The organism is Pseudomonas sp. NFACC45, assembly GCF_900113505.1.
GTDB lineage: Bacteria > Pseudomonadota > Gammaproteobacteria > Pseudomonadales > Pseudomonadaceae > Aquipseudomonas > Aquipseudomonas tehranensis.
Genome location: NZ_FOPO01000004.1, coordinates 57,672 through 113,805 on the forward strand (window position 1 = coordinate 57,672; position 56,134 = coordinate 113,805).

A 56,134-nucleotide genomic window follows, 5' to 3' on the forward strand; every position below is an offset into this window, starting at 1 on the left:
GGAATCTGCGCCGAGACATGACTGGACAAGCCATAGGGCCAGGAAAACTGCCGGAACAAGCGCAGCATCCCGTTTTCGTTCTGTTCCACCGAGGGATAACACTGGGTGAAGCTGCCCTCCAGATAGCTCTGGGCAACGATAGCCGGTCCGCCATGCCCAGGGCCGGTGATCAGGATCATATCCAGATCGTGGGTCTTGATCAGGTGATTGAGATGCACGTAAACCAGGTTCAACCCCGGTGTCGTGCCCCAATGGCCCAACAGGCGTGGCTTGACGTGGCCCAGTTGCAGCGGCTTGCGCAGCAAGGGGTTGTCCTTGAGGTAAATCTGGCCCACGGCCAGGTAGTTGGAAGCGCGCCAGTAGGCGTCAATGCCTTCCAGTTGGTCGGGGCTGAGAAAATCGCTCATCACGTCCTCCACAAAAAACAGGGTGCCAGGCACTGCCGGTCAGTGATGGATGCAGTCAACCTCCACACACGGGTACTTCCTCATCGCACGCCGGCGCGGGTTGTAGACATCCGGTTCAGACCGCTTCCTCTCTGGCGTGAACAACAGCCTGCGCCTGTCATCTGCAAGCGGGTTGATCTTTATCAATTGCAAGGTAATCGATCGGCGGATTCACGAGCACTGATCCAGATCAGAATCCATCACCTCGGCGGGCGTAAAACAGTATCGACTGCGTGGTGTCCGCCACGCCTGGGGCTCATATCCGATGGAGGAACACATCATGCTCAACATCAAAGACCACAATGAACGCGCCGCTGCCATGTATGCCAGCATCAGCGGCAAACACTGGATCCAGGCGCTCAGAGATGGCCGGCACGTGCTGATCAGGCCATTGAAGGAAGAAGATCGCCAGCGCGAATATGACTTCATCAAGCGTCTGTCGCCGGAGTCCCGGCACATGCGTTTTCTGGCGCAAATCAATGAACCCGGCGCGGCGATGCTCGACCAATTGATGGACATCGACTGCAAGACGCGCATGGCCTATATCGCCCTGGCCCACGACAACGGTCAGTTGATCGAAATCGGCGTCAGCCGTTATTGCGCCACCCGTGAAGACGAATGTGAATGCGCGGTGACCGTCGCCGATCAATGGCAGCATTTGGGGCTGGGGACGTTGCTGATGGAGCACCTGATAGAGACCGCCCGCAAGAACGGCTACCGCCAGCTGTATTCCATCGACGCCGCCGATAACGCCCCGATGCGAGAGCTGGCCCACAGTCTAGGATTTGAAACCCGCACCGATCCCGACGACGCCCGGCAGGTCATCCACCGGCTCTATTTGTAGCCGTGGCTGATTGCGCGGGACCCGTTCCAGGGCCCGCGCAGCGTTGCCTCTGCCTTCACTCCCCCGGCTTGATTGCCCATACGCTGCAAGGTGCCCGTTGCAGCACCTGCTCGGCGGTACTTCCCAGGTGCTTGTCCAAACCTCGATGCTGTGTCGTACCCATGACAATGACGTCGCATTGATGATCGGTGGCGAAGGTGCAGATGCTGCTCAGCGGCGCACCTTCGATGAAGTGACGCTGCTGCGGCGGGACGCCGTGACGCTCGGCCAGGGATTCAAACACTTCATGCTGCGCCTGCCCCAATGCTTCATAGAGCCCGGTGGCCAGCGGCAGCGCCCCCATGCCCATATCGGCGGCGTACACCGCCGTCCAGTCGAAGGCATGCAGCAACTCAACCTGGGCGTTGCATTGTTCGGCCAATTTCACGGCGGCACCAACGATCCGGTCGTTGAACACCAGGTCCTGCTCCTCGCTGCGCAGCACATCGACGATCGCCAGAACCTGCCGCGGCCGCGGATGACGCGCATCGGTGACCAGGTGCACCGGCACCGGACAGTCCCGCAGCAGGCGCCAGTCCATGGGCGTGAAGAAAATCCGCTTCATCACCGGTTCAGGCTCGGCGTCCTTGATGAGCAGCGCCAATGGCATCTCTTTGACGTACTGCTGCAAGGCCTGATAAGCGTCTTTGCCCCAGACCACCTCGCTCGTCGCCTCCACCCCATGGCGGCGCGCCAGCTCAGCCTGTTGCCATAACCAGTGCCGGTGCGTTTCCAGATACCCGTCGCGGGCCTTCTTGACCTGCTCTGGCGCAAAAAGACCGGCCACCGACAGCACCTCCAGATAGTCGATGGCGACGATGTGCAGGGGTAAATCCAACGCCAAGGCCAGTTCGGTGGCGCGGTCGAACGCAGGCGAACGGGTCATGGCATCGGGTGCCAATAACAACAAACGTTGGGTCTGGGACATGGAACACCTCGGCACGGGGCGGCAGCCACCTAAGGGAGTGAGGGTTCCAGAATGAACGCATGCCGCGGGCGGGACTTGATCTTCATCAAACTGCCACCACACAGGCTCACAGATTCGGGAGCAGAACACCGGCCCACATCGCCAGTGTCACCAGCACTTGGCCAGGAATGACATACCCGGCGAAACGCCTTCCGCCACTGAGCCAGGCCACTGCGCATTTACTCAGGGAGTTGCTGCTCATCGCCACCAGGACCGGTACGGCGATGCCCTCCAGGGGCAACATCCCGGACTTCGCCAAGGAGGCAACGGAAGCAATCGAGGCATGCGCGTCAACCAGCCCGCTGAACATCGCGGTGACGGTTACGCCGGCTTGCCCGAACTCGGCAAGCATCGCCGACGACAGGACCGTGATACCGGCCATCGCCAGGACTACCGTCAAGGCCAGTTTGAGGTTGAAGGCCCCGCCTCGCTTGATGGGTTCATCCGCCCGAGCCCTCGGGCGCGGAAACATCAGCACCCCGGCGTAGATCAATGTTGTCAGCAGGCCGCAGAGCAGCGGGCCCCACATCCAGAGTAACAGGGCCGGTTCGACGGCACCGAGGATCAGCCCCATTTGCGCCACTGTCGCCAGATTGGATAGCACGGCAGCGGCGCTCAGCACCTTGAGATTGGCCGGCTCTTTCGCGGCGATGTTACCCATGGTCGCGACGGTCAGCGTGGCCGAGGCGAAACCCGAGGCAACCGCGCTGAGGGCGTAACCGTAGTGAGTGCCGAGGGTCCGCACCGCAACATGCCCCAGCGCGCCCACAGCCATCAACATGACCGTCAACATACAGATGGTGCGCAGGTTGATCGCATCGTAAGGCCCGAGGAAACGATCCGGCACCAGCGGCAGCACCACCAGCGCGGCGATCAACAACACTAGCCCGTCACGCATTTCGGCTGCGGTCAATTGATTGCGGGCAAAGTGGTGCAGCGCCTGGCGGCTGGCGAGCAGACCGGCCATCACCACCCCAATCGCGATCGCAAGGGCCGGGGCGGTCATGCAGAGCGCCCCCAACGCCAGCGCCGCGAATAACGCCACTTCGCTGGTGATGCCGGGGTCCTGGTCGAGGTTTTTCCAATAGGCCACCGTCACCAGGGCCCCCAGCGCCAGCGCCACGAACCCCAGTAACAAGACCCCGCCAGCCTGCGCCGTGACATACCCCAGCAATGAAGTAATGGCAAAGGTCCGCAGACCGGCAAAATCGCGTCTGGCGCCCTCGCCTTTGCGTCGCTCGCGCTCTAACCCGATCAACAGGCCGATTCCAAGCGCGGCGGCGGCATTGGCAAAGCCCAGGGTCTCGGTCATGGCGGCGGTTCTATACTGAGGGTTGCGGTTGTATTTGGGTCCAGGGTAGTCCCTGGCCGGATTCATGATCAAACATAGCGCTATTGCCCGGCGTCGTGCGCATTGATACCACGCTTCTGGCGTGGGTTTGATGCAAATCAACTTGCCGGCGCTCGATGCGATCATGATCAAAGCCTGATACCACGCCGCGCGAACATTCGCCCGGTGCCAACACGCCAATGCTCGGGAGGTTTGTCATGTCCACGCAATCACGTTTGATGCTGGTCGTCTCGCCGCTGATGGAACACAGCCCGGCCTTCGACCGGGCTGCGGCGCTGGCCAAGGCCGAAGGCGCCGCGCTGCATATCGTGGCCTTCGACTACCTCGAAGGCCTGGCCACCGCCAACCTGGTCAATGAACAGGCACTGGAGCAGATGCGCCTGGGTTACGTTGAACGCCATCGCCACTGGCTGGAAGAGCAGGCCAGGCCACTGCGCAAGCTCGGCATCGAAGTCACGACCGAAGTGACGTGGGTCGAGCGGCCCTTGCAGGAAATCCTGATCCACCTCAAAGAGCAGCCGATGGACGCGCTGATCAAGACGGTGGAGCATGAATCCTGGTTCTCGCGCCTGATGTTCACGCCGCTGGATGTACATCTTCTGCGCGAAAGTGACGTACCGCTGCACTTCGTCAACAAAGTCATTCATGCCCGGCCGCGCAAGATTCTCGCTGCTATTGACCCGTTTCATCTCGATGGGCGCTACGAAGGCCTCAACGACCGGATCCTGAGCGAAGCCAACAAACTGGCCTCCTCCTGCGACGCGAGCCTGGAAGTCATCTACGCCTATGACCTGTCGTCCATCACCGCCTCGGAATACGGGTTCGGCAGTGGCTCGATGTTCTTCTCCTCGACCCTGGCCCGGCAGCTTTACGAATCCCAGGGCGCAGCCTTCGATGCGCTGGCCGAGCGCAACGGCATCGCACCGGAACAACGGCGCATGATCATGGGCGACCCGGCCAAGGTGCTGGCCAGCTACGCTGCATCCCATGACATTGATGTCATTGTCATGGGGCGCGTGCATTACACGGGATTGGACAAGCTGATCGGCAGCACCGTGGAAGGGCTGATGTACAAAATGCCGTGTAGTCTGTGGGTGATTGCACCGCAGAAGATGGATTGACAGGAACGAGCACAGGGAAGATGGACGGATGAACCGACCGAGCAACGCATCGACTGAGCAAAATCCGACTCCCGTGGATGCCGAGGCTTGGTACACGTTACCTGCGCAGCAGGTGCTCAAGCGGCTTGAGGTCAATGAACACACCGGGCTCAACGACGCCGAAGTTCAAGCCCGGCTCGCGCGCACAGGCCTCAATCGCTTGCCGGAATCGGCCCGGCGACCGGCGTGGCTGCGGTTTCTGTTGCAGTTTCACAACATCCTGATTTATGTGCTGCTGTGCTCTGCGGCGATCACCGCGCTGCTGCAACACCTTTGGGATACGGTGGTCATTCTGGCGGTGGTGGTGGCCAACGCCGTGATTGGTTATGTCCAGGAAGGCAAAGCGGAAAAAGCCATGGACGCGATCCGGCAGATGCTCGCACCGCATGCAGCCGTGATGCGTGCCGGCCAACGTTTAAGTGTTGCAGGTGAGGAGTTGGTTCCGGGCGATATTGTGTTACTGGAGGCCGGTGACAAAGTCCCCGCGGACCTGCGTCTGCTGCACGCCAACAGGCTGCAGATCCAGGAAGCCATCCTCACCGGTGAGTCCGCCCCCGTCGAAAAACACATTGAACCTGTGCGCCTTGGAGCGGCCCTGGGTGATCGTGCCTGCATGGCCTTCAGTGGCACCCTGGTGACCTGCGGACAGGCCACCGGGGTCGTCGTGGCCACCGCAACGGCGGCCGAGATCGGGCGCATCAGCAATCTGTTGTCAGAAGTCGAGACACTGACCACTCCGTTGGTCCAGCAAATGAACGTCTTCGCGCGCTGGCTGACGATTCTGATTCTGCTCGTTGCGGGGCTGTTACTGGTTTACGGTCATTTTGTCGGCCATTACGCATTCAACGAGATCTTCATGGTGGTGGTGGGCATGTCGGTCGCTGCCATCCCCGAAGGACTGCCCGCCGTACTCACCATTACCCTGGCGGTTGGGGTTCGCGCGATGGCCCGGCGCAACGCTATCGTGCGTCGCCTGCCTGCCATTGAAACGCTGGGCTCGGTTTCGGTCATCTGCACGGACAAGACCGGTACCCTCACCCGCAACGAAATGATGGTCGCCTCGGTCGTCACCAGTGATCTCACCTTCACGGTCGACGGTGCCGGTTATCAACCGTCGGGCAACATGAACCTGGCCGACCAGTTGATTGACACCTCCAACCACCCCACGTTAGCCGAACTGGGACGCGCCGCCTCGCTCTGCAATGATGCGGTGTTGAGACAGCACGAAGCCACCTGGAAGGTCGAGGGCGATCCCATGGAGGGCGCACTGCTGGCGTTTTCCGTGAAGGCCGGGATCGATGGTGAAGAAGAGCGACACACCTGGCCCCGCACCGACGCGATTCCGTTTGACGCCAAACACCGCTTCATGGCGACGCTGCACCACAACCATGAGCGACAGGCGTCCATCTATGTAAAAGGTGCACCGGAACAGATCCTGGCCATGTGCGCGCAACAGCGTGGCAGCAGCGGCGCCACAGAGCCGCTCAATGCTGACTATTGGCACCAACAGGCAAACGCCATTGCCAGCAAAGGTCAGCGCGTGCTGGCGTTTGCCAGCCGGCCTGTGCCGTCCGAGCACACCGTGCTGGAGTTTGGCGACGTGCAGGGTTCGCTGACCCTGCTTGGCATGACGGGCATGATTGACCCGCCTCGCCCTGAAACGATCCAGGCGGTCCAGCAATGCCAGGCGGCCGGTATCGCAGTCAAGATGATCACCGGCGATCACTTCGGCACCGCCGCCGCCATCGGCGCGCAAATCGGTCTGCAAAATCCCGACAAGGTGCTGACCGGCGTCGACCTGGACGCGATGAACGACGCCACGCTCAAAGAAGCGCTCAAGGACGTGAACATCTTCGCCCGCACCAGCCCCGAACATAAGCTGCGGCTGGTGATGTTGCTGCAATCCAATGGCATGACCGTGGCCATGACCGGCGATGGCGTCAACGATGCGCCCGCGCTCAAACGCGCCGACGCTGGCATCGCCATGGGTGACAAAGGCAGTGAAGCGGCAAAAGAGGCGGCAGACCTGGTGCTGGCCGATGATAACTTTGCCTCTATCGTGGCTGCGGTGCGTGAAGGCCGGACGGTCTACGACAACATCAAGAAGGTGTTGAGCTGGACGTTGCCCACCAACGCGGGCGAAACCATGACCATTATTGTCGCGCTGCTGTTTGGCTTCACCCTGCCGGTAACACCGATCCAGATCTTGTGGATCAACCTGATTACCGCGATCACGCTGGGGATCGCCCTGGCGTTCGAACCGACCGAAGAAAACACCATGCGCCGGCCGCCGCGCTCAAGGCACGAGCCGTTGATAAGCGGCGCCTTGATCTGGCACATGGTGCTGGTTTCGATCCTGTTTCTTTGCGGCGTCTACGGCATTTTTACCTACGCACTGGATCGGGGTTACCCGGTGGAGTTGGCCCGCACGATCGCCGTCAACACGCTGGTGGTGATGGAAATATTCCACCTGTTCTTCATACGCAATCTTTACGGCACGTCACTCACCTGGAAGGCCGTCAGAGGTACAAAAGTCGTGTGGCTGACCGTCGCAGTGGTAACCTTCGCCCAGTTCGCCATCACCTACGCGCCTCCCCTGCAAAGGGTGTTTGCCACGCAAGCGATTCCCTTTATGGATGGGCTATTGATTATCGCTGTGGGCGTCGCGCTCTTTGCAATCATCGAAACGGAAAAACAGATTCGGCTACGGTTGACCGACCCCAGGAGCGCTACGCTCCTAGTGGGACAGCGCCCGAAGTCATGACACTGAAAGAGGATACGCAAAATGCATAAAGTATTGGTCGCAGTCGATGGTTCAGAGCACTCCGAACGTGTAGTGCATTACCTCATTGGGCTGATCCAGAACGGCGGACTATTGGGAGGCAGCGTGGAGGTACATCTGGTGAATGTTCAGTCATTTTTACCCACTCGCATCGCGCAAACCATGAGCAAGGATGAACTTGACGATTACTACGACGGCAAGAGTGCCGAAGATGCGCAAAAGGCAATCGCGCTTCTGAAGCAGCAAGGCATCGCCTTCACCTTCCATACGTTGCACGGCGACGCGGCCACCAGAATCGTGGCGTGCTCCAAATCCCTGGGGTGCGACAGCATCATCCTGGGTTCGCACGGCAGTGGTTTTCTCGAAGGCATCTTCCTGGGCTCTGTCGCGGCCAAAGTCATCCAGCTGTCCAGTATCCCGATTACCTTGGTCAAATAACCGAGGGTGAGTTGCTTTCGATCATCACGGACAAAACATGAACGGCGCAGGAAAAAACTACTGTCGCCGTTCTATGTGGCTTTATCGAGCGCGCAACTTGCGCTCACCGCCCGAACATCAGCCAGCCCACCAACGCCAGGGTCGCACTGCAGGTCCAGCCTGAAAACAGCCAGCGCCAGACCCTCATCCGCGGAATAAAACCCACACCCCTGACGAAAGCCACACTCATCGCTGCGAATAAAGCGACCGCCAATGCGTGATCAGCGTTTCCCTCCGGAGTTGCCATCAGCGGCGGGTACAACGTGCAGGCAAGCATGATCGCGAGGGCAATCATCAGACTCGCCAGGTGAATACGTGAAGACGGCTGGGCATCCGAGCGTTGCTGAGTCATCGCTGTTGCTCGTCATTGTCACTCAAGGCCCGACTCGCTTCGTTCTCACCCCACAGTGCATTCAATATCGCCAGCAACAGCGCAAAGCCGACGCCCAACATCCAGGCGAAATACCACATATCGTTTACTCCTTTGCCGGCACTAGTAAGCTGAATGTTCGTTGGCTTTGATCTGGGCGACGGTGACTTTGCCGCTCATGACGCGATACGCCCAGGAGGTATACATCACGATCAGGGGCATGAAGATCAGCGTGGCCCAGAACATGATGGCCAGGCTCAGGTGGCTGGAGACGCTGTCCCACACAGTCAGGCTGGCTGCGGGCATCGTTGATGAAGGCATGATGAAGGGGAACATTGAGACGCCCGCCGTGCTGATCACGCCAATCACCGCCAGCGATGAGGCGACAAACGCTGACAGTGTGCGGCGCACCATCAACAACAGGGCGGCACCGGCGGCCCCGCCCAATCCAAGGGCGGGCAGCAGCCAAAGCAATGGATAGCGCTCGTAGTTGGTCATCCAGGCGCCAGGCTCACGCACCACGGTCTTGCTGAGAATGTCCGGCAGCGCCGCGGTATCAATGAGCGAGGTAATGCGATAACCGTCAATCCATTGCAGCCAGATGCCGGCGACGATGAATGAGCACACCAGCACGATTGCCGCCGCCACTGCACCCTTTACCGCCCGGGACTGGATAGCCCCCTCCGTGCGATGGGCCAGATAAGTGCCGCCCTGCAAGGTGATCATTGCACTGCTCACAACGCCGGACAGCAGCGCGAAAGGATTGAGCAGTTGCCAGAAGCTGCCGGTGTAGGTGGACACCAGATAGTCATTGAAGTGAAACGGCACGCCCAGCAGCAAGTTTCCAAACGCAATCCCGAATACCAGCGGAGGCACCGCCCCGCCGACAAAAAGCCCCCAATCCCAGGTGCTGCGCCAGGTGGCGTTGTGGATCTTGCTACGGTAGTCAAACCCCACCGGGCGGAAGAACAACGCCCAGAGCACCAGGATCATCGCCCAGTAGAATCCACTGAAAGCCGTGGCGTAGACCACAGGCCACGCCGCGAACAAGGCGCCGCCGGCGGTAATGAACCAGACCTGATTGCCATCCCAGTGCGGCCCGACGGTATTGATGACAACACGCCGCTCCAGGTCGTTGCGGCCAACGAATGGCAGCAGCGTGCCGACGCCCATGTCATGACCGTCCATGATCGCAAAGCCGATCAGCAGGACGCCGACCAACGCCCACCAGATTATTTTCAAGGTGAAGTAATCAAGCATGGTGAAGCTCCTTCAGATGGGCGTCGTGAACATAACGGCCTGTACCGAGGCTGCCAGGCCCCTGGCGGGCGAACTTGACCATCAGGAACATCTCCACCACCAGCAACACGGTGTAGAACACGATGAACCCGGCCAGCGAGCCATACAGGTTATTCACGCTGAGCGTGGACACGCTCATGTGGGTCGGCAGTACGCCGTAGATAGTCCAGGGCTGGCGGCCATATTCAGCAACGAACCAACCCAGTTCACAGGCGATCCACGGCGCCGGCAGCATGTAAAGTGCCCAGCGCAGCAAGCCGCGATGGTGGGTGCGGCCCGACTTCAGCGTGCTCCAGAAGGCCAGTGCAAAGAGCATCAACATCGCAAAACCCAGGCCGACCATGATCCGGAACGCCCAAAACATCGGCGTCACGCGTGGAACGGTATCGTTCACTGCGGTTTCGATCATGGCCGGCGTGGCCTGGTTGACGTCCTCGACATAGCGTTTAAGCAGCAGCCCGAACCCCAAGTCAGCTTTGTATTCTTCGAACGTCTTGAACGCCGCCGAATCGTTACGATTGGCTCGCAGTGCTTCCAGCGCATTGACGGCGGTAATACCGCGGATGATGCGAGCGCGGTTTTTTTCCTTGATTTCATGAATGCCGGGAATCTGCTTGCTGACCGAACGAGTACCAATCAGGCCCATCACCCATGGCACCTCGATCTCCCAGTTATTTCGCGATTGAGCTTCATCGATGCTCGCGATCAACGTCAGGCCAGCCGGCGCCGGCTTTGTTTCCCACATGGCTTCCATGGCCGCCAGTTTGGTCTGCTGCGCTTCTCCCACCGTGTAACCGGACTCATCGCCCAGGACGATCACGCTGAGTACAGACGCCAGACCGAACGCCGCGGCGACCCGAAAGCTCCGTTTGGCAAACTCGACATCGCGATGCTTGAGTAAGTACCAACTGGAGATCGACAGCACAAACATCGAACCGGTGACATAGCCAGCCGAAACCGTATGGACAAACTTGGCCTGCGCCACCGGATTGAACACCACCGTCCAGAAATCGACCATTTCCATGCGCATGGTGATGTAGCTGAACTCTGAACCCACCGGGTTCTGCATCCAGCCATTGGCGATCAGGATCCATAGCGCCGACAGGTTTGTGCCGATGGCCATCAGCAGCGTGACCAGCAGGTGATGCTGCCTCTTGAGACGGTCCCAACCAAAAAAGAACAGCCCGATCATGGTCGATTCGAGGAAGAACGCCATCAAGCCTTCGATTGCCAGCGGGGCACCGAAAATGTCACCGACATAGTGCGAGTAGTAGGCCCAGTTGGTACCGAACTGAAATTCCAGGGTAATCCCCGTGGTCACTCCCAGTGCGAAGTTGATGCCAAACAGCTTGCCCCAGAAACGCGTCATGTCTTTCCAGATGACATTCCTGGTCATCACATAGACGCTTTCCATGATGACCAGCAGCCACACCATGCCAACGGTGAGCGGTACGAAAAGGAAGTGATAAAGCGCCGTGGCGGCGAATTGCAGCCGCGACAAATCCACCAGTTGTTCTGAGATCACTTGCTTGCCCCTTGAGCCGAGGTGGGTACACCGAAACGGTTGCCGACCGCGTTGGAATCGACGCTGACGTGGAAATCCTCAATGAATAACCACCACAGCACTGCCAGCACGAGCAGCTTGATGAGCACTGCTGTGAGCAGATGACGGCGCAGTCGTTTGTCTGAAATAGTCATGTCGGTGCAGTTAGCACGCGCCATGCCAAGGCTCAGGAACAGATTTTTATCGTTTAATAACAGCTGCTTAGGAACGCATCCTAGCGAAGATGGAATGGCGTGGCAGACTCAGGCGCTGCCAATCTGCCATGACGGCAGTGATTGGCAGTCCGGTGTCATAGCGGGTGATCAGGCCAGACCCTGCTCTTTCAACCGCCGGTACAAAGTACGTTCGCTGATACCCAAGTGCCTGGCCAGCTCACTGCGGGTGCCTTTGAACGCTGCCAGACTGTGGGCCAGCGACTGGCCGTCAGAAACAGCCGGGGCAGCCAGTCGTTGGACCATGGCATCGGCGGGCTGGGGTAAATGCACGGAGTGTATGACCCCGTCATCGGCAAACAGACTGGCTCTTTCCAGCACATTGCGAAGCTCGCGGATATTGCCCGGCCAGCAATAGCGCTGCAGTTGCATCAAGGCCTCGGCGTCGATGGTCAGCCGGCGCTTGCTGGTGCCGGAACGTTGCAATAACGAATTCACCAACAACGCGATGTCCTCCACGCGATGGCGCAGAGGCGGTAAATGAATGGGGAATACGCTGATGCGGTAATACAGGTCTTGCCTGAACTCACCCTTGGCCATCATCTGTTCCAAGGGTTTATGGGTGGCGGCCACCAAGCGGAAATTGGCATGCAGGCTTTCCACGCCGCCCACACGACGATAGGTGCCCGACTCAATCAGCCTGAGCAGTTTCACCTGCATGGCCAAGGGAACGTCGCCGATTTCATCGAGAAACAGCGTTCCGCCCTGGGCTGTTTCGACCAGGCCCTGCTTGCGCAGCGTGGCACCGGTGAACGCACCTTTCTCGTGGCCGAACAGTTCGCTCTCAAACAGCGTTTCAGTCAACCCGGAACAGTCCACCACCACAAAGGGGCCGTTGGCCCGCTCACTGGTCTCATGGACCGCGCGCGCAAACAGTTCCTTACCCGTGCCGGACTCGCCCAACAGCAGCACAGGCAACATGGAAGGCGCAACCCGTTGCAGTTCCGACAGCGCGCGGTTGAACGCAGGAGAGCTGCCCACCAGGCCCTCATTGCTGGGCCGCGCCGAGGCGCTGCGTACCAGGGTAAGACGCTCCACATAAGCGGTAATGTCGCCATGGTCATTGAGGATCGGGCGCAGTTCCACGTCGACATGCTCAGGCCCGCGGGGGGTGTGGTGAATGTGCAGGACCCGATCCGGGCCGCGCATTTCCCTGGCCTTCTTCATCGGGCAGTTCTCCCCTGCCTGATCGCAAGGCACATCGTAATGATGGGAAACCCGATAGCACTTATGGCCGATAAAGGGCTTATCGGCACTGCCGAACTGCCGCCGATAAGCGGTGTTCGCCGCCAGGATGTTGTAGTCCGGGTCCAGCACGATCATCGGATGCGGCTCGTGCTCGAGAAACGAAACCAGTGACTGCACCTGATCCGGTGGAGGGATCAAATTGTTCGGGGTCGGCAGGAGAGTGCTCATTGGGGTTCCTGTAGGTTCATCCGCACGCGAGTGACACTGCCACTATGCCAACAAACACTGCCAATGGCAGTTGTTTATTCATCTGCGTGAAAATGCCGCATCCGACCTACAAAATTAAACACAGTAAATTCAATTAGATAGCTGAAAATCCTGACTCAATCGGCCCATGGCAGACTTATTGCTACTTCAGGTTAAACCTGTCGGCAACAAGACCAAGGAGACCGATCATGTCCGCTACATTGCACGTCGAAGGATTTTTCGATCCCGATACCCATACTGTCAGTTATATCGTGCTCGATCAGGCGACCCGTCACTGCGCACTCGTGGACAGCGTACTGGATTACGATCACAAATCCGGCCATACCACGACGCGGTCTGCCGACACGTTGATCGCCCGGGTGGCCGAGCTGGACGCCAAGGTTCAATGGATTCTTGAAACCCATGTCCACGCCGACCACCTCACGGCAGCGCCGTACCTGAAGGAACAGCTGGGAGGCAAGATCGGCATCGGCAGTCGGATCACCACTGTGCAGCAAACCTTTGGCACGTTGTTCAATACCGGTGACGAGATGGCCCAGGATGGTAGTCAGTTCGATCATCTGTTCGTCAATGAATACCCGTTCTCTATCGGCTCGCTGGAGTGCCGCGCGCTGCATACGCCCGGCCACACACCCGCGTGCATGACGTATGTCGTCAGCGACTCCCGGCAAACGGCGGCATTCGTCGGCGACACCCTGTTCATGCCCGACTACGGTACTGCGCGCTGTGATTTTCCAGGCGGCGATGCCCGCACCTTGTTCCGGTCCATCAACAAGGTGTTGAGCCTGCCGGCCGATACGGTGCTGTACATGTGCCACGACTACCAGCCCGACGGTCGCGAGGTGCTGTTCGCCAGTACCGTAGCCGAGCAGCGCGCCGACAACATTCATGTGCGTAATGGCATCAGTGAAGAAGCGTTCGTGGCCATGCGCACCCAGCGTGACAGCACGCTGGAAATGCCCACGCTGATCCTGCCCTCGGTTCAGGTCAACATGCGAGCCGGACACTTCCCTGAGCCGGAATCGAACGGCACACGTTATCTGAAGATCCCGCTCAACGTGCTCTGACGTCCCCTCCCCCTATAAGAAAATCCCATCACGGAGACCACCATGGACATCCGCCACCTTGCGTCAGGCTTAGCGGTATCAGAGCAGATTTTCCCTCACCAGTTGACGGAACTGAAAAACACCGGCTTTCGCGCCATCGTGTGTAATCGCCCGGACGGTGAAGGCAGCGATCAACCCTTGTTTGCCGAGATCAAGCGCGCGGCCGACGCGCTGGGCATTGAGGCTCACTACCTTCCCGCGGAATCGGGCAAGGTCACCGACGAACAAGCCGTTGCCTTCGGCCAGTTATTTGAATCACTGCCAAAACCGGTGTTGGCGTATTGCCGCTCCGGCATGCGCTCGACCACTCTGTGGGCGTTGTCACAAGCGAGCCTGCTGCCGCTGCCGCAGATCGTCGAAGCGGCCAAGGATGCCGGGTTTGACATGAAAGGCGTTATCCGCCGGATTGCGAACAAAGGGCTGACCCCGGTCGAAGTGGCCGAGGCCGAGCATGCGGTGGTCATTATCGGCGGCGGCGCAGCGGGCATTGCGGCGGCGTCGAGTTTATTGGCCAGGGAACCGGGGCTCGACATCGCCATCATTGACCCGGCAGATGTGCATTATTACCAGCCAGGCTGGACGTTGGTCGGTTGCGGTGTCTTCGACGCCCCCCGGACCGCCCACACGATGGGCTCGACCATTCCGCGCGGCGTGCACTGGATCAAAGCCGCCGTGGCTGCTTTTGAACCCGAGAGAAACGCGGTCATTCTCGATGGCTGCAGGGTCGTCAGGTACGCACAGTTGATCGTGTGCCCCGGCCTCAAACTCAACTGGAATGCCATTGAAGGCCTGCCGCAGACATTGGGTCGCAACGGCGTCACATCAAACTACCTGTATCACCTCGCCCCCTATACCTGGGCGTGCGTGCAGCAACTGCGCGGTGGCCGGGCGATCTTCACGCAACCGCCCATGCCGATCAAATGCGCCGGCGCGCCGCAAAAAGCCATGTATCTCTCGGCCGACCACTGGCGACGTGAAGGGGTACTGGGCAACATCAAGATCGATTTCTGCAGTGCCGGTGCCGTGCTGTTCGGGGTGCCCGACTACGTGCCGGCCCTGATGGAGTACATCCGCGCCTATGGCATCGACCTGAACTTCGGCAGCACGCTGACCCGCGTTGACGGGCCCGCGCAAACCGCCACCTTCAGTAGCGTCAAGCCCGATGGCACGCACCAGCTTGTCACCCGCGACTTCGACCTGCTGCATGTGGTGCCCCCACAGATTGCGCCGGACTTTATCCGCGTCAGTCCCCTCGCCGATGCGGCTGGCTGGATTGATGTCGACCCCGGCACGCTGCGCCATAAAACCTGGGCAAATATTCACGCACTGGGCGACGCCACCAACTCCAGCAACGCCAAGACCGCCGCGGCCGCTCGCAAGCAGGCGCCGGTGGTCGCCCATAACGTGCTGGCAGCCATGGGCAAAGCCAAGGGCAACGCCCATTACGACGGTTACGGCTCCTGCCCGCTGACAGTCGAGCGGGGCAAGATCGTCCTGGCGGAGTTCACCTATGGCGGCACCGTCGCCCCCAGCTTCCCATCCTGGCTGATTGACGGGACCCGGCCGTCGAGACTGGCGTGGCTGCTCAAGGAACGGATTCTCCCTCCGTTGTATTGGAAGGGCATGCTCCGCGGGCGTGAGTGGCTGGCAAAACCGGAGTTGGCAGATCAATGAAACCGGACCTCAAGGCAAGGAGAGAGGGATGATCATCATCTTGCTGCTCGGCCTCACCGTGGGTGTGATTCTGGCGCTGACTGGCGCTGGCGGGGGCATACTGGCGGTTCCCCTGCTGGTCTTCGGCGCGGGCCTGGGCATGGCCGAAGCCGGGCCCATCGGCTTGCTGGCGGTGGGTTTGGCCGCGTCCCTGGGCGCGGTGATGGGCCTTAGAAACGGCACCGTACGCTATAAGGCTGCACTGCTGACCGCAGGCGCGGGGATCATCTGCTCTCCACTGGGAATCTGGCTGGCTCAGCGCACGCCCAACCGGCCCTTGACGATCCTGTTTGCCCTTCTATTGCTGTACGTGGCCTTCCGCGCCTTTCAAAAGTCATTGCCCTCGCGCGTCGATGCCAACGCGACGTCGACGCGCAAACCCCCGCCCTGTGTACTGGACGAAAACCGCGGCAAGCTCCATTGGACCGCACCTTGTGCATGGGCGCTGGCGGTCTCTGGCATGGTCGCCGGCGCGCTGTCCGGCTTGCTGGGTGTGGGCGGCGGTTTTGTGATGGTCCCGGCGCTGCAGCGCTACACCAATCTGACCACCCAGTCGGTGCTCGCCACGTCGCTGACAGTCATTGCCCTGGTTTCAATTTCCGGTGTGGTGGCAAGTTCGGCAGCGGGACACTTGCAATGGGCGATTGCCGCGCCTTTCACCCTTGGCGCATTGTTGGGAATGACCGGCGGGCGTTTGCTCGCCGCCAGGCTGCCGGAGCCCAGTCTGCAAAAAGGTTTTGCCATTCTGGCTGCGCTGGTGGCCGTGGCATTGGTGGTAAAGGCCTTGGTTTAAGCGCCTGGTGGAGTATCAACGTGGTTTGCATCGGAGAAATCGCATGAACATCGACTGGCTCAACTTCACGCCCTGGTCGTCCCTTGCCGGCGGTGCATTGATTGGTGTGGCTGCCAGCCTTTTTGTGGTCGCCAATGGACGTATCGCCGGCATCAGCGGGTTGCTCGGCAGCCTGCTGCAGCGTGGTAGCGAGGGGGTCAGCGAGAAGGCCCTGTTTCTGCTGGGACTGCTCGTCGCGCCGCTGGTATGGGGCCTGTTCACCGCGTTGCCGCAGATTGAGTTTCAGAGCGGCTGGAGCGGCCTCACCGTCGCCGGCCTGCTGGTGGGCATCGGCACCCGCTACGGGTCGGGCTGTACCAGCGGCCACGGCGTGTGCGGTATATCGCGCCTTTCCCCGCGCTCGATCGTCGCCACGGCGTGCTTCATGTTCAGCGGTTTCGCCACGGTCTTTGTCCTGCGTCATGTGCTGGGGATCTGAACATGCTCAAACTGACTGCATTCATGGCCGGTCTGGTGTTCGGCCTCGGTCTGCTCCTGGCGGGCATGGCCAATCCGAGCAAAGTCCTGGCGTTCCTGGATGTGAGCGGCACCTGGGACCCCTCCCTGGCGCTGGTGATGCTCGGCGCGATTGCTGTTGCGATCGGCCCGCTGACCTGGGCCCGCCGCCAGACCCGCTCGATACTGGGAAACCCGATGCAATTACCGCTCAAGCGTGAGCTGGACCCGCGCCTGATCGGCGGCAGCCTGCTGTTTGGCATCGGTTGGGGAATAGCCGGTATCTGTCCCGGGCCCGCCGTCGCGATCCTGCTCACCGGGCACTGGCAAGTCATCGTATTCGTGTTGGCCATGCTGGCTGGCATGTTGTTGTTCACCGCGCTGGAGAACCGGCGCACTCACTGATCGGGAGATCGTCATGAAAGCCAACATCGGAACCATCGACCGCAGTTTGCGTATTGCCGCGGGACTTGTCCTCATTGCGCTGAGCCTGAGCGGTGTGATCGGCTTGTGGGGCTGGATCGGCCTGGTGCCGCTGGCCACGGGGATTTTCCGTTTCTGCCCGGTCTATACCCTCCTGGGCATCAAGACCTGCAAACGCTGCTGAGACGGATGCTGCCGCGCCTGCTAATGACGGTACTGGCAGCCCTTACACTGGCTTGTTTTTTCACCGCAATTGGAGAGCACCGGCATGACGCATTCGCCTGCCAGTCAATATGACGTGGTCAGGGTCGCGTGATGGATAGCCATCCTGCGTGGGCGGCAGGGGAACTGATAGCGCTGTTCGTACTGCCTGAGGTAGTCGGTGATCTGGTGCACCGGTTTCCGTCCCGCCCTGCAGCATCTGGAGCCACTGGGTGTGCTCAACCCGCAAGGACGCGTGGACGTGGACAGGACTCATTCGATTCAAGAACCCAGGCTATGGCTGGTCGGCTATGGTGAATGGACCGGTGCGGCCTCCGCTACGCTGATTGGCGTAACACGCACGGCCCGCAGCACGGTTAGCGAAATCGCAGCATTTCTCGCCGATCCATCCGCGGCCCAAACGCTACCCGCCCGCGAAGAGCAAAGTTAAAGGCGGCCCATCTGCAACGTGGCGCGCAAACCTCCCTCGGGGCGATTCTCCAACCGGACCTGCCCGCCCAGCCGCTTGGTGATGGTCTGCACGATCGTCAAGCCCAACCCGGCCCCCTGATCGTTCCCGCGGCTGTAGAAGCGCTCGAAAAGCCGGTCCCGTTCGGCCTCGTCGATGCCTGGCCCCTGATCCTCGACCGCCAACTCGTAATGATCGCCCTGTCGGGCCAGCCGCACCGTGATCAAGCCATTGGCGGGAGAAAAGTTGGCCGCATTGGTCACCAGATTGTTCAAGGCAATATCGATGGACACCGGATCAATCTTCACCGGGCCAATGTCATCGCTGACGTCCAGGACCAGTTCAAGTCCTTTACTCAACAGCCAGGGAGTCATTTGACCCAGGCTTTCACGCACCGTGGCGGGCAGATCAATAACGCCGGGTGCAGGCACGCCAGATTGCGGTTCAAGACGTGCCATGGTGAGCAATTGATTGACCAGGCGCGTGGTGCGATCCACCCCGACAATCAGGTGTTGCAAGGACTCACGACGGCTCTGCTCGTTGCCCGCCTCCATCAGGTTCTGCGCATGAACCCTGAGCACCGCCAGGGGGGTGCGCATTTCATGGGCGGCGTCGGCAATAAAACGCCGCTCACGGCCCATCAACTCCTGAATCTGCGCCAGCACCCGATTGAGCGCCGCTTGCATGGGCTCAAGTTCGCTGGGCAGCGGCACCAGTTGCAGAGGCTCCAGTGAGCCCGGATGCCGCGCCCGCAACTTGGCCGCCATGTCGACCAGCGGCTTGAGCCCCCAGCCGATGGCCAACCAGATCACAGCGGCAAGCACCAGGCTGCCGATCAGATTAGGCACCACCGTGTGACGGACAATTCGATCGACCAGATCGGCCCGCACATCATCACGCTCTCCCACCCAGATTTTCAGGCCGTACTGTGTGTCATCCAGTACGAACGCCCGCCATATACGCTCCTTTTGGTCTATCACGTCGCTGAAGCCAGGAGCAATCGGCGGTGAGGTGAACGTCGGTGCACTGGAGGTGTGAACCAGCAACGCCCCTTTTGAATCCCAGACCTGAAAGGCGATCTTGCTTTCATAGGGATGACCATCGACTTTGGGAACCGCCGAGGCCAATGCCGAATTGAATGCCTGATACAACTGCGCATGTTCCTTGCTGGCCATGGGCATGCGCATGACACCCTGCAGCAGCCGGGCATTCTGGGCCAATTGGGCATCGTAGACTTCCGCGATTTCGTGGTTGCTGTCATGCAGATTGAATACGGTGATGATCAGCAGACCAACGAACAAAAGCCCCAGAATCAGCGTAAGGGTACGACGCCGGATCGAAGTCATCGGCGCTCCTCCACCAGATACCCGACGCCCCGAATGGTACGGATCAGGTCGGTGGAAAATTTCTTGCGCAGGTGGTGGATATGCACTTCCAGGGTGTTGCTCTCAGCCTCCTCATTCCAGCCGTAAAGCAATTGCATCAGGTGATCGCGCGTCATGACCCGGCCCGGCGGCGACAGCAACTCATGGAGCAACTGATACTCCTTGGGCGTCAACGCCACCGGGCTGCCCTGATAGCTGACCTGCTGGGTCCCCGGGTTGAGGCTGATGCCGGCATGCTCGATCAGCGCCTGGGCCCGACCGGCGCTGCGGCGCAACAAGGCCCGCAACCGGGCCTTGAGTTCCGCCAGATCAAAGGGCTTGATCAGGTAGTCGTCAGCCCCGGCATCGAGCCCGGCAATGCGATCTTCAGTCGCGTCCCGGGCGGTGAGAATCAGCACCGGCAGGTTGGAACCGCTGTCACGCAAGCGCCGCAACACCTGCAGGCCGTCCATCCGTGGCAGGCCCAGGTCAAGCACGGCCAAGTCAAAGGTTTCGCTGAGCAATGCGTGCAAGGCGCTGCTTCCGTCCTTCAACCAGTCAACGGTATAGCCTTCGCGGCTCAGGGCCTGATGGATGCCTTCGCCCAGGGCCACGTCATCCTCGATCAGTAATAGGCGCACGCACTCTCCCTCAGCCCAGTTTTTTGTTCAAATCCACCAGCAACGCTTCGATCTCTTTGCGACGTCCCGCGTCGGCGGTTTCCCGGCCGGGCCGCGGCGCTGCCTGCAAGGCTTTGTGCAGGGCAACCCGGGCCTCAGCGTAGCGCTTCTGACGGTAGAGGTGATCGCCCCAGAAGTACAGGCTGTCAATGCCGTTAGGGTTCAGTTGCAGCGCCTGCTGGAGTAATTGCTCGGCCTTGTCCGAGTCGCCAAACCCCAAGGGCCAACCGGGAACCCGGTCATAGAGTGCGCCGAGACTGGTGTAGGCCGACCCTTGCAAGGCTTTGGGATCCAGGGCCAGAGCCTGCTCCAGGTCGGCCTTGGCGTCCTTGACCTTGCCCAGCGCACCGATTCCGCCTGCGGCCCCTGCCCAACTGCTTTTGACAATGCCCGACCAGATCCATGCCTCGGCCACGGATTGACGTTGTTGCTTGAACGCCGATGCCTGGGCGGCGAGTTGTTCAAAAGCCTCGGCACGCTGCCCTTCAGGCACGTCATATTGGATATGCGCCCAGCTTTGCTGGATGCTTGTGAGACGCTGCTGGTCGGCGGCGTCCAAAGCCCAGGCGCTTTGAGCCAGGGCGCCGAACAGCAAACAGATCAGGATTTTTTTCATGGCTTGAGGTGCTCGTTCTCGGGTTTATGGCTCAGACGGCGAACCAGTGGCAGTTGCTTGCGCAGGCCACGGTCCACCAGATTGGGCAGCAGGCTGTTGAGGCCGACGAAGAACCGCTCGGGCCAGCCCAGATACAGCTCGCGACGGTCGCCGGTGATGGCCTGGATGACCGCCGACGCCACGGCGTGCGGGTCATCGACGTTGGCTTTGAGCGCCTGATTGAGGGCTTGGGCCGCCGGGCTGTTCATCGACGTGCGCGTAGCCCGGGGCGCCACGTAGAGCACGCCGACACGGGTGTCCGCCAACTCCCGGCGCAGGGCTTCGGAGAACCCGCGCAGGGCGAACTTGCTGGCGCAATAACTGGCGTAGCCTGGGTAGCCGATCGAGCCGTAGGTCGACCCGACATTCACCACCATGGCGCTGTCGGCCTGCTTGAGCAGCGGCAGCAACAGTTTGGTCAGGCAGATCGGCGCGCTGATGTTCAGCGCCAGCAGGGCGTCGACTTCGCTGTCCTCGAGTTGTTCGAGCAGGGCGAAGTGGTTGACACCGGCGGCATTGATCAGCAGGTTGAGGCCGCCCAGGGCCTCGGCTGCGGCCAGTACCTTGCGCCGATCACCCGCAACAGTCAGGTCTGCGCCTACCCAGCACATGTGCTGCGGGTAGCGCTCGAGCAAGGGTTCCAGCGCTTCTCGATGCCTGGCCACGGCCAGCACCCGAGCACCACTGGCGCATAGGGCCTGGGCGATGGCCAGGCCAATTCCGCCACTGGCACCGGTCAAGACGATCCGGGCGTCACACAGGCGCATGCTGATGCCCCTCGTCACGGGGCAGGCCCCGGAACATCTCGGTGTAGAGCCTATACACCACTTTGGAGGCGTGGATCACCGCCGCCTGGTCGGCAGGATCCTCCAGTTTGTTCATCAGGCTGCGATAGGTCTGCATGTGCTCGATATCCAGCGAGCCATGGGAGCTGAGGTAGCTGAAAGCGGTGGGCGGCAGTTCCAGGCGTTCACGAATGGCGTCGGCGGCGTGGGTCGCCAGGGCGATGCTGGTGCCTTCCAGCACATTGACCATGCCGAACAGCCCCACCGGGTTGCCCCGGGCGATCAGGTCATACAGGTAACTGACCATCAACTCGATAGCCTGCGACGGCTGACCGTCACGCACCGCATCCTTGTCACCTCCACACGCGGCGATGTCATCCAGCACCCATTGCTCGTGGCCGTATTCCTCGTCGATGTACTCGCACACGGCCTTGCGCAGCCATTCCAGGTGCGCAGGCAGACGTGCACCGCACGCCATCATCAACGGTACGGTGTGGCGCACGTGGTAGTAGGCCTGGATCAAAAACGCCCGGTAGCTGGCCAGGCTGACCTGGCCATCAAGGGCATCACGGATGATCGGCAGGTTGAACAGTGCCTGGCGTTCCTGATGGGTGGCTTCTTGCAGCGTGTCGAAAAAACTCATGACGGATATTCCTCGGACAGAACGGATTCACTGAACAACCCACGGTAATGCTCGACAATCGCTTCGCGGCGCGGTCGCCCGTTGGCGGTGAGCATGCCGTTGGTTGCGGTAAAGGGTTGCGCCAGTCGCGTCCAGTGGTGGACCCGAGCGTATTCAGGCAGCGCCGCGTTGGCCTTGCTCACAGCCAGCTCCAGCGCTTGATCAGAGCAGTCAGCGCGGGCGGGCCACAGCAATGCCTGGTTGTGCGGCAAGGCTTCGCCATAGACGAAGGCCTGGGCGATGGTGCCGCCCTGGGTAAGTTCGGCTTCGACCCATTCGGGATTGACGTTGCGACCGAAGCTGGTCACGAACTGATGCTTCTTGCGGCCACGCAGGTACAGGAACCCCTCTGCGTCGAACTCCCCCAAATCGCCGCTGGGCCACCATTCGTCGGTAGGCAGAGGCTCCCCCAGGTATCCGAGCAAGGTCGAGCCCTTGATCAGCACTTCGCCGTCTTCGGCCAGGCGAACCTGCACATGGGGCAACGGCTGACCGACACTGCCGGCGCGGTGGGCCTGTGGCCGGTTGAGGCACACCACCGAAGCGCATTCCGACAGCCCGTAGCCTTCAAATACCGGCAGGCCGGCACGCTGGGCCCGTTGCAAAAGATCGCCGGATACCCGCGCACCGCCCACGGCGGCGAATCGCAACGCGTGCGGGTAGAACGCTTTCTGCTCGGCGGCCGTGACCAGCATCAGCAACAATTGTGGAACCAGAATCAGACTCTGCGCCCGGCGCTCGGTCAGGCACGCCAACAGGCGTGTCGGGTCGGCGCCACTGGCACCCTGGATGCCCAGGGCTTTCTGACCAGGCAGGCTGAGCATCGCCCCGGCATACAGCGCCGCATAGCAACCGAGGTTTTCCAGAAGGACCGCCAGGGGCAGCAGCGCCAGGTGATGCCTCGCGTTGACCGGCTGGCTGGCCTGCTCCAGTTCACGGGCGACCCGCAACAGACCGTCAGCGCTGAGGCAGACACCTTTTGGCGTACCGGTGGTGCCTGAGGTAAAGGTCAGTTTGGCGGTGCCCGCCGGCAAGCGGCTCGGTCCGGCAAAATCTTTCTGCCAGAACTCGCCGCTGTGGCGGTAACCCGCAGCCTGGAGTTCGGCTGCCAACCCGGGCTCGGCAATCACCCGCTGCGCCTGGCTCTGCTCCAGACAGTGCAGGCGTTGAGCCGGACTGAAAAAACCTGGCAGGATGACGCAGGCCAGGCCTTCGAACAAAGCGGCCAGGTCCCACAGCATGGCTTCGACCCCGTTATCCAGGGCCAGGGCAACCACCTTGATGTGTTCCTCACGCAAGCGTTGCTGGCGGTACACCACTTCGGAGTAAAGCGTGGCGTAGTCCAGCCGCAAGTTATCGCCCCACAGCGCCACGGCGTAGCCCTTGTGTTGGGCATGCTCACGCAGGGTGAGTTTGAAGCGCTCCACTTCAGGCAACATGGCTCACCTCCCCGCAGGTCTGTGAAAAGCCCAGGCGATCGAACAGACCAGCATCGCGCAGATGAACGAAGCCGGCGCGGATGTTACCGACGTGAACCCATGGCTGACTCTCGTAGTAGCTGCCCCAGAGGTGCCGCTCTTCCCCCAGGCGCTGCGGGTCGGCCGGGCACAGGGTGACGGGCTTGAGGCCAAGGCGATGGAAACTGTTGACCAGGCCGATATTGCCGGTGAAGGCCACCCACTCCAGCCCGCCCATCGCCAACAGATAGGTGATTGCGATGATGCTCAGGCGAGCACTGCCGGTGTCACTGGCGGCCAGATTGCCGACTTCGACAATACCGCCGCGATCCACCGCGCAGTCTGCGTCGGCCTTGATCAACGGCTCGATGGGATCGTCCAGGTAACGTTCGAGAAACAGCGGCCCCTGCGCGGCCAGACGCACGCCTGCCACGGCGCAGAGCTTACCGTCGGCATCGTCGAGCCCGAACAGTTCAGGCATGAAGTGACGAATCTCGGCGCCGTGGGCCTGGCGAAAACGCTGGCGGATGAAGGTTTCGAACTCATCCCGCCGGGGCTCTTCCGGCAGGGCTCGATGCAAGTGACGAACCGCTCGGCCGGCATTACCGAAAGCCAGCGGCAGATGGAGGTTCCAGTCAGAATCGGGCATGGCTCAACGTTCTCCCTTGGGTATTGGGAGAAAGTATCGAGGCCCTTTCTTAACGAAGTCTGAAGGTAGCTAAAGATCGACCGCCGGATTGGCGTGGCGAGGCAACCCTATGGAAATCAAAGCGGCGAGCAGCACGAATGCGCTGGATATCCATAAGCACGCCCCCAGTCCATACGTTTGATAGACCCAGCCGGAGAGCACCGTTCCGAGCAGTCGCCCCATGGCGTTGGACATGTAGTAGAAACCCACATCCAGCGACACGCCGTCTTCCTTGGCATAGGACACAATCAAGTAGCTGTGCAGCGACGAGTTCACCGCGAACAGCACCCCAAAGACCATGAGCCCACCCAGCAGCACCGCCTGGGGTGACAACCCGTTATCGAGCCCAAGTGCGATGGCCGCCGGCAGGCCCGCCAGGGCCAGTGCCCACACAAACGCCGCGCGACCATCCGGTACGTGCCCACGTTTCTTGCCGGTGATGCTGGGCGCAAAGGACTGCACGATGCCATAGCCGATCACCCAGGCTGCCAGGAAGCCGCCGACCTTCCAGAAGTCCCAACCAAAAACACTGCTCAGGTACACCGGCAAGGCCACCACGAACCAGACATCGCGGGCACCGAACAGGAACATCCGCGCCGCTGACAGGATGTTGATCGCCTTGCTCTTGGACAGGATGTCGCGAAACCTGGGTTTGGCTTTCGCTTTGCCCAGGTCCTTTTTCAACAGCATCAGGCTACCGATCCAGATCAGCGCGAGCACGCCGGCCATCGCCAGCAGCGAACCTTTGAAACCGATCAGCGCCAACAACGCTCCACCGAGGAAAAAGCCCACGCCCTTGAGGGCATTCTTGGAGCCGGTGAGGATCGCCACCCACTTGTACAGCTTGCCCTGCTGCCCATCGGGCACCAACAGCTTGATCGAGCTTTTCGCGCTCATCTTGTTCAGGTCTTTGGCGATCCCGGACAACGCCTGAGCGCCCATTACCCAGGGAATGCTCAGCCAGGCTAGCGGAACCGTCAGCATCAACAGCGCCACGACTTGCATGCCCAAACCAATGTTCATGGTTCGGTTCAAACCTAGCCGGGCACCAAGGTAGCCGCCCACCAGATTGGTGATTACGCCAAAAATCTCATAGAACAAAAACAGCGCGGCGATTTGCAACGGGCTGTAGCCCAACGCATGGAAGTGCAGCACCACCAACATGCGCAAGGCACCATCGGTGAGGGTGAAGGCCCAGTAATTGCCGGTGACCAGCAGGTACTGCCGCACTGGCGGAGAGAGGGCTGACAACGCTTTCATGATCGCCCCTCAGACTGCCCGACCGACCATCCGGGCCAGTTCCACGGTGCGGTTGGCATAGCCCCACTCGTTGTCGTACCAGGCATAGAGTTTGACCTGGGTGCCGTTGATGACCATGGTCGATAGCGCATCGATGATCGATGAGCGCGGGTCGGTGCGGTAGTCGATGGACACCAGCGGACGCTCTTCAAAACCGAGGATGTCTTTGAGCTCATTCTCGGAAGCGTCCTTGAGGAGCTGATTGACCTCCTCGACAGTGGTGGCCCGCTCGACTTCAAAGACACAGTCAGTCAACGAAGCGTTGGCCAGTGGCACACGCACGGCGTGGCCATTCAGGCGCCCGCGCAGTTCCGGGAAGATTTCCGCGATAGCGGTGGCTGAACCGGTGCTGGTTGGAATCAGGCTCATGCCCGAAGCACGCGCTCGACGCAGATCCTTGTGGGGCTGATCGAGGATGCTTTGGGTGTTGGTCAGGTCATGAATCGTGGTAATCGAACCGTGACGAATACCCAGCTTCTCGTGGATGACTTTCACCACCGGTGCCAGGCAGTTGGTGGTGCAGGAAGCGGCGGTGACGATCGAATGAACATCGGGTGTGAACAGCTGATGATTGACGCCCATGACGATATTCAATGCGCCCTTTTCCTTCACGGGAGCGCTGACCACCACACGTTTAACGCCTTGGTCGAGATAGCCCTGAAGTACGGCGACCGTTTTCATCTTGCCACTGGCCTCGATCACCAGATCGCAACCCGACCAGTCCGTGTCGGCAATCGCTTTGTTGGCGGTTACCTTGATGCGTTTGCTGTCGATGACGATGCTGTCGCCCTCGGCGTCGGCCTGATAATTCCAGCGGCCATGTACCGAGTCGAAGTTCAGCAGGTGCGCGTGGGTCGCCGCATCACCTGCCGGGTCGTTGATCTGCACGAACTCGAACTCTGGCCAATGCCAGGCGGCGCGCAATGCCAGGCGACCGATGCGTCCAAAACCGTTGATGCCCACTTTGATAGTCATGTAGTTGTGCTCTGTATCGGGTGTCTGGGGAGTTCGACATCAGGTCGAACCAGGCGATGGTTTGACTCAGATGGAGCGCTGATTGACCCGGTTCATCAATTCTTGCGCCGACTCCTTGCGTTCGGAATAGCGGTCGACCAGGTAATCCTGGCGGTCGCGAAGCAGCAGCGTGAACTTCACCAACTCCTCCATCACATCCACGACGCGGTCGTAGAACGGTGAAGCTTTCATCCGGCCGTTGTCGTCGAATTCCATATAGGCCTTCGGCACGGAGGATTGGTTTGGGATGGTGAACATGCGCATCCAGCGTCCCAGCACGCGCAGTTGATTGACCACGTTGAACGACTGCGAGCCACCGCACACCTGCATGACGGCGAGGGTTTTGCCCTGGGTCGGACGGACCGCGCCCATGGCCAGCGGCACCCAATCAATCTGCGCTTTGAACACCGCGCTCATTGAACCGTGGCGTTCCGGCGAGCACCAGACCTGGCCTTCAGACCACTGCATCAGCTCGCGCAGTTCCTGAACCCGGGGATGATCGACCGGTGCGTCATCGGGTAGCGGCAAACCCGACGGATTGAAAATCCGCGCTTCGGCGCCGAAGTGCTCCAGTAACCGAGCGGCCTCCTCTACCATCAGGCGACTGAAGGAGCGTTCACGGGTGGATCCGTACAACAGCAGAATGCGCGGTTTGTGCAGGGAGGTTTTCTCAATGCCCAGCTTGTCGGCCGATGGGAGATCAGCCAGCTCGGTGTTCAGTTGGGGGATTGGCTCATCAAACATAGTCTTTGTCCTGCGCAACGGCGCTCGTAGGGTCATCAAACCCGCGGTGCATGATCATTGCTCCCGGGTTACAGCGTGCCGATCAGGGCCAGCTCTGCCCTGAGCTGTTCAGCACCCAGTTGGGGAAGCGGCAGTGCCAGAAAGGCTTCAATACGGGTTCTGATCTGCTCCAGGGTGGCTTCGAAAGCCGCCTCGATCTCTTCTTGAGTACCGCGGTACTCCGAAGGATCAGCCAGCCCCCAATGGGCTTTTGTCGCCGGACCGAAGAACACCGGACAGGCTTCACCGGCGGCTTTATCACACACCGTGATCACGAAATCAGGCGCCAGTTCTGCATGAGCATCACTGGACTTACTGAACAGGCCATCGGTGCTAATGCCTGCTTGTTCCAACGTTCTGAGGCTCAGCGGATGCACTTCTCCCTTCGGCTGACTTCCGGCGCTGTAGGCTTTCATCCCTTGGGGGGCCAAATGATTGAAAAGCGCTTCACAGAGGATACTGCGACAGCTATTGGCAGTGCAGAGAAACAGGATTTTCATCGGCTCGTCTCGTAGTCGAAGGCGGGATCAGGCGGTTGTGCTTTCACAACAAGCGATTGCCCGCTCAGGACGGTCACCCATGTCATCCAGTCGCCTGGCATCAGGGCTTAACCAGTGCTTGTTGGTTTCAAGTACCACGGTCAATACCTGAAGCACCCAGTCAGGCAGGTTGGGGTGCAGTCGGTAATAGACCCATTGCCCCTGCCGACGGTCCGACAGCAACCCGCACGTGCGTAACTGCGCCAAGTGCCTGGAGACTTTCGGCTGACTCTCGTTCAACGCGCACGTCAGCTCACAGACGCACAACTCCCCCTCTCGGGTGATGAGCAGCATCATGCGTACACGGTTGTCGTCGGCCAGGCATTTGAAAACAGTGGTTGGGGTCAGGTGGTCAGCCATTTCAGTTCTCAGTGTTTGGTTTTCACCAAGACAAACATCTTGATGCGATCATGAATCTCGTGAAGCGTGTGACGGAACGCATCGGGCTTGGTGCTGGTGACCGGATCCTCGAAGCTCCAGGCCATGGTCTCGCCTGCGCCGGGGAGCGACTGGCATTCCGAAGCGGCTTTATCACACAAGGTGATGACGTAATCGAAACGCTCCCCCCGGAACTCATCAATCGATTTGCTCCGTAACCCGTCCGTACTGACCCCCAGATGCGCCAGGGCTTCGAAGGTGCGAGGGTCGACCTCAGTGGGTGCAGTACCGGCGCTGAATGCCTCGAAATGCTCCGAATCCGTGTGCCTGAGCAGCGCCTGAGCTAACTGGGAACGAGCAGCGTTGGCGGTGCAGACGAAGAGTACGCTGGCTTTGCCAATCATGATGAAGCCTCATCAAATATTCGGAAAGTCGAATATATGATTATCCGAATACAAGATAAAGCTTCCACTGCTTATTTTCCTATGAAAAGCGACGTTTACAGCGAGATAGAGATAGAATCCTCTTAGAAGAATTTGCTGAAAAAGATCGCCCCAGGCTCAGGAATATATGATTTTTTATATATAGGGTTCTCCATCCACAACCTGCGCCCACTGATCCACAGAGAAGAGGTTTGAGCATGAGCACCACCCAGCCAATCGGCTTTTTCGAGCGTTACCTGTCGGTTTGGGTCGCACTGTGTATCGCGGCGGGAGTCGGGTTGGGCAGTCTGTTCCCACAGCTGTTCCAGACCATGGCCGGTTATGAATACGGCTCGGTCAATTTCATTGTCGCGGGGCTGATCTGGCTGATGGTCTACCCGATGATGGTGTCGGTGGACTTCTCCAGCCTCAAGCGCATTCACGAACGGCCCAAGGGGCTGGTCATCACCCTGGTGGTCAACTGGTTGATCAAACCGTTCACCATGGCGGGGCTGGGGGTGTTGTTCTTTCATTATTTCTTTATCGACCTGATCGATCCCCGTGATGCCGGCCAGTACATCGCCGGCTTGATCCTGCTCGGTGCCGCGCCGTGTACCGCCATGGTGTTCGTCTGGTCGCAGCTGACTCGCGGTGATGCCACCTACACCCTGGTTCAGGTGGCGCTGAATGACGTGATCATGATCTTCGCCTTCGCGCCGCTGGTGGCGCTGTTGCTCGGCGTGACTGACATTGAGGTGCCTTGGGCAACCCTGATCCTTTCGGTCGGGCTGTATGTGTTGATCCCACTGATTGCCGGGGTACTCACCCGCCTGAAGCTCAGTGCTTCGGCGCAAAACATCGGCGAGGCCGAGTATGCGGTCAAGCGTTTCAACGCCCGGGTCAAACCCCTGTCGATCCTCGGCCTGCTGGGCACCGTGGTGCTGCTGTTCGGATTTCAGGGACAGATCATTCTGGATAAGCCACTGCTGATTGCCTTGATTGCCGTGCCCTTGCTGCTCCAGTCCTATGGCATTTTCGCGATTGCTTACACGGCGGCGCGACTATGGAAAGTCCCGTTCAATGTGGCGGCCCCCTGCGCCCTGATCGGTACCTCGAATTTCTTCGAGCTGGCGGTGGCGGTGGCGATCGGTTTGTTCGGCCTCAACTCCGGGGCGGCTCTGGTCACCGTCGTCGGGGTGCTGGTGGAAGTACCGGTGATGCTGTCGCTGGTGGCCTTCGCCAACCGGACCCAGGCCTGGTTCCCGAAAGAAAGCGTAGAAATGACGCCAACCGCCTCGCCCGCCTCTGTTTCAGAAGAACATCCTCTTGTTTAAGAGGGTGTTGATCGGCGCTTTACATGTGCATACTCATGCACATATAGTCGACGCATGACTACAACACTCACCCGAGCCCAAGCCATCGAGGCCGCTATCGAATCGCTGGATGGCGCCTTCTTCAAAGCCCTGTGCGAGCCGCCGCGAGTCGCCGTGCTGAAGCGCGTCATGCAGTTAGGCCGAGCCGATGTCACCGAAATTGCGGCGCAGTTGCCTCAGGAGCGTTCGGTGGTGTCCCGCCATCTGCAGGTGCTGCTGGATGCCGGTATCGTTCGCGCCTCGAAGGTCGGCCGACAGGTGTTCTACGAGGTGGATGGCCCAGCCATTATCCAGCGTCTGGAAGACATCCTGCACCACACCAAGAGCATCACCCCCTTGTGCTGCCCCGGCAGATCGAGCTGATTTTATTTATCCAAAAACGTGTATAGGTGCGCACATATGAACCAAATAAATCAGCCAGTCGATGTTGTTGTGATCGGTGCTGGCCAGGCAGGGCTGGCCAGCGGTTGGCATTTGAAACGCCAAGGCCTCAGTTTCCTCATCCTCGACGAGCAACTGCAACCGGGCGGGAACTGGCGCAACTACTACGACAGCCTTGAACTGTTCTCGCCTGCGGCCTACTCCTCTCTACCGGGAATGCCGTTCCCCGCAGTTCCAGGCCACTACCCTGCTCGCGACGAAGTGGTGCACTACCTCGAGAAATATGCCGAGCTCTTTGAGCTACCGATCCTCCAGGGGGTTCGGGCCACGCGGGTAGATCGGGTGAACGGGGGGTTCCAGATAACTGCCGCCAGCGGACAACACTTTCTGGCCAGAGCGGTGGTCGTCGCATCGGGAGCCTTCAGCCGCCCCTACACACCCGATATTCCCGGGCTCGGAAGCTTCAACGGCACTCAACTCCACAGTGCCGACTATCGAAACAACCAGCCCTTCGATGGACAACGCATCGTCGTGATTGGCGCCGCAAACTCTGCCGTACAGATCGCTTACGATTTGGCCAAAGTGGCAACGGTGACGCTGGCAACACGCGAGACGATTCGGTTCGTACCCCAACGCATATTGGGGGCAGACTTTCATACCTGGTTGAAATGGACAGGCCTGGAGAAAACCCGCTGGTTGAACGACCAAAGCACACCGGTACTGGACGACGGCACCTACAGCAAGGCACTCAAAGCCGGCGATTTCAATCAAGCGGCCATGTTCACTCAGGTCACCTCAACCGGTATTGTTTGGCCCGATGGCCAGCATGAAACCGTTGATAGCCTGGTGTTTGCCACCGGTTTTCGTCCGAACCTGGCATTTCTCGAAAGCCTGCCAGTGCTGGACGAACGAGGTTGGGTGCGGCAGCGTGACGGACGAGCCACGCATGTCCCCGGCTTGTACTTTGTGGGTTTGCCTAAACAACGCAACTTTGCTTCGGCAACCCTCAGGGGCGTAGGGCCAGATGCCGAACACATACTCCGGCATTTACTGAACCACCTCCGCGCTCCGGCATGAAACCAGGCTTTCAAGGCGACACCGGCAAAGGCATCGCCGCAGGTCACCTCAACTCTTTTTCGAACCCGCCTTCATCAGCACCAAGACTCCGATAATGGCAGACAGTGTGGAGCCCAGCAGCACGCCGACTTTAACTTCATCGACCAGATGGGGCGCAGTGGGGAACGCCAGCGCACCGATAAAGAGGCTCATGGTGAAGCCGATTCCGCACAAAAGCGCCACGCCATACATCTGAGACCACTTCGCCCCGTGAGGCATCTTGGCCAGACCGAAACGAATGGCCAGCGCCGCCAGACCGAACACCCCGATCTGTTTGCCCACCAACAGCCCCATCGCCACCCCCATCGGTACGGGATCGATCAGATTATTCGGGGAAATACCGGCAAGGGATACGCCGGCATTGGCGAAACCAAAGATGGGCACCACCGCGAAAGCCACCCACGGATGCATCTTTTCTTCGAGGTAGAGAAGCGGCGACCACCCTCCTTCGTTGGAATCACCGAGCGGAATACACAAGGCCAGGATGACGCCGGCCAAGGTCGCATGGATGCCGGATTGAAGCATGAAGTACCAGAGCAGTGCGCCTGCGATCAAATAGGGGAACAGCCTCTTCACCCCGCAGCGGTTGAGTACCACCAAAAGAGCAGTCACGCCCAGCGACGCCAGCAACATGTTGACGGACAAATCGCTGGTGTAGAACAGCGCGATGATAAGGACCGCCCCGAGGTCATCCAGAATCGCCAGCGCCGACAAAAAGATCTTCAGGGAAATCGGCACACGCTTGCCCAGCAGCGACAGCACGCCCAAGGCAAATGCGATATCCGTTGCCGTGGGAATCGCCCAGCCACCCAGGGTTTGCGCATTGCCCCAGTTGACCGCGACGTAAATCAGGCCAGGGACCAGCATGCCGCCCAGCGCGGCAAAACCTGGAAGCGCGCGTTGACTCCAGCGCGACAACTGGCCTTCAAGCATTTCGCGCTTGATCTCAAGGCCGACCAATAAAAAGAACAGAGCCATCAGGCCATCATTGATCCAGTGCCCGACCGAAAGCCCGAGGGCTTTGACGTGCAGTGCGGAGAAGTACACCTCTGACCAGGGCGAATTGGCTACGATGAGCGCGGCCAGGGCGGAGGCCATCAGGGCCAGACCGCCAGCTGATTCAGCGGCGAAAAAACGGGAGAGGAAAGCCATGGCGGAAGGTGACTCACTTTTATTATTCAGGCGCAACGGTTCCGGGCTCATAGGCACAGCGACTCCGCGCTGGCGGCCCGACCTGCGCTTGATTAAACCTGCCCTGCCGCGTTTGCGGTGACACCCTTGCACGGCATTCTATACAAAAGGTACTGCTCGATGGGAGGCGGTTTTCCAATTAAGCCCTTTAGCGCTTATCCCGTAGTAAAGTGCATGCCACTGATATGAGAACCCACTTTGAGACACCTGAAGTGCCCAAGGTCCGGTTTGAAAGGCTCCGCGCACCACGTCCCCGTCAGCAGCAACGGTAACAACATGATCGAAATCACCGAAGTCTCCATCGCCCAATTACGCGCAGCACTCGAATCCGGCCAGACGACAGCCGTCGAGCTGGTCCAGGCCTATCTTGCCAGGATCGATGCCTACGACGGCGCCGACACGTCCACCGCCCTGAACGCCGTTGTCGTTCGCAATCCCGATGCCCTGAAGGAAGCACAGGCGTCCGATGAACGGCGGGCCAAGGGTCAGCTCCTGGGTCCGCTTGATGGCATTCCCTATACCGCCAAGGACAGTTATCTGGTGAAGGGGCTCACGGCCGCTTCTGGCAGTCCGGCGTTCGCGAGCCTGGTCGCCTATCGCGATGCGTTCACCATCGAACGGCTTCGCGCCGCCGGGGCGATCTGCCTGGGCAAGACCAATATGCCGCCCATGGCCAACGGCGGCATGCAACGCGGAGTGTATGGCCGCGCGGAAAGCCCCTACAACGGCGAATACCTCACCGCGCCTTTCGCATCCGGCTCTTCAAACGGTGCGGGTACTGCGACGGCGGCCAGTTTCGCCGCATTCGGCCTTGCCGAAGAAACCTGGTCGAGCGGCCGAGGCCCGGCATCGAACAACGGCCTGTGCGCCTATACGCCTTCGCGCGGGGTGATCTCGGTGCGCGGCAACTGGCCATTGACCCCGACAATGGACGTTGTCGTGCCCTATGCCAGGACGATGGCGGACCTGCTGGAAGTGCTGGACGTCGTGGTGGCGCATGACCCTGACACTCGCGGCGATCTGTGGCGCATGCAGCCCTGGGTACCCCTCCCGAGTGTCGACTCGGTGCGCCCCGCCTCGTATCCCGGCCTTGCCGCCGACGCAGGCGCACTCGCGGGTGTCCGTTTCGGCGTTCCGCGTATGTACATCAACGCCGATCCCGATGCGGGCACGGCGCAAGCACCCGGCATTGGCGGGCCGACGGGGCAGCGAATCAACACTCGCGCCTCGGTGATCGCCCTGTGGGAAGAAGCTCGCAAGGCGCTCCTGGCCTGTGGTGCGCAGGTGGTCGAGGTCGATTTCCCGCTGGTCTCCAATTGCGAGGGAGATCGTCCGGGCGCGCCGACGGTTTTCACCCGAGGCCTGGTATCCAAGGAGTTCCTGCACCATGAGTTGTGGGACCTGTCGGCCTGGGCGTTCGATGATTTTCTGCGGGCCAACGGTGATCCGAAACTCAATCGTCTGGCCGATGTTGACGGGCCGCTGATATTCCCCCACGACCCTGGCACCCTGCCCAACCGTGAGGACGATCTTGCCGCCGGCATGGACGAATACGTGCGGATGGCCGAGCGCGGCATTACCCCCTGGGACCAGATTCCCACCCTGGCGGACGGACTGCGGGGACTTGAACAGACCCGCCGCATCGATCTTGAAGACTGGATGGACCGGCTTGGGCTCGATGCGGTGATATTCCCGACAGTCGCCGACGTCGGCCCTGCAGACGCCGATGTCAATCCGGCCTCCGCCGATATCGCCTGGAGCAACGGGGTCTGGGTCGCCAATGGCAACCTGGCCATCCGGCACCTGGGCGTGCCCACCGTCACGGTGCCGATGGGCGTGATGGCGGACATCGGCATGCCCGTGGGGCTGACGTTTGCCGGACGTGCCTATGACGATTCGACGCTGTTGCGCCTGGCTTCGGCGTTTGAGTCGACAGGGTCGAAACGGGTGATCCCGCCCCGGACGCCGCCGTTGTCGGGGGCGACAGCGACAGATAAGCGTGGCGCAGGCCGCCCCTAAAGCCGGAAGTGCTGCTGCATGGCATGCGAGAGCAGGTTCACCGCTTCATCGGCGTGTGATGCCTGCGATCGCATGAATACCACCTCATGCTCTGGAACCACCGGCAAGCTGTCGAGAATCTGCATCTTGTCCGTCACCCGGGCACGGTCTATCAGACTGATCGCCAAACCGGCCTCCACACACGCTTTGACGGCTTGAGTGGAGGGGCTTTCCAGGACGATGCGCGACTTGCGTGCGCATTGCCTGAGCGCCTCGATCATGGCTTGTCGATAAGGACACTGCGCAGCATGCACGGCCAGTGGCAGCGGCTGCGTCGAGGCAATCACGCTATTGATCGGGCCGACCCAAACAGGCGACGTGGAGGTTAACAGCAGAGACTCTGTGCCCGGCTGCGCCTTCGGCCGGGCAATCACCGCAGCCTGAAGTTTCCCCCGCTGCACCTGATCACGCAGCGCATAGCTTGGCGCTGTCCTGAGCTCCAGGACCACATTCGGCCAGCCGGCTGCGAAGGTCGGGAGGATGTCGCGGATGACATGGTCCGCGTATTCATCCGGCACACCCAAGGTGATGCGCCCCGCCAGGCGGGTCCCCTGCAAGTCGGCCAACACCCGGTCATGGGTGCTCAGCAACTCCGTGGTAGACGATAACAAGCGTTTGCCCAAAGCAGTCAGGGACACCGCCTGATTGTCACGGTTGAGCAAGCGTCCGCCGGCTACCGCCTCCAGCCGCTGTATATGCACGCTCACCGCCGCCGGGCTTTTGTGCAACTGCTGCGCCGCCGCGCTGAATTTCCCTATGCGCGCCACTGCATGAAAAGTCCGTATCAGTTCAATATCGAGTATGGCCGGCATGATTCAACCTTCGTGAACAACTGCTGCACTATATTTTGATTTATTAGATTAGCCTGCTTTCGTAGCCTATGGGCATGAACCCATATCGATCGATCTCATGCCCTTCCCCTATCCAAACCGGTCTGGCACCGGGCGGTCCCCCTGGTCCTGCTTGAAGCGGCACTGCTGCTGACCTGGAGCTCCGGGTTCGTTGGCGCGCGCTTCTCGATTGACTACGCCCCTGCATTGCTGGTGGTGTTCTGGCGCTGCGTCGTGGTCACGCTCATTCTGTTTCCCTTCGTCGCCAGGGCACTGGCTCGAACCTCGCCTGCGGTGCTTCTGAAAAACGCCGGCATTGGCCTACTGGCCATGGCGGGCTATCTGGCGGGCATTACCCAAGGTATTGCCCTGGGCGTACCTACGGGGCTTGCCGCTCTATTCGCCGATTTGCTGCCCATGGGGCTGGCACTGTTGGCCGCTGGCGTACTGGGACAGCGACTGGCCTGGCGAGTCTGGGCAGGCCTGGTCATCGGCCTGGCCGGTGCCGCGCTGGTGACCCACGGCGCGCTCGCCTGGGGCGATGCGCCCTTGTGGGCTTATGCCCTGCCGCTGCTTGGCATGCTCTCGCTGGCCGTCGCGACATTGTGGCAAAAGCATCTCCCGGCGTCGCAGTCGCTGGGCCTGCTTCCCAACCTGTGGTTGCAATGCTGCGTTTCAGGGATCGCCTTCGCCTTGCTCGAAGGTGTACAAGGCAGCCTCGCGCCGATACCCAGCGCAGGTTTCGCCTTGAGCGTGCTGTGGACGGCGGGCTTGTCGACGATCGGCGGATATGGGCTCTACTGGCTATGCCTGCGCCGGGCGACAGCCACCCGGGTCGCCAGCGTGCTGTACCTCAGCCCACCCGTGACGATGCTGTGGGCCTGGGCCATGTTCAACGAACCCCTTTCCTGGCAAATGCTGTCGGGCATGGCGGTGTCCGGAATCGGTATCTGGCTGGTGGTGCGCACCGAAGCCAGGCAGACCGCAAGGGTGGCGTAGGCCCCCTATTCGCGCCCGGAGCGCAAACAGCCGCCAAGTCAGTCGCTACCCGACGCGGTGATCGATGTCAGCCTTCACTCTCCAACGCCCCCTCCAGCCACGCAATCAGTGCGCTGACTTCAGCGCGATCTCCTGCGTACGAACTTCTGAAAACGGATATCGCATCGGGCAAGGGAATACTTTGTGCGCAAGGCCTTACCAAGGCCCCACTTTCAATCAACCTCGCGGCGGTCCGGCGCCACCCCAGTGCAATTCCATGGCCCTCGACCGCCGCCTGAAGCATCAAGGGGTAGCTGTCAAACACAGCGCCTTGAGAATTGACCTTCGCTGCCTGCCCAAACGCCTGTAGCCAACCCTCCCACTGCAGCCAGTGGGGTGGCATGGCGTGGTGATGCAAAAGTGTGTGATGCAGAAGGTCCGCGACCGGTAGTGACTCCTGGACATTGAGGTAACCAGGACTGCACACCGGAAACACTTCATCGGTCGCGGTAAACACCAGAACATGCGCACCACTGGGGCGCCCCGTGCTTTGCAAGGCCACGTCAAAATGCTCACTGAATTCAGTCAGCGGTCGGGTCGACGTGACCACCTGGATTTCGATCTCAGGGTATTGCTGGTGGAATGATGAAAGGCGCGGCATCAGCCAGTAGAACGCCTCGCACAATTGGCACAGCAGAACGACCCGGTGCTTGCCGGGCGCCTGGCGAAGGGTCTCGGCGACATCGCTGATACTGCGCAAGGCGCTGCTCACCACACGCCCTAGCTCGCGTCCTTCCTGGGTGAGAAACACGGCGCGGTTGCGCCGACTGAAGAGCTTTAGCCCAAGATTCTCTTCAAGTCCCCGTATCTGCCGACTGATCGCCGCTTGGGTAATGTGCAGCTCCTCGGCGGCCTTGGAAAAACTCTCCAGCCGCGCCGCCGCTTCAAAGGGCAACAAACTGGCGAGCGGCGGTAAAGACTTTCCAAGCGTATTCATAATCACCGGTAATGCATCCGTGGCCGAGAACTCGTTTGTAGCATAGCGCTGACGCTGTGCAACATGAGCTGAATGTCCCGCGGAGAGGCCTGATGCCCAGGAGTAACTCAAACACCACCGCAGGCGTGGCCCTCGCCGTCGTCGCCACGCTGAGTTGGGCCTTGAATTTCATTGCGCCCTACGTCACCGGGGCCTATTCGATCTACGACTTGATGATCGTTCGGTTTCTGATCGCCGGGACGCTGGGTGCAGGGGTCATGGTGTTCTATCGCGCCCGGCTCCGATTCCTGAGCCGCGAACAGCAGCTTCTGGGCGCAAGCCTGGGCGTTATCGGATACCTCGGATACAGCACCTGCATTGCCGCCGGGGTGATTTATGCAGGACCGGTACTGACCCCTGCGCTTATTGGCATGGTGCCGCTTCTACAGGCCGTACTCGGCAATGCCACGAGCAGAACCATCGAATGGCGCAAACTCGCGATACCACTGGCGTTGATGACAGGCGGGCTGTTGCTGTTGAACGTTGGCAGCATCAATCACCTCCCGACCGGCGACGGCGCCTGGCTCAAGGGGCTGTTCTTTTCAATCAGCGCTGTTGTCCTGTGGCTCGTATTCGCCGCGTTGAATCAAAGGGGCCTGGAAAAACTCGCGGTCAATGCATCAGGGGCCTGGACCGGCCTGATGATGGCAGGCGCGGGACTGGGCACCTTGATCGCATTACCCGCCATACTGGCGCTTGATCTACTGAAACTGCCAAGTCTGGGCTTCAGCCTTTCCCTCGCTGGGCATGTGTATGCCTGGGGGGTCTTTATCGCGCTGATGTCCTCTGTCGTCGGCGCCTGGGCGTGGAATGCCGCGTCCCGTCGCCTGCCCATGGTCCTTAGCGGGCAACTGATATCCCTGGAGTCACTCTTCGCGACGGTACTGGGCCTGATGTTTCATCAGCGACTACCGACACTTTGGGAAACCTCAGGGCTTGCCGGTGTTCTTGTCGGCGTGGTTGTGGCCGTTCGTATCATCCTGACAACCAGCGAATCGAACGCCCGCGCCCAGCACAATGAGAACATCGCCAAGCGTAGCGGATGATGCATCTTTCACTGACTATCGTTTCTTGCCAGACTCACTGGGTCCACTGACCGCAAGGATAGCCACCATGATTTCCCACGTTTTTTTAGGCATAGCCGACTATGACCGTGCGCTCGTTTTCTACTCAAAGATAATGGCCGGGCTGGGCCTTATGCTGAAATTCAGCGACGCCAGCAAGGGTTGGGCCGGCTGGATTTCTGAAGGCTCACCTCGCCCCATCTTCGTGATTGGAAAACCCTTTGACGGCAACCCCTGCACGCCCGGCAACGGTCAGATGGTGGCGTTGCTTGCTCCCAGCCGGGATATGGTTAGAGCCAGCCACGCAACCGCACTGGCCTTGGGTGGAACGTGTGAGGGTGCGCCTGGATTGAGGCCCCATTACCATCCCGACTACTACGGTGCCTATTTTCGTGACCTCGATGGCAACAAGCTGTGTGTTTGCTGCCATGATCCGCAGGGTTAGACGTCCACGGCATTGCGGGGTTTGCCGTCTACCGGCTGACACAAATTGGCCGCAAGTGCTTCCAGCAAAGCACTGACCTTGGGAAGCTGCTCACGGCTTTTCTGCCAGAGCAGGTTGATCAACATTCCGTCGGTTGCCAGATGGGCAAGCACCTCAATCAACGTGCCCTCCTCAAGCTGGCGCTGGATCAACCATGAAGGTAATTGGGCAATACCGCATCCGGCCGATACCGCAGCAACCAGCCCTTCGCCGTCCCCCACGACCAGCGCTGGCGACACCTGTTTTCTTATCGTCTCGCCGGGACGCTCACCGGCAAAATTCCACGGACTGAGCTTGCCGTCCGGCCAGCCGTAAGCGATGCACTGGTGATGTTCCAGATCGCGATCGGTCATGGGGACGCCATGCTTGGCCAAGTACACGGGTGAAGCACAGAAGACATGCCATTCACGGCCCAGATAACGATGGCCCAGCGTGTCAGGCCAAACCTGTGAACCACCAATAGTGACGACGATATCCACGCCTTCCTGGAGGGGGTCGATGAAACGATCCGTGAACGAGATGTGCGGCACCAACCGCGGATAGTCCTGGATACACCGCAAGATGATGGGCAGCACTTGCGAGCGACCAAAGGCGGCTGGAAGGTCAAGTCGAACCCTGCCCTGTGGCTCGGCGTCTTCAGCACGCAGCGACAGCTCAGCCTCTTCCAGGTCTGCAAGCACCCCCGTGCAGGTGCGATAAAACGCAGTCCCGGCGTCCGTCAGCGATACCCGCCGAGTGGTTCGATCAAACAATCGAGCCCCAAGACGGCTCTCCAGACGGGCGACGCTTTTGCTGATGGCCGAGCCCGTGAGGCTCATCCGCTCTGCGGCGTCCTTGAAACTGCCAGACTCGGCGACGCAGACAAATACATCGATCCCCTTCAATCGCTCGGAGGAAAACATAGGCGCCTTATATTGATGAACTGAATTCAACTGACAATGGAAAAACCATCATAAATCAGAACTGGATTCCTCAGTAAACTTGTCGCGAGCGTATTGCGCCACGCTTCACCCCTGGCAATGATCGATTGAACAATGAGGCAAGGATGCTCGCCACCCTTAGAAACTACCCCACCACCGTCAACCTGCTGCTTTGCGCGTCCTCAATACTGACGCTGGCCCGAGCGATCACGCTGCCCTATCTGGTCATCTATCTATCCGAAAACTTCGCCATGGGAGTGGCAGATATCGGAGTGGTCATCGGCAGCACACTGATCATTGGATCGCTATTGAGCCTCTATGGCGGTTTCCTGGTGGACAGGCTCTCCAGCTACCGACTCATTCTGGGATTCACTGGCTTGTTCAGCCTAGGGTTCCTCGGGGCAGTCGTGACGCGCGAACTCTGGCTTTTTTTCATCTGCCTGGTGCTGATCAATCTGGCCTATGCCGTTATCGATATAGCGGTCAAGGCGGGATTCGGCAGCTTGGTCCCCGCCGCCGAACGCAGCGAGGTGTTCTCGATCAAATACACATTGACCAACATCGGCTATGCCGTCGGACCGTTTCTCGGGGCGGGGATAGCCAAGCTAGGGATCAGCTTGCCATTTCTATTGTCTGCCGGGCTCGGTGCTGGCTTCTTTCTCATTTACTTCGTTTGGGGCGACAGACATTCCGCCCCCGTCGACGCAGGCCAGACGCCTGTGCCTTTTCTGGCGGTGGGCAAGGTTCTGCTCCACGACTACCGGCTGGTGTGTTTCACTCTTGGCGGCCTGCTCAGCGCCGTGGTCTTCGGCCAGTTCACCGCCTATCTGTCGCAGTATCTGGTGGTGACAACCACGCCTGAGAACACCTACCGAATCATCAGCGCTATCGTCACGACAAATGCGCTGATGGTGATCAGCTTGCAATATTCCATCGGCAAGAAAATATCCCATCGACATCTGAATCTTTGGCTGATGGCCGGACTGGGAATGTTCCTCATGGGCCTGGCCGGTTTCGCCCTGTCCAACTCGGTGCTGTTCTGGGTGATGTCCATGGCTGTATTCACTGTCGGGGAGATTATCGTCTTCCCGGCGGAATACATGTTCATCGACAACATCGCGCCCAACCATTTACGCGGCATGTACTACGCCGCGCAGAACCTCAGCAATCTGGGAGCCGCGGCCGGGCCGCTGCTCTGCGGTGTGGTATTGGCCACGCAACCGCCCCACAGTATTTTCTACATGCTCGGGCTCTTTATTATCGCGGGTGGGGCGTTTTATATACTGGGGGCTTCCCGGCTGCTCAACCAGGCGCGACGAGACTCCTGAAAGGTATCCGCTATCCGTCAATCAGTGAACAGAAAAGCGCTTTCGGAACAGCCCGTGGACGCCCGAACGCTTCAGTCAAAACTGCCGGGCGGCAGGCGACCGACCTCAGGCCTGGCAAACAGATAGCCCTGCATCAGGTCGATCCCCAGGTCCAGCAGCGCGGCGCTTTCCCCCCGCGTCTCAATACCCTCGGCTATGACGGTAATGTCCAAGCGCTTGGCGACCAGGACGATGCCCTCGACAATCGCTTGTTTGACCGGGTCTTGATCAATCGTGCGGGTCAACGCCATATCAATCTTCAGCACGTTCGGCTGAAACATGGCCAGCAGATTGAGCCCCGAGTAGCCGGAACCGAAATCGTCAATGGCGGTGGTGAAACCCTGGCGCTCGTACTCCACGAAAATCGATTTAAGGTGGTCGGGATCTACCACCTTCTCGCCTTCCGTCACTTCGAACATGAGTCTGTTAGGCGGGAAGTTCGTAAGACGCGCCGCTTCCAGGGTTGCCCGTATACAGGTCTCGGGCCGGTACACGGCGTTGGGCAGGAAATTGATGCTGAGCAAGCAATCGGCAATCTCCAGAATGCCCAGCCTGGCGGCTTCCTCGATCGCCTTCACGCGACACGCCTGGTCGAATCGGTAGCGGTTACCGTCATTGACCAGCCCAAGAATGTAGCCTGCCGATTCACCATTGACACCCCGCACCAGCGCCTCATAAGCGAACGCGGTGCGCGTGCGAACGTTGAAGATAGGTTGGAAGGCCATTGTGAAGTCGAACCCCAGTGCCTCATGGTTGCGGCAGTCGGCGCAACCAAGGGATTTGAAGGCTGGTTCGGAGGAATCTTGGGTCATGATCAGTATTCCGTTGCTTAACGGGGCGTCCCCTGCACTTGCAAAGAACTGTAGTCGACACCGCCTCAACCCACCCAGCCAACCGCCGTTTTGGGGATGACCTCGGACTCATCGAGCTTGGAAGCAAACATGCTCACCGCTTCGAGTGCGTCACTGGTTCCGGTTCTGATCTGCAAGATAACCGATCCCGCCTGGTCAGCCAGGGTTACGCCACGCAGGGCGCCCTCCTGGGTCACCGTCATGCTGGCGACGGCGTCACGGGTTTCAGAAAGAATCAAGCCAATCATTTCGGCAATCTCGGCCGTCGAACGGCTGGTGCGCCCGGCCAGTTGCCGGACTTCATCGGCGACAACCGCAAACCCTCTCCCTTGATCGCCAGCCCGCGCCGCTTCGATGGCCGCGTTAAGGGCAAGCAGGTTGGTCTGGTCGGCGATGCCGCGAATGGTATTGACGATCGCCGTGATCTCTTCTGATCGAGCGCCCAACTGCCCGACCAAGCGTGCGGAGGCCCCGATGTTGTCAGCGATCTGGCGCATTTCCTTGGCCGTTTGCTGAATCACTTGCGAACCCTGTTCAGCGACTTTTTCGGTCTCGGAAGAGATGTGGTAGGCACGGGAGGCGCCGCGCGAGTCCTCTTCAAATTTCTCGACCCGTTCGCTGATGTCACTGGCGAACTTGATGATCTTGCTCAGCTTGCCTTCGGCATCGTAGACCGGGTTGTAGCTAGCCTCCAGCCAAACGACCTTGCCGTGCTTGCCCAGACGCTTGAATTGACCATTGAAAAACTCGCCGCTATTGAGGCGACGCCAGAAATCGCTGTATTCGGAGCTGCTCACCAGCTCCGGCTCGCAAAACAGTCGGTGGTGCTTGCCTTTGAGCTCTGCCAGTGAGTAATTCATGACGCCGAGGAAGTTGTCGTTAGCGGTCAGGATGTTGCCGTTCAGATCGAATTCAATCACCGCCATAGCACGATCAAGGGCTGCCAGCTTGCCTTGGGTTTGCGCCTCATTTGCCACCCGCGCTGTGACGTCGAGTGCATACTTGACCACTTTTACCACGCGCCCCTGCTCATCGGTTACAGGGTTGTAGCTGGCCTCCAGCCAGACGTTCCCGCCCCGGCCATTGAGGCGCTGAAAAGTGCCGGACACGAATTGACCGGCCCGGAGCCGCTCCCAGAATTGCCGATACTCGGCGCTGCTAACCAGTTGCGGCGTGCAAAAATCCCGATGAGACAGACTTGCCAACTGATCCGCCCGGTACCCCATCGTGCTCAAGAAGTTCTCGTTGGCACGCAGAACCTTGCCATCAGGGCTGAACTCGACAACGGCCATCGACCGCTCCAGAGCGCCAATCAATCCTTTGTAGGTTGTCAGTTCAGCTGTCCTGGCCGTCAATTCACTTTTGAGCATTGAATTAAACATGAGATACCCTCGCAGACCGCGGAAATCAATCGGACCTTATTCATGTATCGGCGAGGTAAGTGAAGGCTGAATGGGCCTTGAATAATTATGTCTTGACGCCAGACCAACGGCACGATACGCGCTGTTCGTGAACTTAGACGGCAAACGCCATACCGCACTGGCTCGGGGCGCCGGCGCGCCCCGGAGTCAGGACTCATTGATTGCGCGTCACCCTCCACACCGTGTTTGCCAGGTCGTCGGCAATGATCAGGGCGCCGCGCGGATCGACAGTGACCCCGACAGGCCGCCCCCGTGTTTTCCCGTCGGAACCCCGAAAGCCGGTGGCGAAGTCAACCGGCTCACCTGCGGGGCGCCCCTGGCTGAACGGGACGAAGATGACTTTGTAGCCCACCGGATTGTCGCGGTTCCAACTGCCATGCTCGCCAACAAATACGCCCTCGGCGTACTGCTCACCCATCGCCGGCAGGGAAAAATCGACACCCAGCGCGGCCACGTGCGCCCCCAGGCTGTAATCGGGTTTGACCGCCGCAGCCACTTTGTCCGGATTCTGCGGCTGGGCGCGCGAATCAACGTTCTGCCCCCAATAGCTGTAAGGCCAACCGTAAAATGCACCCTCGCGCACCGAGGTGAGGTAATCGGGAACCAAATCGGGACCCAGCTCATCACGCTCGTTCACCACCGCCCACAACTGGCCGGACTCGGGCTGGATCGTCAACGCCGTCGGGTTACGCAGACCGGTTGCGTAAGGCTTGTGAGCCCCCGTCGTGGCGTCAATCTGCCACACCATGGCGCGGTCGGTTTCGACCTCCATGCCACGTTCAGTGACGTTGCTGTTGGAACCGATGCCGACGTACAGGAAGCGACCGTCGGGACTGACGGTCAGGGCCTTGGTCCAGTGGTGGTTGATCTCGGACGGTAAGTCGGTGACCTTGGTTGGCGGGCCGTCGGCCTTGGTCTGGCCTTGCTGATAATCGAAGCGGACCAACGCATCCTGATTGGCCACGTATAACTTGCCGTCGGCAAAAGCCAGGCCATACGGCGCGTTGAGATTTTCGGCAAATACCGTCTTCAGTTCGTAGGTCCCGTCGCCATCGGCATCACGCAGCAATGTCAGGCGATTGCCGCCTTTGACCTGGGTGTTGCCCTGCGCCTTGATGACACTGGCGATCACGTCCTTGGGCTTGAGTTTCGCCGCATTGCCGCCACGGCCTTCGGCCACAAGAATGTCGCCATTGGGCAGCACGACGGTCTGGCGCGGAATCTTCAGATCGGTCGCGATGGCCGTGACGCTGTATCCCTGGGGTACCGTCGGCTTCTGCTCACCCCACGGGACCGGCTCGGCAATTTTCATGCTGGGCAACAGCCCGCGTTGGGGCTCTGGCAGTTTGGGGTCCGGGCCACGTGCCTGAACGGCGTCCCCTTCACCACCACATCCGCTGAGTAACAACGCCATGCTCAAGGCAGTCAGTGCAATCGAATGTTTCATTGCCCACCTCCCGAGCGCGAGTGGGTGAGTCCTGTCCACGCCGTCACACAGGCCAGCAGGGTCACGATGACAGACAGCACCAACCCCATGGGCATGACGGCCCAGGCGTCCTTGGCATGCTCGAAAGCGTTGACCAGCCCCAACACCCAGGTGACCAGCAGTAGCACCGGGTACATCACGACGCGCCCCGCCTTGCGGTCCGCCCGGAGCAGATTGACGAGGGCGAACAACAGCGCCAGCCCACCGAAAACCAACCCGCCGGCAATCAGCCAGGAGGCAAAGTTGCTCCACTGGATCTGATAGGTCTTGTAGTAGGCAATGTCACTCAGCAATGCCCCTAGAAACAGGGGAACGGTGCCGGCCAGCAAGATCGCGTGAAGCGGGCCGGGAGTGCTTGCGTAGAGGGGGTGAGCGGTAACGGTCATGGGGCCTCCTTATGGTTCAACGACCTGGATGGATACTCATGACGGATGAATCGGCCGATCCGGGTCGTATTGACTACGCACAGGGAAAGGGATCGTGAGGCGAAAGCGTTAGTTCCCGATTTTTCTTATCCTTACGCCTGAAGCCAAGCCGTAACGCTGGCGAACTCAGCGGCTTTGTTGAGGGGTTCATGCCAGGCAAGCCGCGCCGGCTTACCTGGCAAGAACCGGTGTTGCTCGCGCCGTCAGCCCTCCCCGACCGGCTGCAACGCGCCGGCCACCTCAGGCTTTTTTGCGAACAAGCGTTGCGGCAACAGGAAGTACGCCAATGCCGGCAACAGGATCAGCGCGCCGAGCATGTTCACCAAGAACATGAAGGCCAGCAGGATGCCCATGTCGGCCTGGAACTTGATTGGCGAGAACGCCCAGGTCGCCACGGCGATTGCCAGGGTGATGCCCGTCAGCAAAACCACCTTGCCGGTGAACAGCAGCGCCCGGTAATAGGCCTCGGACAGCGTGGCGCCAGCGCGCATGTGGGTCAGGATCACGCTCAGCACATACAGGGCGTAGTCGACACCAATGCCTACCCCGAGGGCGATCACCGGCAGTGTAGCCACCTTGACGCCCATACCCAGGCCAACCATCAGCGCCTCACAAAGAATCGAGGTGAGCATCAGTGGCAGCACCGCGGCGAGTACCGCACGCCAGGAACGGAAGGTCACCCAGCAAAGCAGGATCACGGCCCCGTAGACCCAGAACAGCATCTCGCGCATGGCCTTCTTCACCACAATGTTGGTGGCCGCCTCGATTCCAGCGCTCCCCGCAGCGAGCATGAACTTCACGTCCGGCAGTCGCTGCTGGGCGATAAAGGCTTCGCTGGTCTGCACCACCCGTTCCAGGGTGTCAGCCTTGTGGTCGGCCAGGTAGACGTAGAGCGAGAGCAATGAACACCCCTGGTTGAACAGCTCACGCGGCGCACGGGTCTGTACCGCGCCGAGGGCCCCGTCGTTGGGGATCAATTCGTACCACTTGAAGTTGCCCTCGTTATACCCGGCGGCAGCGATCTTGCTCAGGGCGGCCATGGAGTTGGTCGACTCCACACCTGGCAACTGCTCCAGTTGCCAGGCCAGGGCGTCCACCGCAGCCAGGGTCGGATAGCGGGTGCATTGGTCTTCCGGAGTTTTGACCATGACCACGAAAATGTCTGAACTGGCCGCGTAGTTCTGCGTCATGAAGGCCGCATCGCGGTTGTAGCGCGAATCGGGACGCAGCTCCGGGGCGCCAGGGTCCAGGTCGCCGATTTTCAACTGCAGGCTGACGGCGAAACCGCCGATCGCCAGCGCCAGGCCCACCAGGCAAGCGCCGTAAGCCCAGGAGCGGCGGGTGAAGAGGTCGAGGAAACTCCAGAGTGGATGCTTGACGTTTGCTTTCAACTCGGCCGTTTCGGCGCGCAAGCTGCGCTCGGCGGCCTTGGCGCCGACGCCGATGTAACTGAGCAGAATCGGCAGCAGGATCAGGTTGGTGAAGATCAGCACAGCCACCCCGATGCTGGCGGTGATTGCCAGGTCCTGGATCACCTGGATCTTGATCACCATCAGCACGGCAAAACCCACCGCATCACAAAGCAACGCGGTCATGCCGGCGGCGAACAGACGGCGGAAGGTATAGCGCGCGGCCACCACCCGGTGAGTGCCACGGCCGATGTCCTGCATGATGCCGTTCATCTTCTGCGCGCCGTGGCTCATGCCAATGGCGAACACCAGGAAAGGCACCAGCGCCGAGTAAGGGTCGAGGTCATAACCCAGGGTCGCCAGCAGACCGATCTGCCAGAGCACCGCCACCAAGGAGCAAAGCACCACCAGCGCGGTACTGCGCACGCAACGGGTGTACCAATAGAGCACCGTCACCGTGACCAGCACGGCGATGACGAAGAACAGCATGACCTGCGCCAATCCGGCAATCAGGTCGCCGATGATCTTGGTGAAGCCGGTGATGTGAATCTGGATGCGCTCGTTCTGGTATTTGTCGCGCAACGCTTCCAACTGCCGTGAGAGCTCGCCTGCGTCCAGTGCCTTGCCGGTCACCGGGTTGATTTCCAGCAGCGGCACGAAGATCACACTGGACTGGAAGTTCCCCGCCACCAGTTGGCCAATTTCGCCGGAGCGGGCCACGTTGGTGCGTACCTGCTCCAGGCTGGCCGCAGAACCGTCATAGGTGTCCGGGATCACCGTGCCGCCATCCAGCCCCTCCTCTGTCACCGCGGTCCAGCGCGTGGTGGGCGTCCATAGCGATTTCATATAGGGCTTGTCGACGCCTGGCAGCAAATAGATCTCGTCGTTGAGCCGGGCGAGAACGTCGAGGTAGTCCTTGTCGAAAATGCTGCCGTCCTTGATCTGTACGGCGATGCGAATCGAATTGCCCAGACCGCTCAGTTCACTGCGCCGCTCAAGGAAGTTGGCCACGTAGGGGTGAGAGGTTGGAATGGTCTTTTCAAAACTGGCGTTAAGGCCAATCTTGCTGGCCTGGTAACCCAGCACCAGAGTGACCAATAGGCAGAACAGGACCACCCAGGGGCGGTGATTGAAGATCGCCCGCTCGCCCAGATTGCCGGAGCGCGGATCGAAATCCTCCAGCCGGGCAATCACCACTTGCTGTTCGAGGGAGGGATTATTGTCGTTCACATCGGACTCCGAATACGGCCGCGTAGGGCTCTGGCAAGTTGTTCAACGTTGGGCCGAGGAAAGGTTGTGTTTGAGGCGGGTCACGCCACTGAGGCCGACACTGATCAAACTGCCATCGGGGGCCGCGACCAGGCCGGCGATCGAGGCGCCAGCCGGACCTGTCAGATGCCGTAAGCTGCGTCCCCGGTCGGGACTGAGCAACAAATCACCGGCCTGGCTGGCCAGGATCAACGCGCCATCAGGCAGTTGGGTGCCGCTCGACAGCGCCACCTCCAGGCCGGTCTCAACGCGCCGCCATGTGAGTCCCTGGTCGCCCGACCAATAAGCATTGCCGCGCAAACCGAAGGCCACCAACTCGCCGGCAGGACTGCCCTGCACACCGAAGAAACTGCCGTCGTAGGGTGACTCGAGCGCCTGGAAACTGCCGCCGTTGTCAACCGAGCGCAGCAGCAGACCGCGTTCGCCGACGATGAACAGCGCGCCGCCCGCAGGGCGAATGCCGTACAGGTTGAGGCCCTCGGGGTTATTCACCTGCTGCATCCACGGCTGCCAGCTATCGCCTCCATCCGTGGTATGCAGGATCAGGCCATAGGCACCGACCACGTAACCGTTGCGGCGGTCGCTGAAGTACAGGTCGAGAAAGGGTTTGTCCGGGCCATCGGCGACCAGCCACTGGGCATCCTTGAGCCGCTTGGCGTCGTTACCTTGTTGCGCCGAAACCAGCGCCAGATGCGCCGCTGCGACACCATCGAGTTGCTTGACCCAGGTTTGGCCACCGTCGGTGCTGCGCAGAATCACGCCCATATGACCGACAGCCCAGCCCTGCTCGGCATCCACGAACTGCACGGCCGTCAGGCTGACGCTGACCGGCACACGCGCCTGACGCCAGCTCTGGCCGGAGTCGTCAGAGAGCAGGACGATGCCGCGTTCACCGACCGCCACCAGCCGGTCGCCGGCCCGGGTGACCGCCAGCAGCACCGCACGGGGTGCCTTGGCGCTCTGCAAGGCCGCTTGGTTGAGTAGCGCAATCCCCGGGCTGGCCGTTGCCCAACCTGACACTGATAACGCAGCCAGCAGCAAAGCCACCGGCAGCGCCCGCATGAGTAAAAAGTTACCGATCATGTCCGCTCCGACCATCGCATAAGAGTTATCCAGACGCTGATCGCACAACGCGCCGATGCCTGGGGCCCGGCGCCTTGCACAATCGCTTAGCGCATGCTGTCGCTGGCCATGGCATCAGGGGTAAAAAACGCCGCCGGCGGACGCGGATAGCTCTGGTACTGCACGCCCAGATCGTTGGCCGAGGAGTTCAGGAAGTAGGCGCCGGTTTCCAGGTTGTAGCTGCCCCACATCATTTGAGAGGTCAGCGCCGGCATTTCGGGCGCCAGCAGGGTGAGCGTGTAGTTATGCCGTCCTAACTTGCCTTGCGCGTCATAGCCGTCGAGCAGCAGCACTTGCCAGGAGTCCTCGTCCACGTAATAGGTGCGCTTGGGCACTACATGACGCTTGCCGTCCTTGAGCGTGGCGCTCACAACCCAGACCCGATGCTTCTCCCAGCGCACCAGATCCGGGTTGAGGAAACCTGGCTTGACCAATTCGTCGCTGCTCACCGCCGCCGCACGGTTGTTGTTGTAAGGCACCAGTAGTTCTTTCTTGCCGATCAGTTTGAGGTCATGACGGTCGGTGGGCCCGAAGATCATGAAGGCCTCGTCGAAGAATCCGACGCCCGAGGTGACGAAGTCCGGCGTATCGTATGCGACGTTCGGTGCACGGCGCACCCGACGCTGGCCGACCAGGTACTGCCAGGCGGCGCGTTTGCCGGGGTCCATGTCCCAGTGGGTCATCAGCCCCTCGCCGGCCTTGGAGGACGGCAGTTCCGTAGCCAGTTTGCCGATCAGAAATTTGCCCGCGAAGGTGTCGAGGTTGCCCTCTTTGAAGTAGTAAGGGCTCTGGTACCAGAAACGCGCGCGGGTGGCCTGGATCTTCTTGCCGCCAGCCGTCATCAGCCAAGTGTCGAACGGCGAATAGAAGGTGTCGGCGCCCTGCCAGGACAGGCGGTGGTTCCACAACACCTCGGCACCGTTTTGCGGCAATGGGAAAGGAATCCCGCCATAGGCGCCGCTGACTTTCTCAGTGGGCACATCGAGGGTGGCGCGGGTGGCGTTTGTCAGGGTGTTGTCGTACACCCACTGCGGCGCGGCAGCACTGCGCCGGGTCGGATAGACGTCCAGGCGGTAACCGGGATACTTCTGCAGCAAGGCCTTGGTGCCCTCGGCCAACTGGTCGGCGTACTGTGCCATGTTGGCCGCGCTGACCGAATACAGCGGCTTGTCGGCGGCGAACGGATCGGCACGTTTGTCGCCGTTCTTGTAGCCGGCCGGCGCCGTGGTATAGCCACCTGTCCACTCAGGAATGCTGCCGTCCTGGTTGCCGGCGCGCTCGGCGCCGAGCGGCGTGAGCTCGGTGCCAAGCCGTGCGGCCTGCTCAGGGGAAACGGCCGCCTGCACCAGGCCGGCACTCAACAAGGCAATGGCCAGGGCCGAAATACGCAAGGAAAATAGGCTTTGCATAGAAAATGAAACCTCTTATTAGAATGTGGTTTTCACGTACATGGCGACGAAGTCACGGTCGGCCAGGGATTGGCCGTAGCTGAAGTTGCCGTCCTCGCGCAGCCCCGCCGCCTTCTTGCCGAAGAAATTCACGTAATTGATGCCGAAGTCCCAGCGCTGCAGGTACGTGGCTTTGAGCCCGACACTCCAGTCGCCGGCGTGGGTATTGCCGAACCCGGCCTTGCTGACGGCTGAGGAGCGTCCATCGAGGACGACGCCAAACCCCACTGGCACGCTCAGGTCCAGACCGTCGGCTACCTGGAAATAAGCCGGCTCGGCCAGCACCCGTAGCGCCGTCGCGTCACGGGTGGTGTTGGAATCCAGTGCCGCGCGGTTGTCGGTGACGCTGAGGGTACGGTTCCAGGCCAGTTCGGCGAGCACCGAGCCGCCATCCCAAAGCGAGTTGGGCGACAGCAGGTAAATGGTCGAGAGGTTGACGTGGGCGGTCTTGCCCTTGGCGTAGAGCGCATCGCCGCTGTTGTCTGCGGCCATTGCCGGTGTCACCACCTGCAGGTTGCTCACCAGCGGTGCATCCCAACGCACCGAGGTCTCGCCGGCGAAATTGAACGGGCCATAGGCCGTGGAGAAGCTGGCACCCAGGGTTTTGATGTCTTCGGCGTAAACCTGGCGATAGGAACCCAGGATTGGCAGCCCGGTGGCGGCGGCCGCTGCACCGTCCAGATAGGCATAGAGTGCGCTCGGCGCCTTGTCGTGGTACTTGGCGGCGTAGAAGCCCAGCTCCAGTTCGGTGCCTTCGGGCTTGTAGCGCAGTTGCATGCCGCCTTGGCCGGAATTCCTGGCCTCGATGTCGGAGGCATGCACGGTGGTGTTGCCAAACACCTGGGTCCAGTCGCCGGAACCTTCGCCGATGCCATCGTTGTCACTCAGGTAGCTGCCCGCCCCCGGCAGGTTGGAACGCTCCCATTCGAACTGATAGTAGGCACCCACAGACAACTGCGGGTTGATCTGCAACTGCCCGGACACTTGATTGACCGGCCGCAGGATTTCCTTGAATTGGGTGCCGGGGACGCTGAGCAGTTTGACGATATCGCTCGGCCCCTGGGCGTTGGCGATGCCATTGCCCCCGTAGAACAGGCTTTCGCCGTAGATCAGGCTATGCCGGCCCAGACGCAGGGTGCCCTGGCTCGATTCGCCGACATCGCCTCGCACGAATACGAAGGCATCGAGTAACTCGGCATCACGCCCGTGCAGCTCGCGGGTATCGTCGAGGAAGTGCCGTTGCTCGCTGCTGTCGGTGTTCTTGTTGTAGATATCGTCGTACCAGGCCGCAGCGCTGAGGCGCAGGCCGTAGTTTTCCCGGCTCAGGTCCATCTCACTGAACAGGTCCAGGCGGTTGGAGACCAGGCCGCTGCTGAAGTTCTTGTCGCCCTGGCTCTGGATCGAGGGGTACAGTCCGCCCGCCGTCGGCGCGTTGACCAGGTTGTCGTCGGCACCTTGCAGGCGCCAGGCCTGGCTGTACTTGAGGGTGTTGTCCCAGCGCAAACGCCATTCACTGTCGCCCAGGTCAATTTGCGCGGCCTGGGGTTGGGAGGCCCAGCCGGCCAGGCAAACCGAGAGTGCCAGGGCGGAACGCTTGAAGCCTGGATAGCATCGAGAGTTGTGCATGTTGTTCCTCATTGTTCTTGTTGTTGGAAGCATGTGTTGTGAACGGGCCGGTCGCCCGTAGACGGCCGGCGGTAACTCGCCCAGGACTCCTCGTTCAGATGTAGGTGGATGCAAGGCCGCCATCGACCGGCAGATTGACGCCGTTGATCCAGCGCGATTCGTCGGCACACAGAAAGGCAATGGCAGCCGCCACTTCATCGGCGTAGGCCGGGCGCTTCATACGATGAGCGTCAGCCTCGACGCGCGCTTGACCGAGCATGCTGACGAAATCACCCAGGATGGGCGTGAACACCGGGCCCGGTGCCACGCAGTTCATGCGCACCGAGGTGTGCAAGAACCAGGGTTGGGCCTGCTGGTAGTTCCAGACGATCAAGGCCTCTTTGAAATACTGGTAGCAGCTCTCTTGAGGCACCGGATGTTCGGCCAGCCAGGCCTGGCCATGGGCAAAGCTTTCCGTAGCGGCCAGCGCCTTGTGCAGGTCCAGGCGCTGCGGCCACTGCGCGCCCAGAATCGAAGCAACGTTGACGATGCTGCCTCCGGCAGCGATGCGCGGCAGCACCGCCCCACAGAGATGGCGCACCCCCAGGTAATTGACCTGGGCAACCGCTTGCGGATCGGCGGTCCCGGGGACTCCAGCGATGTTGCACAAGCCGTCGAGGGCCTGCGGCAACCGCTGCACAGCCGCATCAATGGCATCCGGGTGGCTGAGATCAGCCTGGATGAAATAGTCCAGGCTCAGGTTGGGCTCGTTGCGATCCATGCCAATGACGGTGGCCCCGTGGGCACGCAGGATCCGGGAGGTTTCGGCGCCGATGCCCGAGGAAACCCCGGTCACGACTATCCTCTTGTTGGTCAACTTCATACGGGCTTCCCGATTCTTGCTTGTACTGCCTGCTCGAAAGCGGCGACAGCCAAGCCATATTGTTATTGCCGAATTAGTTAATCTCGGTAACTAGTTGTAGCAAGCGATATGCCATCTCCGGACAATCGCAAAGCAACCGCTCAAGCCCGGTGCATCCAGCTCAAACACAGGCAAGCAAGGGTCATGAGTGGAGAACTGGGCGGGTGAAAAAAGTGATGATTTCAGCAATTTCATGCTGCACTATGCGGATTATGATTATTCCGATTAAGGATTGGTGATGGCGGACAAGCTGATTTCCCTGGCCGAACTCTCTCGCGCAACGCCCAGCAAACCCGTGCGCGGTGCCAGCGAGCAGCTGCCACCGGGTGCACCGCCGACCCTGCAGGATTTGACTGAATGCCTGATGTTCAGCCCGGGCGACGGTCGCATCTGGTTGAACGGCGCACGCATGCTGCTGATCCACAACAGCGGCATCGGCGCGCTACGCCGAGAGCTGATTGAAAGCATGGGCCTGGCCCGCGCACGCGGCATCATGTTGCGCACGGGCTACCATTGCGGCGCCCGGGACGCCGCCCTGATCAAGGAGCGCTTCCCCGAGGCTGACATCCTGGCGCTGTTCGCCGCCGGCCCGATCATTCATGCGATCGAAGGCGCGGTGAAAGTCGAGCCGGTGCATTTCGAATTCGACATGAACCTGGGCACCTATTACGGCGAGTTCCTCTGGCACCATTCCAGCGAAGATGATGAGCACATCGCCCACTTCGGCATCGGCACGGAACCGGCCTGCTGGATGCAGACCGGCTATGCCACCGGGTACACCTCGGCAATGGTCGGCCGGCTGATTCTCTACCGCGAGGTCGAATGCCGTTCCACCGGTTCCAGCATTTGCCGGCTGATTGGAAAACCCGCGGAGGAATGGGACGACGCCGAAGCGGACCTGGCCGACCTGAACGCCGAACCGTTCGTCAGCACCGGCGGGCGCAGCGTGACGGCCCACAGTCGCAATGATAAAGGCGCCCTGCCGACGAGCTTGCTGGTTGATCCGACACCCGCACAAGACAGCGACATGGTGGGGATTTCCTCAGCCTTCAACGCCGCCTGCCACATGTTGCGCCGGGTTGCGCCGACCCAGGCGACGGTGCTGTTCACCGGCGAGTCTGGGGTCGGCAAGGAAATGTTTGCCAGGATGCTGCATCGCATCAGCCCGCGCCACGATGAACCCTTTGTCGCCATCAACTGCGCTGCCATCCCGGAAAACCTGATGGAGTCTGAGCTCTTTGGCGTCGAGCGCGGCGCCTACACCGGTGCCACTCAATCGCGCGCCGGGCGCTTCGAACGCGCCGACGGCGGCACCCTGTTCCTCGACGAGATCGCCACCCTCAGCCTGGTGGCCCAGGGCAAGCTGCTGCGCGCCTTGCAGGAAGGCGAGGTCGAGCGGGTCGGTGGCAGCCGCACGTTGAAGGTCGATGTGCGGGTGGTCGCCGCAACCAACGTCGACCTTCGTGCCGCCGCGCAACGTGGCGAATTCCGGGAGGATTTGTTCTTTCGCTTGAATGTGTTTCCGATCCACCTGCCGCCGCTGCGCGAACGCAAGGAAGACATCCCGCTGCTGATGACCCACTTCCTGCATCGCTTCACCCAACGCCATGGTCGCCAGATCAGCGGTTTCACGCCGCGCACGGCCGATACGCTGCTGGCCTATGACTTCCCAGGCAATATCCGCGAGTTACAGAACTTGGTGGAGCGCGGCGTGATCAGCGCCCCGGACGGCGGCGCAATCGACTTGGCACACCTGTTTACCAGCGGCGAACGGCTGGCCCAGCCCATGTTCTCCATCGGCACCCGCGGCCAACTGGCGGCCAGCCCCAACGACCCACCGCCGGCCAGCCCTACCAAGACCGCCGCAGCCAGTACGGGCAGTGGTGCGATTCTGGAGCTGTTTGGCGGCAAGGATCCAAGCCGGCTGTCATTGCAAGAGATCGAGGACACCATCATTGACCACTGCCTGGGCGAAGTGAAAGGCAATGTCTCGGAAGCGGCCCGCCGTCTGGGCCTGACCCGTGCTCAGTTGTCCTATCGCCTGTCGCGACGCTCGACCAGCGAATAGGACCGCCTTACGGCGTGCGTGGTCGATGGATAAAGCAGCGGCCGAACAGACCCAAGGTCACCTCGACCCGCTGCTCGATCTGCTCGTCTGACCAGCTCTGTTGCACCCCCAGGGTGAACAGTTTGAGCGGCTGGGAGATCAACAGCGAGTCGATCAGCTCCACCGCTGACTCGACATCTTCGTGAGCCAACAATCCCTTGCTGGCGGCCTTGCCCAACCAGCCGCGCAACAGGCTCAGGCAACGCCCGGCACCCTCCTGATACCAGATCCTGGCAAGGCCCGGCGCCGTCTCGCGCCCCTGGGCAGCCAACAGGTAGAGACCCAGAGCCAATGGCGAGAGGGTCAGACGCGCCCATAACGTCAGGTACATGCGCAACTCGCTGAGCAGATCCTCGGCG

Annotated in this window: 54 protein-coding genes and 3 pseudogenes (2 of these 57 only partly in view); 20 read left to right on the top strand and 37 right to left on the bottom strand. The window is 60.5% G+C overall.

Annotated elements, in window-relative coordinates; all coding sequences use genetic code 11:
* Positions 1-407 carry the 5' end (the start) of a phosphoketolase family protein gene (locus BM132_RS08340; protein WP_092454538.1) on the bottom strand. The gene continues 1,966 nt to the left of window position 1, outside the view, so the window shows 407 of its 2,373 coding nt (coding positions 1-407); its start codon is at positions 405-407; its stop codon lies beyond the left edge, outside the window.
* Positions 408-726: 319 nt separating this feature from the next.
* Here BM132_RS08340 and BM132_RS08345 point away from each other — a divergent pair, with 319 nt between their 5' ends.
* Positions 727-1,290 (top strand): GNAT family N-acetyltransferase, encoded by a 564-nt coding sequence (locus BM132_RS08345; protein WP_092454540.1) that lies wholly within the window; start codon positions 727-729, stop codon positions 1,288-1,290.
* Positions 1,291-1,345: 55 nt separating this feature from the next.
* On the opposite strand, the gene BM132_RS08350 is transcribed toward BM132_RS08345, so the two are convergent.
* Together BM132_RS08350 and BM132_RS08355 are read right to left on the bottom strand one after the other, a co-directional pair.
* Positions 1,346-2,257 carry a universal stress protein gene (locus BM132_RS08350; RefSeq protein WP_092454542.1) on the bottom strand — a complete coding sequence of 304 codons (912 nt, stop codon included), beginning with the start codon at positions 2,255-2,257 and terminating at the stop codon, positions 1,346-1,348.
* 106 nt (positions 2,258-2,363) lie between these two features.
* Positions 2,364-3,608, bottom strand: coding sequence for an MgtC/SapB family protein (locus BM132_RS08355; RefSeq protein WP_092454544.1), 1,245 nt, complete (start codon positions 3,606-3,608; stop codon positions 2,364-2,366).
* Between the two features lie 236 nt (positions 3,609-3,844).
* Between BM132_RS08355 and BM132_RS08360 the strand changes: the two genes are divergently transcribed.
* Genes BM132_RS08360 through BM132_RS08370 form a run of 3 tightly spaced genes read left to right on the top strand, consistent with a single transcriptional unit; the run spans position 3,845 to position 8,027 of the window.
* Positions 3,845-4,768, top strand: coding sequence for a universal stress protein (locus BM132_RS08360; protein WP_092454546.1), 924 nt, complete (start codon positions 3,845-3,847; stop codon positions 4,766-4,768).
* 28 nt (positions 4,769-4,796) lie between these two features.
* On the top strand, positions 4,797-7,571 hold the full coding sequence (locus BM132_RS08365) for a cation-transporting P-type ATPase (RefSeq protein WP_092454548.1): 2,775 nt from the start codon (positions 4,797-4,799) through the stop codon (positions 7,569-7,571).
* Between the two features lie 21 nt (positions 7,572-7,592).
* Entirely contained in the window at positions 7,593-8,027 is a 435-nt protein-coding gene (locus BM132_RS08370) for a universal stress protein (protein WP_092396703.1), read from the top strand.
* Between the two features lie 103 nt (positions 8,028-8,130).
* Here BM132_RS08370 and BM132_RS08375 read toward each other — a convergent pair whose 3' ends face one another.
* The 6 genes from BM132_RS08375 to BM132_RS08400 all read right to left on the bottom strand — a co-directional run bounded on the left by BM132_RS08375 (position 8,131) and on the right by BM132_RS08400 (position 12,927).
* Positions 8,131-8,418, bottom strand: a complete 288-nt coding sequence (locus BM132_RS08375) for a cyd operon YbgE family protein (RefSeq protein ID WP_092454550.1) — start codon at positions 8,416-8,418, stop codon at positions 8,131-8,133.
* Positions 8,415-8,537, bottom strand: coding sequence for a cytochrome bd-I oxidase subunit CydX (cydX, locus tag BM132_RS08380; protein ID WP_092454552.1), 123 nt, complete (start codon positions 8,535-8,537; stop codon positions 8,415-8,417). Before cydX ends, BM132_RS08375 begins: the two co-directional genes overlap by 4 nt.
* A gap of 22 nt (positions 8,538-8,559) precedes the next feature.
* Positions 8,560-9,696 carry a cytochrome d ubiquinol oxidase subunit II gene (gene cydB / locus BM132_RS08385; RefSeq protein WP_092454554.1) on the bottom strand — a complete coding sequence of 379 codons (1,137 nt, stop codon included), beginning with the start codon at positions 9,694-9,696 and terminating at the stop codon, positions 8,560-8,562.
* Positions 9,689-11,260 (bottom strand): cytochrome ubiquinol oxidase subunit I, encoded by a 1,572-nt coding sequence (locus tag BM132_RS08390; protein WP_092454556.1) that lies wholly within the window; start codon positions 11,258-11,260, stop codon positions 9,689-9,691. Before BM132_RS08390 ends, cydB begins: the two co-directional genes overlap by 8 nt.
* The gene (cydP, locus tag BM132_RS08395) at positions 11,257-11,457 is read right to left on the bottom strand and encodes a cytochrome oxidase putative small subunit CydP (RefSeq protein WP_092454559.1); all 201 of its coding nucleotides are present in this window, start codon (positions 11,455-11,457) and stop codon (positions 11,257-11,259) included. Before cydP ends, BM132_RS08390 begins: the two co-directional genes overlap by 4 nt.
* A gap of 144 nt (positions 11,458-11,601) precedes the next feature.
* Complete coding sequence (locus BM132_RS08400) at positions 11,602-12,927, bottom strand: sigma-54 interaction domain-containing protein (protein WP_092454561.1); 1,326 nt, start codon at positions 12,925-12,927, stop codon at positions 11,602-11,604.
* A gap of 227 nt (positions 12,928-13,154) precedes the next feature.
* Here BM132_RS08400 and BM132_RS08405 point away from each other — a divergent pair, with 227 nt between their 5' ends.
* The 7 genes and pseudogenes from BM132_RS08405 to BM132_RS08435 all read left to right on the top strand — a co-directional run.
* Positions 13,155-14,033: an MBL fold metallo-hydrolase gene (locus tag BM132_RS08405; RefSeq protein WP_092454563.1), complete on the top strand. Its 879-nt coding sequence runs from the start codon at positions 13,155-13,157 to the stop codon at positions 14,031-14,033.
* Positions 14,034-14,075: 42 nt separating this feature from the next.
* On the top strand, positions 14,076-15,746 hold the full coding sequence (locus BM132_RS08410; RefSeq protein ID WP_092454565.1) for a bifunctional protein tyrosine phosphatase family protein/NAD(P)/FAD-dependent oxidoreductase: 1,671 nt from the start codon (positions 14,076-14,078) through the stop codon (positions 15,744-15,746).
* A gap of 28 nt (positions 15,747-15,774) precedes the next feature.
* Positions 15,775-16,578: a sulfite exporter TauE/SafE family protein gene (locus BM132_RS08415; RefSeq protein WP_092454568.1), complete on the top strand. Its 804-nt coding sequence runs from the start codon at positions 15,775-15,777 to the stop codon at positions 16,576-16,578.
* A 43-nt stretch (positions 16,579-16,621) separates the two neighbouring features.
* Entirely contained in the window at positions 16,622-17,056 is a 435-nt protein-coding gene (locus BM132_RS08420) for a YeeE/YedE family protein (RefSeq protein ID WP_092396679.1), read from the top strand.
* 2 nt (positions 17,057-17,058) lie between these two features.
* Positions 17,059-17,478, top strand: coding sequence for a DUF6691 family protein (locus tag BM132_RS08425; protein WP_092396677.1), 420 nt, complete (start codon positions 17,059-17,061; stop codon positions 17,476-17,478).
* A gap of 13 nt (positions 17,479-17,491) precedes the next feature.
* Positions 17,492-17,680, top strand: a complete 189-nt coding sequence (locus BM132_RS08430) for a YgaP family membrane protein (protein WP_092396675.1) — start codon at positions 17,492-17,494, stop codon at positions 17,678-17,680.
* A gap of 198 nt (positions 17,681-17,878) precedes the next feature.
* A pseudogene (locus BM132_RS08435) lies at positions 17,879-18,148 on the top strand (pyridine nucleotide-disulfide oxidoreductase); the annotation flags it as partial.
* Here BM132_RS08435 and BM132_RS08440 read toward each other — a convergent pair.
* The 13 genes from BM132_RS08440 to BM132_RS08500 form a co-directional block, all read right to left on the bottom strand.
* The gene (locus BM132_RS08440) at positions 18,145-19,512 is read right to left on the bottom strand and encodes a sensor histidine kinase (RefSeq protein WP_092454570.1); all 1,368 of its coding nucleotides are present in this window, start codon (positions 19,510-19,512) and stop codon (positions 18,145-18,147) included. The pseudogene BM132_RS08435 and the gene BM132_RS08440 sit on opposite strands and share 4 nt — an antisense overlap.
* Positions 19,509-20,171, bottom strand: a complete 663-nt coding sequence (locus BM132_RS08445; protein ID WP_092454572.1) for a response regulator — start codon at positions 20,169-20,171, stop codon at positions 19,509-19,511. Before BM132_RS08445 ends, BM132_RS08440 begins: the two co-directional genes overlap by 4 nt.
* A gap of 10 nt (positions 20,172-20,181) precedes the next feature.
* Positions 20,182-20,826 carry a tetratricopeptide repeat protein gene (locus BM132_RS08450; RefSeq protein ID WP_092454573.1) on the bottom strand — a complete coding sequence of 215 codons (645 nt, stop codon included), beginning with the start codon at positions 20,824-20,826 and terminating at the stop codon, positions 20,182-20,184.
* A complete protein-coding gene (locus BM132_RS08455) occupies positions 20,823-21,632 on the bottom strand; it encodes an SDR family oxidoreductase (protein WP_092454575.1) in 810 nt (269 codons plus the stop codon). The genes BM132_RS08450 and BM132_RS08455 overlap by 4 nt, the downstream gene beginning before the upstream one ends.
* Complete coding sequence (locus BM132_RS08460) at positions 21,619-22,293, bottom strand: iron-containing redox enzyme family protein (RefSeq protein ID WP_092454577.1); 675 nt, start codon at positions 22,291-22,293, stop codon at positions 21,619-21,621. Before BM132_RS08460 ends, BM132_RS08455 begins: the two co-directional genes overlap by 14 nt.
* Positions 22,290-23,771: an AMP-binding protein gene (locus BM132_RS08465; protein ID WP_092454579.1), complete on the bottom strand. Its 1,482-nt coding sequence runs from the start codon at positions 23,769-23,771 to the stop codon at positions 22,290-22,292. The genes BM132_RS08460 and BM132_RS08465 overlap by 4 nt, the downstream gene beginning before the upstream one ends.
* On the bottom strand, positions 23,761-24,438 hold the full coding sequence (locus BM132_RS08470; RefSeq protein WP_092454581.1) for a thermostable hemolysin: 678 nt from the start codon (positions 24,436-24,438) through the stop codon (positions 23,761-23,763). The genes BM132_RS08465 and BM132_RS08470 overlap by 11 nt, the downstream gene beginning before the upstream one ends.
* 69 nt (positions 24,439-24,507) lie before the next feature.
* Positions 24,508-25,737, bottom strand: a complete 1,230-nt coding sequence (gene arsJ / locus BM132_RS08475; RefSeq protein ID WP_092454583.1) for an organoarsenical effux MFS transporter ArsJ — start codon at positions 25,735-25,737, stop codon at positions 24,508-24,510.
* Between the two features lie 9 nt (positions 25,738-25,746).
* The gene (locus BM132_RS08480; RefSeq protein ID WP_092454585.1) at positions 25,747-26,751 is read right to left on the bottom strand and encodes an ArsJ-associated glyceraldehyde-3-phosphate dehydrogenase; all 1,005 of its coding nucleotides are present in this window, start codon (positions 26,749-26,751) and stop codon (positions 25,747-25,749) included.
* A gap of 66 nt (positions 26,752-26,817) precedes the next feature.
* Complete coding sequence (gene arsH / locus BM132_RS08485) at positions 26,818-27,534, bottom strand: arsenical resistance protein ArsH (protein ID WP_092454587.1); 717 nt, start codon at positions 27,532-27,534, stop codon at positions 26,818-26,820.
* A gap of 68 nt (positions 27,535-27,602) precedes the next feature.
* On the bottom strand, positions 27,603-28,073 hold the full coding sequence (locus tag BM132_RS08490) for an arsenate reductase ArsC (protein ID WP_092454589.1): 471 nt from the start codon (positions 28,071-28,073) through the stop codon (positions 27,603-27,605).
* 27 nt (positions 28,074-28,100) lie between these two features.
* Complete coding sequence (locus tag BM132_RS08495; RefSeq protein WP_092396653.1) at positions 28,101-28,472, bottom strand: metalloregulator ArsR/SmtB family transcription factor; 372 nt, start codon at positions 28,470-28,472, stop codon at positions 28,101-28,103.
* An 8-nt stretch (positions 28,473-28,480) separates the two neighbouring features.
* Positions 28,481-28,894 carry an arsenate reductase ArsC gene (locus BM132_RS08500; RefSeq protein WP_092454591.1) on the bottom strand — a complete coding sequence of 138 codons (414 nt, stop codon included), beginning with the start codon at positions 28,892-28,894 and terminating at the stop codon, positions 28,481-28,483.
* A 236-nt stretch (positions 28,895-29,130) separates the two neighbouring features.
* On the opposite strand from BM132_RS08500, the gene arsB reads away from it, so the two are divergent.
* From arsB to BM132_RS08515, 3 genes are read left to right on the top strand one after another with little or no spacing between them, the layout of a single operon-like run.
* Entirely contained in the window at positions 29,131-30,246 is a 1,116-nt protein-coding gene (arsB, locus tag BM132_RS08505; RefSeq protein WP_092454593.1) for an ACR3 family arsenite efflux transporter, read from the top strand.
* 54 nt (positions 30,247-30,300) lie between these two features.
* A complete protein-coding gene (locus BM132_RS08510; RefSeq protein ID WP_092396647.1) occupies positions 30,301-30,648 on the top strand; it encodes an ArsR/SmtB family transcription factor in 348 nt (115 codons plus the stop codon).
* Between the two features lie 36 nt (positions 30,649-30,684).
* Positions 30,685-31,743, top strand: coding sequence for an NAD(P)-binding domain-containing protein (locus BM132_RS08515; protein WP_092454595.1), 1,059 nt, complete (start codon positions 30,685-30,687; stop codon positions 31,741-31,743).
* Positions 31,744-31,791: 48 nt separating this feature from the next.
* Here BM132_RS08515 and nhaA read toward each other — a convergent pair whose 3' ends face one another.
* On the bottom strand, positions 31,792-32,985 hold the full coding sequence (gene nhaA, locus BM132_RS08520; protein ID WP_092396643.1) for a Na+/H+ antiporter NhaA: 1,194 nt from the start codon (positions 32,983-32,985) through the stop codon (positions 31,792-31,794).
* A 264-nt stretch (positions 32,986-33,249) separates the two neighbouring features.
* Between nhaA and BM132_RS08525 the strand changes: the two genes are divergently transcribed.
* Entirely contained in the window at positions 33,250-34,992 is a 1,743-nt protein-coding gene (locus BM132_RS08525) for an amidase (RefSeq protein ID WP_092454597.1), read from the top strand.
* Here the strand turns inward: BM132_RS08525 and BM132_RS08530 are convergent.
* Entirely contained in the window at positions 34,989-35,843 is an 855-nt protein-coding gene (locus tag BM132_RS08530; protein ID WP_092454600.1) for a LysR family transcriptional regulator, read from the bottom strand. The genes BM132_RS08525 and BM132_RS08530 overlap by 4 nt on opposite strands.
* 74 nt (positions 35,844-35,917) lie before the next feature.
* Here BM132_RS08530 and BM132_RS08535 point away from each other — a divergent pair.
* Positions 35,918-36,860: pseudogene (locus tag BM132_RS08535) on the top strand (DMT family transporter).
* Between the two features lie 67 nt (positions 36,861-36,927).
* On the opposite strand, the gene BM132_RS08540 reads toward BM132_RS08535, so the two are convergent.
* A complete protein-coding gene (locus tag BM132_RS08540) occupies positions 36,928-37,836 on the bottom strand; it encodes a LysR substrate-binding domain-containing protein (protein ID WP_092454604.1) in 909 nt (302 codons plus the stop codon).
* Positions 37,837-37,928: 92 nt separating this feature from the next.
* On the opposite strand from BM132_RS08540, the gene BM132_RS08545 reads away from it, so the two are divergent.
* Together BM132_RS08545 and BM132_RS08550 are read left to right on the top strand one after the other, a co-directional pair.
* Positions 37,929-38,921, top strand: coding sequence for a DMT family transporter (locus tag BM132_RS08545; RefSeq protein WP_092454606.1), 993 nt, complete (start codon positions 37,929-37,931; stop codon positions 38,919-38,921).
* Positions 38,922-38,988: 67 nt separating this feature from the next.
* Complete coding sequence (locus BM132_RS08550) at positions 38,989-39,384, top strand: VOC family protein (protein ID WP_092454608.1); 396 nt, start codon at positions 38,989-38,991, stop codon at positions 39,382-39,384.
* Here the strand turns inward: BM132_RS08550 and BM132_RS08555 are convergent.
* Positions 39,381-40,325, bottom strand: coding sequence for a LysR family transcriptional regulator (locus tag BM132_RS08555; protein ID WP_092454610.1), 945 nt, complete (start codon positions 40,323-40,325; stop codon positions 39,381-39,383). The two genes, BM132_RS08550 and BM132_RS08555, sit on opposite strands and share 4 nt — an antisense overlap.
* A 143-nt stretch (positions 40,326-40,468) precedes the next feature.
* Here BM132_RS08555 and BM132_RS08560 point away from each other — a divergent pair, with 143 nt between their 5' ends.
* Entirely contained in the window at positions 40,469-41,671 is a 1,203-nt protein-coding gene (locus tag BM132_RS08560; protein ID WP_092454612.1) for an MFS transporter, read from the top strand.
* 71 nt (positions 41,672-41,742) lie between these two features.
* On the opposite strand, the gene BM132_RS08565 is transcribed toward BM132_RS08560, so the two are convergent.
* From BM132_RS08565 to BM132_RS08605, 10 genes and pseudogenes are all read right to left on the bottom strand, one after another.
* Positions 41,743-42,522 carry an EAL domain-containing protein gene (locus tag BM132_RS08565; protein ID WP_092454614.1) on the bottom strand — a complete coding sequence of 260 codons (780 nt, stop codon included), beginning with the start codon at positions 42,520-42,522 and terminating at the stop codon, positions 41,743-41,745.
* A gap of 65 nt (positions 42,523-42,587) precedes the next feature.
* Complete coding sequence (locus BM132_RS28865; protein ID WP_371264113.1) at positions 42,588-43,082, bottom strand: methyl-accepting chemotaxis protein; 495 nt, start codon at positions 43,080-43,082, stop codon at positions 42,588-42,590.
* 93 nt (positions 43,083-43,175) lie between these two features.
* Positions 43,176-43,943, bottom strand: a pseudogene (locus BM132_RS28870) (PAS domain-containing protein); the annotation flags it as partial.
* A 193-nt stretch (positions 43,944-44,136) separates the two neighbouring features.
* A complete protein-coding gene (locus BM132_RS08575) occupies positions 44,137-45,429 on the bottom strand; it encodes a PQQ-dependent sugar dehydrogenase (RefSeq protein WP_092454616.1) in 1,293 nt (430 codons plus the stop codon).
* Positions 45,426-45,854 (bottom strand): DUF2231 domain-containing protein, encoded by a 429-nt coding sequence (locus tag BM132_RS08580; RefSeq protein ID WP_092396621.1) that lies wholly within the window; start codon positions 45,852-45,854, stop codon positions 45,426-45,428. The genes BM132_RS08575 and BM132_RS08580 overlap by 4 nt, the downstream gene beginning before the upstream one ends.
* A gap of 242 nt (positions 45,855-46,096) precedes the next feature.
* Entirely contained in the window at positions 46,097-48,532 is a 2,436-nt protein-coding gene (locus BM132_RS08585; protein ID WP_092396619.1) for an efflux RND transporter permease subunit, read from the bottom strand.
* A gap of 42 nt (positions 48,533-48,574) precedes the next feature.
* A complete protein-coding gene (locus BM132_RS08590) occupies positions 48,575-49,669 on the bottom strand; it encodes a WD40/YVTN/BNR-like repeat-containing protein (RefSeq protein WP_371264114.1) in 1,095 nt (364 codons plus the stop codon).
* 71 nt (positions 49,670-49,740) lie between these two features.
* The gene (locus tag BM132_RS08595; protein ID WP_092396615.1) at positions 49,741-51,102 is read right to left on the bottom strand and encodes a DUF1329 domain-containing protein; all 1,362 of its coding nucleotides are present in this window, start codon (positions 51,100-51,102) and stop codon (positions 49,741-49,743) included.
* Positions 51,103-51,120: 18 nt separating this feature from the next.
* On the bottom strand, positions 51,121-52,767 hold the full coding sequence (locus BM132_RS08600) for a DUF1302 domain-containing protein (RefSeq protein ID WP_092454620.1): 1,647 nt from the start codon (positions 52,765-52,767) through the stop codon (positions 51,121-51,123).
* A gap of 94 nt (positions 52,768-52,861) precedes the next feature.
* Complete coding sequence (locus BM132_RS08605) at positions 52,862-53,629, bottom strand: coniferyl-alcohol dehydrogenase (protein WP_092454622.1); 768 nt, start codon at positions 53,627-53,629, stop codon at positions 52,862-52,864.
* 277 nt (positions 53,630-53,906) lie between these two features.
* On the opposite strand from BM132_RS08605, the gene BM132_RS08610 reads away from it, so the two are divergent.
* Positions 53,907-55,736: a sigma-54-dependent Fis family transcriptional regulator gene (locus tag BM132_RS08610; RefSeq protein ID WP_092396609.1), complete on the top strand. Its 1,830-nt coding sequence runs from the start codon at positions 53,907-53,909 to the stop codon at positions 55,734-55,736.
* 7 nt (positions 55,737-55,743) lie between these two features.
* Here the strand turns inward: BM132_RS08610 and BM132_RS08615 are convergent, their stop codons facing one another.
* On the bottom strand, positions 55,744-56,134 hold the 3' portion of the coding sequence (locus BM132_RS08615; RefSeq protein ID WP_092454624.1) for a TetR/AcrR family transcriptional regulator. It continues 269 nt past the right edge of the window; only the last 391 of its 660 coding nucleotides appear in the window; its start codon lies beyond the right edge, outside the window — the gene reads right to left on this strand; the stop codon is at positions 55,744-55,746.

Bases quoted from the DNA above. Each gene is read 5' to 3' on its own strand.
- BM132_RS08345 (WP_092454540.1), top strand. From the start codon at position 727: ATGCTCAACATCAAAGACCACAATGAACGCGCCGCTGCCATGTATGCC.
- BM132_RS08350 (WP_092454542.1), bottom strand. From the start codon at position 2,257: ATGTCCCAGACCCAACGTTTGTTGTTATTGGCACCCGATGCCATGACC.
- BM132_RS08355 (WP_092454544.1), bottom strand. From the start codon at position 3,608: ATGACCGAGACCCTGGGCTTTGCCAATGCCGCCGCCGCGCTTGGAATC.
- BM132_RS08360 (WP_092454546.1), top strand. From the start codon at position 3,845: ATGTCCACGCAATCACGTTTGATGCTGGTCGTCTCGCCGCTGATGGAA.
- BM132_RS08365 (WP_092454548.1), top strand. From the start codon at position 4,797: ATGAACCGACCGAGCAACGCATCGACTGAGCAAAATCCGACTCCCGTG.
- BM132_RS08370 (WP_092396703.1), top strand. From the start codon at position 7,593: ATGCATAAAGTATTGGTCGCAGTCGATGGTTCAGAGCACTCCGAACGT.
- BM132_RS08375 (WP_092454550.1), bottom strand. From the start codon at position 8,418: ATGACTCAGCAACGCTCGGATGCCCAGCCGTCTTCACGTATTCACCTG.
- cydX (WP_092454552.1), bottom strand. From the start codon at position 8,537: ATGTGGTATTTCGCCTGGATGTTGGGCGTCGGCTTTGCGCTGTTGCTG.
- cydB (WP_092454554.1), bottom strand. From the start codon at position 9,696: ATGCTTGATTACTTCACCTTGAAAATAATCTGGTGGGCGTTGGTCGGC.
- cydP (WP_092454559.1), bottom strand. From the start codon at position 11,457: ATGGCGCGTGCTAACTGCACCGACATGACTATTTCAGACAAACGACTG.
- BM132_RS08400 (WP_092454561.1), bottom strand. From the start codon at position 12,927: ATGAGCACTCTCCTGCCGACCCCGAACAATTTGATCCCTCCACCGGAT.
- BM132_RS08405 (WP_092454563.1), top strand. From the start codon at position 13,155: ATGTCCGCTACATTGCACGTCGAAGGATTTTTCGATCCCGATACCCAT.
- BM132_RS08410 (WP_092454565.1), top strand. From the start codon at position 14,076: ATGGACATCCGCCACCTTGCGTCAGGCTTAGCGGTATCAGAGCAGATT.
- BM132_RS08415 (WP_092454568.1), top strand. From the start codon at position 15,775: ATGATCATCATCTTGCTGCTCGGCCTCACCGTGGGTGTGATTCTGGCG.
- BM132_RS08420 (WP_092396679.1), top strand. From the start codon at position 16,622: ATGAACATCGACTGGCTCAACTTCACGCCCTGGTCGTCCCTTGCCGGC.
- BM132_RS08425 (WP_092396677.1), top strand. From the start codon at position 17,059: ATGCTCAAACTGACTGCATTCATGGCCGGTCTGGTGTTCGGCCTCGGT.
- BM132_RS08430 (WP_092396675.1), top strand. From the start codon at position 17,492: ATGAAAGCCAACATCGGAACCATCGACCGCAGTTTGCGTATTGCCGCG.
- BM132_RS08440 (WP_092454570.1), bottom strand. From the start codon at position 19,512: ATGACTTCGATCCGGCGTCGTACCCTTACGCTGATTCTGGGGCTTTTG.
- BM132_RS08450 (WP_092454573.1), bottom strand. From the start codon at position 20,826: ATGAAAAAAATCCTGATCTGTTTGCTGTTCGGCGCCCTGGCTCAAAGC.
- BM132_RS08455 (WP_092454575.1), bottom strand. From the start codon at position 21,632: ATGCGCCTGTGTGACGCCCGGATCGTCTTGACCGGTGCCAGTGGCGGA.
- BM132_RS08460 (WP_092454577.1), bottom strand. From the start codon at position 22,293: ATGAGTTTTTTCGACACGCTGCAAGAAGCCACCCATCAGGAACGCCAG.
- BM132_RS08465 (WP_092454579.1), bottom strand. From the start codon at position 23,771: ATGTTGCCTGAAGTGGAGCGCTTCAAACTCACCCTGCGTGAGCATGCC.
- BM132_RS08470 (WP_092454581.1), bottom strand. From the start codon at position 24,438: ATGCCCGATTCTGACTGGAACCTCCATCTGCCGCTGGCTTTCGGTAAT.
- arsJ (WP_092454583.1), bottom strand. From the start codon at position 25,737: ATGAAAGCGTTGTCAGCCCTCTCTCCGCCAGTGCGGCAGTACCTGCTG.
- BM132_RS08480 (WP_092454585.1), bottom strand. From the start codon at position 26,751: ATGACTATCAAAGTGGGCATCAACGGTTTTGGACGCATCGGTCGCCTG.
- arsH (WP_092454587.1), bottom strand. From the start codon at position 27,534: ATGTTTGATGAGCCAATCCCCCAACTGAACACCGAGCTGGCTGATCTC.
- BM132_RS08490 (WP_092454589.1), bottom strand. From the start codon at position 28,073: ATGAAAATCCTGTTTCTCTGCACTGCCAATAGCTGTCGCAGTATCCTC.
- BM132_RS08495 (WP_092396653.1), bottom strand. From the start codon at position 28,472: ATGGCTGACCACCTGACCCCAACCACTGTTTTCAAATGCCTGGCCGAC.
- BM132_RS08500 (WP_092454591.1), bottom strand. From the start codon at position 28,894: ATGATTGGCAAAGCCAGCGTACTCTTCGTCTGCACCGCCAACGCTGCT.
- arsB (WP_092454593.1), top strand. From the start codon at position 29,131: ATGAGCACCACCCAGCCAATCGGCTTTTTCGAGCGTTACCTGTCGGTT.
- BM132_RS08510 (WP_092396647.1), top strand. From the start codon at position 30,301: ATGACTACAACACTCACCCGAGCCCAAGCCATCGAGGCCGCTATCGAA.
- BM132_RS08515 (WP_092454595.1), top strand. From the start codon at position 30,685: ATGAACCAAATAAATCAGCCAGTCGATGTTGTTGTGATCGGTGCTGGC.
- nhaA (WP_092396643.1), bottom strand. From the start codon at position 32,985: ATGAGCCCGGAACCGTTGCGCCTGAATAATAAAAGTGAGTCACCTTCC.
- BM132_RS08525 (WP_092454597.1), top strand. From the start codon at position 33,250: ATGATCGAAATCACCGAAGTCTCCATCGCCCAATTACGCGCAGCACTC.
- BM132_RS08530 (WP_092454600.1), bottom strand. From the start codon at position 35,843: ATGCCGGCCATACTCGATATTGAACTGATACGGACTTTTCATGCAGTG.
- BM132_RS08540 (WP_092454604.1), bottom strand. From the start codon at position 37,836: ATGAATACGCTTGGAAAGTCTTTACCGCCGCTCGCCAGTTTGTTGCCC.
- BM132_RS08545 (WP_092454606.1), top strand. From the start codon at position 37,929: ATGCCCAGGAGTAACTCAAACACCACCGCAGGCGTGGCCCTCGCCGTC.
- BM132_RS08550 (WP_092454608.1), top strand. From the start codon at position 38,989: ATGATTTCCCACGTTTTTTTAGGCATAGCCGACTATGACCGTGCGCTC.
- BM132_RS08555 (WP_092454610.1), bottom strand. From the start codon at position 40,325: ATGTTTTCCTCCGAGCGATTGAAGGGGATCGATGTATTTGTCTGCGTC.
- BM132_RS08560 (WP_092454612.1), top strand. From the start codon at position 40,469: ATGCTCGCCACCCTTAGAAACTACCCCACCACCGTCAACCTGCTGCTT.
- BM132_RS08565 (WP_092454614.1), bottom strand. From the start codon at position 42,522: ATGACCCAAGATTCCTCCGAACCAGCCTTCAAATCCCTTGGTTGCGCC.
- BM132_RS08575 (WP_092454616.1), bottom strand. From the start codon at position 45,429: ATGAAACATTCGATTGCACTGACTGCCTTGAGCATGGCGTTGTTACTC.
- BM132_RS08580 (WP_092396621.1), bottom strand. From the start codon at position 45,854: ATGACCGTTACCGCTCACCCCCTCTACGCAAGCACTCCCGGCCCGCTT.
- BM132_RS08590 (WP_371264114.1), bottom strand. From the start codon at position 49,669: ATGGTCGGAGCGGACATGATCGGTAACTTTTTACTCATGCGGGCGCTG.
- BM132_RS08595 (WP_092396615.1), bottom strand. From the start codon at position 51,102: ATGCAAAGCCTATTTTCCTTGCGTATTTCGGCCCTGGCCATTGCCTTG.
- BM132_RS08600 (WP_092454620.1), bottom strand. From the start codon at position 52,767: ATGCACAACTCTCGATGCTATCCAGGCTTCAAGCGTTCCGCCCTGGCA.
- BM132_RS08605 (WP_092454622.1), bottom strand. From the start codon at position 53,629: ATGAAGTTGACCAACAAGAGGATAGTCGTGACCGGGGTTTCCTCGGGC.
- BM132_RS08610 (WP_092396609.1), top strand. From the start codon at position 53,907: ATGGCGGACAAGCTGATTTCCCTGGCCGAACTCTCTCGCGCAACGCCC.